The 56,954-nt window shown below is 70.8% G+C and carries 49 protein-coding genes and 4 pseudogenes (1 of these 53 cut by a window edge); 30 read left to right on the top strand and 23 right to left on the bottom strand.

Annotated features, from left to right (window positions below; translation table 11 throughout):
* Positions 1 to 66: 66 nt before the first annotated feature.
* Both ACFPZI_RS08115 and ACFPZI_RS08120 read right to left on the bottom strand, forming a co-directional pair.
* Positions 67 to 480: a CBS domain-containing protein gene (locus tag ACFPZI_RS08115; protein ID WP_381360169.1), complete on the bottom strand. Its 414-nt coding sequence runs from the start codon at positions 478 to 480 to the stop codon at positions 67 to 69.
* A 316-nt stretch (positions 481 to 796) separates the two neighbouring features.
* Positions 797 to 1,078 carry a universal stress protein gene (locus tag ACFPZI_RS08120; RefSeq protein ID WP_381360172.1) on the bottom strand — a complete coding sequence of 94 codons (282 nt, stop codon included), beginning with the start codon at positions 1,076 to 1,078 and terminating at the stop codon, positions 797 to 799.
* A gap of 359 nt (positions 1,079 to 1,437) precedes the next feature.
* On the opposite strand from ACFPZI_RS08120, the gene ACFPZI_RS08125 reads away from it, so the two are divergent.
* From ACFPZI_RS08125 to ACFPZI_RS08135, 3 genes are all read left to right on the top strand, one after another.
* Positions 1,438 to 2,457, top strand: a complete 1,020-nt coding sequence (locus tag ACFPZI_RS08125) for a glycoside hydrolase family 11 protein (RefSeq protein WP_381360175.1) — start codon at positions 1,438 to 1,440, stop codon at positions 2,455 to 2,457.
* A gap of 37 nt (positions 2,458 to 2,494) precedes the next feature.
* Positions 2,495 to 3,484, top strand: coding sequence for a polysaccharide deacetylase family protein (locus ACFPZI_RS08130; protein WP_381360178.1), 990 nt, complete (start codon positions 2,495 to 2,497; stop codon positions 3,482 to 3,484).
* A 767-nt stretch (positions 3,485 to 4,251) separates the two neighbouring features.
* Positions 4,252 to 5,049, top strand: coding sequence for a transglutaminase domain-containing protein (locus tag ACFPZI_RS08135; protein WP_381360611.1), 798 nt, complete (start codon positions 4,252 to 4,254; stop codon positions 5,047 to 5,049).
* A 148-nt stretch (positions 5,050 to 5,197) separates the two neighbouring features.
* Here ACFPZI_RS08135 and ACFPZI_RS08140 read toward each other — a convergent pair whose 3' ends face one another.
* The 3 genes from ACFPZI_RS08140 to ACFPZI_RS08150 form a co-directional block, all read right to left on the bottom strand.
* Positions 5,198 to 6,328, bottom strand: a complete 1,131-nt coding sequence (locus ACFPZI_RS08140) for an acyltransferase family protein (protein WP_381360180.1) — start codon at positions 6,326 to 6,328, stop codon at positions 5,198 to 5,200.
* 697 nt (positions 6,329 to 7,025) lie between these two features.
* Positions 7,026 to 7,241 carry a hypothetical protein gene (locus tag ACFPZI_RS08145; RefSeq protein ID WP_381360183.1) on the bottom strand — a complete coding sequence of 72 codons (216 nt, stop codon included), beginning with the start codon at positions 7,239 to 7,241 and terminating at the stop codon, positions 7,026 to 7,028.
* Between the two features lie 165 nt (positions 7,242 to 7,406).
* Positions 7,407 to 8,474: a right-handed parallel beta-helix repeat-containing protein gene (locus ACFPZI_RS08150; RefSeq protein WP_381360185.1), complete on the bottom strand. Its 1,068-nt coding sequence runs from the start codon at positions 8,472 to 8,474 to the stop codon at positions 7,407 to 7,409.
* A gap of 121 nt (positions 8,475 to 8,595) precedes the next feature.
* Between ACFPZI_RS08150 and ACFPZI_RS08155 the strand changes: the two are divergent.
* The 5 genes and pseudogenes from ACFPZI_RS08155 to ACFPZI_RS08175 form a co-directional block, all read left to right on the top strand.
* Positions 8,596 to 8,880, top strand: a pseudogene (locus ACFPZI_RS08155) (MmyB family transcriptional regulator); the annotation flags it as partial.
* Positions 8,881 to 9,302: 422 nt separating this feature from the next.
* Positions 9,303 to 9,506 (top strand): cold-shock protein, encoded by a 204-nt coding sequence (locus tag ACFPZI_RS08160; protein ID WP_004986771.1) that lies wholly within the window; start codon positions 9,303 to 9,305, stop codon positions 9,504 to 9,506.
* A gap of 275 nt (positions 9,507 to 9,781) precedes the next feature.
* Positions 9,782 to 11,275, top strand: a complete 1,494-nt coding sequence (locus tag ACFPZI_RS08165; protein WP_381360189.1) for a DEAD/DEAH box helicase — start codon at positions 9,782 to 9,784, stop codon at positions 11,273 to 11,275.
* 67 nt (positions 11,276 to 11,342) lie between these two features.
* Positions 11,343 to 11,747, top strand: a complete 405-nt coding sequence (locus ACFPZI_RS08170) for a CBS domain-containing protein (RefSeq protein WP_381360192.1) — start codon at positions 11,343 to 11,345, stop codon at positions 11,745 to 11,747.
* A 49-nt stretch (positions 11,748 to 11,796) separates the two neighbouring features.
* On the top strand, positions 11,797 to 12,114 hold the full coding sequence (locus ACFPZI_RS08175; protein WP_381360194.1) for an SCO5918 family protein: 318 nt from the start codon (positions 11,797 to 11,799) through the stop codon (positions 12,112 to 12,114).
* Between the two features lie 423 nt (positions 12,115 to 12,537).
* Here ACFPZI_RS08175 and ACFPZI_RS08180 read toward each other — a convergent pair whose 3' ends face one another.
* Together ACFPZI_RS08180 and ACFPZI_RS08185 are read right to left on the bottom strand one after the other, a co-directional pair.
* Complete coding sequence (locus ACFPZI_RS08180) at positions 12,538 to 12,876, bottom strand: MerR family transcriptional regulator (RefSeq protein ID WP_381360197.1); 339 nt, start codon at positions 12,874 to 12,876, stop codon at positions 12,538 to 12,540.
* Positions 12,877 to 13,812: 936 nt separating this feature from the next.
* Positions 13,813 to 15,114 (bottom strand): RICIN domain-containing protein, encoded by a 1,302-nt coding sequence (locus ACFPZI_RS08185; protein ID WP_381360199.1) that lies wholly within the window; start codon positions 15,112 to 15,114, stop codon positions 13,813 to 13,815.
* 47 nt (positions 15,115 to 15,161) lie between these two features.
* Here ACFPZI_RS08185 and ACFPZI_RS08190 point away from each other — a divergent pair, with 47 nt between their 5' ends.
* From ACFPZI_RS08190 to ACFPZI_RS08220, 7 genes are all read left to right on the top strand, one after another.
* Positions 15,162 to 15,761: a L,D-transpeptidase family protein gene (locus tag ACFPZI_RS08190; protein ID WP_381360201.1), complete on the top strand. Its 600-nt coding sequence runs from the start codon at positions 15,162 to 15,164 to the stop codon at positions 15,759 to 15,761.
* A gap of 189 nt (positions 15,762 to 15,950) precedes the next feature.
* Positions 15,951 to 16,094, top strand: a complete 144-nt coding sequence (locus ACFPZI_RS08195) for a hypothetical protein (RefSeq protein WP_381360203.1) — start codon at positions 15,951 to 15,953, stop codon at positions 16,092 to 16,094.
* 239 nt (positions 16,095 to 16,333) lie between these two features.
* Positions 16,334 to 17,161, top strand: a complete 828-nt coding sequence (locus tag ACFPZI_RS08200) for an SAM-dependent methyltransferase (protein ID WP_381360205.1) — start codon at positions 16,334 to 16,336, stop codon at positions 17,159 to 17,161.
* 226 nt (positions 17,162 to 17,387) lie between these two features.
* Complete coding sequence (locus ACFPZI_RS08205) at positions 17,388 to 17,846, top strand: hypothetical protein (RefSeq protein WP_381360208.1); 459 nt, start codon at positions 17,388 to 17,390, stop codon at positions 17,844 to 17,846.
* On the top strand, positions 17,843 to 18,094 hold the full coding sequence (locus ACFPZI_RS08210) for a hypothetical protein (protein ID WP_381360211.1): 252 nt from the start codon (positions 17,843 to 17,845) through the stop codon (positions 18,092 to 18,094). Before ACFPZI_RS08205 ends, ACFPZI_RS08210 begins: the two co-directional genes overlap by 4 nt.
* Positions 18,095 to 18,275: 181 nt before the next feature.
* Positions 18,276 to 18,785 (top strand): glutathione peroxidase, encoded by a 510-nt coding sequence (locus tag ACFPZI_RS08215; protein ID WP_381360214.1) that lies wholly within the window; start codon positions 18,276 to 18,278, stop codon positions 18,783 to 18,785.
* 138 nt (positions 18,786 to 18,923) lie between these two features.
* Entirely contained in the window at positions 18,924 to 19,775 is an 852-nt protein-coding gene (locus tag ACFPZI_RS08220) for a MerR family transcriptional regulator (RefSeq protein ID WP_381360217.1), read from the top strand.
* Positions 19,776 to 20,025: 250 nt separating this feature from the next.
* Here the strand turns inward: ACFPZI_RS08220 and ACFPZI_RS08225 are convergent, their stop codons facing one another.
* The 3 genes from ACFPZI_RS08225 to ACFPZI_RS08235 form a co-directional block, all read right to left on the bottom strand.
* Positions 20,026 to 20,217: a DUF397 domain-containing protein gene (locus ACFPZI_RS08225; RefSeq protein WP_381206938.1), complete on the bottom strand. Its 192-nt coding sequence runs from the start codon at positions 20,215 to 20,217 to the stop codon at positions 20,026 to 20,028.
* 250 nt (positions 20,218 to 20,467) lie between these two features.
* Positions 20,468 to 21,325 carry a helix-turn-helix domain-containing protein gene (locus ACFPZI_RS08230; protein WP_381360220.1) on the bottom strand — a complete coding sequence of 286 codons (858 nt, stop codon included), beginning with the start codon at positions 21,323 to 21,325 and terminating at the stop codon, positions 20,468 to 20,470.
* 290 nt (positions 21,326 to 21,615) lie between these two features.
* Positions 21,616 to 22,377 (bottom strand): GOLPH3/VPS74 family protein, encoded by a 762-nt coding sequence (locus ACFPZI_RS08235; RefSeq protein WP_381360223.1) that lies wholly within the window; start codon positions 22,375 to 22,377, stop codon positions 21,616 to 21,618.
* A 243-nt stretch (positions 22,378 to 22,620) separates the two neighbouring features.
* On the opposite strand from ACFPZI_RS08235, the gene ACFPZI_RS08240 reads away from it, so the two are divergent.
* The 3 genes from ACFPZI_RS08240 to ACFPZI_RS08250 all read left to right on the top strand — a co-directional run bounded on the left by ACFPZI_RS08240 (position 22,621) and on the right by ACFPZI_RS08250 (position 29,311).
* Complete coding sequence (locus tag ACFPZI_RS08240; protein WP_381360226.1) at positions 22,621 to 25,248, top strand: D-alanyl-D-alanine carboxypeptidase; 2,628 nt, start codon at positions 22,621 to 22,623, stop codon at positions 25,246 to 25,248.
* 192 nt (positions 25,249 to 25,440) lie between these two features.
* Positions 25,441 to 27,360, top strand: a complete 1,920-nt coding sequence (locus tag ACFPZI_RS08245) for an MFS transporter (RefSeq protein WP_381360229.1) — start codon at positions 25,441 to 25,443, stop codon at positions 27,358 to 27,360.
* Positions 27,361 to 27,733: 373 nt separating this feature from the next.
* A complete protein-coding gene (locus ACFPZI_RS08250; protein WP_381360232.1) occupies positions 27,734 to 29,311 on the top strand; it encodes a sodium:solute symporter family protein in 1,578 nt (525 codons plus the stop codon).
* Positions 29,312 to 29,608: 297 nt separating this feature from the next.
* Here ACFPZI_RS08250 and ACFPZI_RS08255 read toward each other — a convergent pair whose 3' ends face one another.
* Positions 29,609 to 30,745 (bottom strand): ADP-ribosylglycohydrolase family protein, encoded by a 1,137-nt coding sequence (locus tag ACFPZI_RS08255; RefSeq protein WP_381360235.1) that lies wholly within the window; start codon positions 30,743 to 30,745, stop codon positions 29,609 to 29,611.
* Between the two features lie 406 nt (positions 30,746 to 31,151).
* Between ACFPZI_RS08255 and ACFPZI_RS08260 the strand changes: the two genes are divergently transcribed.
* Together ACFPZI_RS08260 and ACFPZI_RS08265 are read left to right on the top strand one after the other, a co-directional pair.
* Positions 31,152 to 31,433 (top strand): hypothetical protein, encoded by a 282-nt coding sequence (locus tag ACFPZI_RS08260; RefSeq protein ID WP_381360238.1) that lies wholly within the window; start codon positions 31,152 to 31,154, stop codon positions 31,431 to 31,433.
* Positions 31,430 to 31,828 carry a PIN domain-containing protein gene (locus ACFPZI_RS08265; protein WP_381206912.1) on the top strand — a complete coding sequence of 133 codons (399 nt, stop codon included), beginning with the start codon at positions 31,430 to 31,432 and terminating at the stop codon, positions 31,826 to 31,828. The genes ACFPZI_RS08260 and ACFPZI_RS08265 overlap by 4 nt, the downstream gene beginning before the upstream one ends.
* Positions 31,829 to 31,838: 10 nt before the next feature.
* On the opposite strand, the gene ACFPZI_RS08270 is transcribed toward ACFPZI_RS08265, so the two are convergent.
* The 3 genes from ACFPZI_RS08270 to ACFPZI_RS08280 form a co-directional block, all read right to left on the bottom strand.
* Positions 31,839 to 32,426 carry a hypothetical protein gene (locus ACFPZI_RS08270; RefSeq protein ID WP_381360241.1) on the bottom strand — a complete coding sequence of 196 codons (588 nt, stop codon included), beginning with the start codon at positions 32,424 to 32,426 and terminating at the stop codon, positions 31,839 to 31,841.
* A 143-nt stretch (positions 32,427 to 32,569) separates the two neighbouring features.
* Entirely contained in the window at positions 32,570 to 35,161 is a 2,592-nt protein-coding gene (locus ACFPZI_RS08275) for a bifunctional FO biosynthesis protein CofGH (RefSeq protein ID WP_381360244.1), read from the bottom strand.
* 77 nt (positions 35,162 to 35,238) lie between these two features.
* Positions 35,239 to 36,093, bottom strand: coding sequence for an LLM class F420-dependent oxidoreductase (locus tag ACFPZI_RS08280; protein WP_381360246.1), 855 nt, complete (start codon positions 36,091 to 36,093; stop codon positions 35,239 to 35,241).
* 248 nt (positions 36,094 to 36,341) lie between these two features.
* Between ACFPZI_RS08280 and ACFPZI_RS08285 the strand changes: the two genes are divergently transcribed.
* A complete protein-coding gene (locus ACFPZI_RS08285) occupies positions 36,342 to 37,901 on the top strand; it encodes a CehA/McbA family metallohydrolase (RefSeq protein ID WP_381360248.1) in 1,560 nt (519 codons plus the stop codon).
* A 12-nt stretch (positions 37,902 to 37,913) separates the two neighbouring features.
* Positions 37,914 to 38,330: a nitroreductase/quinone reductase family protein gene (locus ACFPZI_RS08290; protein WP_381360251.1), complete on the top strand. Its 417-nt coding sequence runs from the start codon at positions 37,914 to 37,916 to the stop codon at positions 38,328 to 38,330.
* Here the strand turns inward: ACFPZI_RS08290 and ACFPZI_RS08295 are convergent.
* A pseudogene (locus ACFPZI_RS08295) lies at positions 38,304 to 38,529 on the bottom strand (amidohydrolase family protein); the annotation flags it as partial. The gene ACFPZI_RS08290 and the pseudogene ACFPZI_RS08295 overlap by 27 nt on opposite strands.
* Positions 38,530 to 38,824: 295 nt before the next feature.
* Here ACFPZI_RS08295 and ACFPZI_RS08300 point away from each other — a divergent pair.
* Entirely contained in the window at positions 38,825 to 41,827 is a 3,003-nt protein-coding gene (locus ACFPZI_RS08300) for an SARP-family global regulator AfsR (protein WP_381360253.1), read from the top strand.
* A gap of 504 nt (positions 41,828 to 42,331) precedes the next feature.
* Positions 42,332 to 42,520 (top strand): hypothetical protein, encoded by a 189-nt coding sequence (locus tag ACFPZI_RS08305; RefSeq protein WP_381360256.1) that lies wholly within the window; start codon positions 42,332 to 42,334, stop codon positions 42,518 to 42,520.
* A 366-nt stretch (positions 42,521 to 42,886) separates the two neighbouring features.
* On the opposite strand, the gene afsK is transcribed toward ACFPZI_RS08305, so the two are convergent.
* Positions 42,887 to 45,247 (bottom strand): protein serine/threonine kinase AfsK, encoded by a 2,361-nt coding sequence (gene afsK / locus ACFPZI_RS08310; RefSeq protein WP_381360259.1) that lies wholly within the window; start codon positions 45,245 to 45,247, stop codon positions 42,887 to 42,889.
* A 333-nt stretch (positions 45,248 to 45,580) separates the two neighbouring features.
* On the bottom strand, positions 45,581 to 46,366 hold the full coding sequence (gene kbpA, locus ACFPZI_RS08315; protein WP_381360260.1) for an AfsK-binding protein KbpA: 786 nt from the start codon (positions 46,364 to 46,366) through the stop codon (positions 45,581 to 45,583).
* Between the two features lie 134 nt (positions 46,367 to 46,500).
* On the opposite strand from kbpA, the gene ACFPZI_RS08320 reads away from it, so the two are divergent.
* Positions 46,501 to 47,136, top strand: a complete 636-nt coding sequence (locus ACFPZI_RS08320) for a TetR family transcriptional regulator (RefSeq protein WP_381360613.1) — start codon at positions 46,501 to 46,503, stop codon at positions 47,134 to 47,136.
* Between the two features lie 517 nt (positions 47,137 to 47,653).
* Positions 47,654 to 48,322: a pyridoxal 5'-phosphate synthase gene (locus ACFPZI_RS08325; RefSeq protein ID WP_381360263.1), complete on the top strand. Its 669-nt coding sequence runs from the start codon at positions 47,654 to 47,656 to the stop codon at positions 48,320 to 48,322.
* An 87-nt stretch (positions 48,323 to 48,409) separates the two neighbouring features.
* Here ACFPZI_RS08325 and ACFPZI_RS08330 read toward each other — a convergent pair whose 3' ends face one another.
* On the bottom strand, positions 48,410 to 48,610 hold the full coding sequence (locus ACFPZI_RS08330) for an OB-fold domain-containing protein (RefSeq protein ID WP_381360265.1): 201 nt from the start codon (positions 48,608 to 48,610) through the stop codon (positions 48,410 to 48,412).
* Positions 48,611 to 48,780: 170 nt separating this feature from the next.
* Here ACFPZI_RS08330 and ACFPZI_RS08335 point away from each other — a divergent pair, with 170 nt between their 5' ends.
* Together ACFPZI_RS08335 and ACFPZI_RS08340 are read left to right on the top strand one after the other, a co-directional pair.
* Positions 48,781 to 49,983, top strand: coding sequence for a flavin-containing monooxygenase (locus tag ACFPZI_RS08335; protein WP_381360616.1), 1,203 nt, complete (start codon positions 48,781 to 48,783; stop codon positions 49,981 to 49,983).
* A 32-nt stretch (positions 49,984 to 50,015) separates the two neighbouring features.
* A pseudogene (locus ACFPZI_RS08340) lies at positions 50,016 to 50,188 on the top strand (flavin reductase family protein); the annotation flags it as partial.
* Between the two features lie 35 nt (positions 50,189 to 50,223).
* Here ACFPZI_RS08340 and ACFPZI_RS08345 read toward each other — a convergent pair.
* On the bottom strand, positions 50,224 to 51,468 hold the full coding sequence (locus tag ACFPZI_RS08345; protein ID WP_381360619.1) for an MFS transporter: 1,245 nt from the start codon (positions 51,466 to 51,468) through the stop codon (positions 50,224 to 50,226).
* 200 nt (positions 51,469 to 51,668) lie between these two features.
* On the opposite strand from ACFPZI_RS08345, the gene ACFPZI_RS08350 reads away from it, so the two are divergent.
* Entirely contained in the window at positions 51,669 to 52,799 is a 1,131-nt protein-coding gene (locus ACFPZI_RS08350; protein WP_381360268.1) for a GlxA family transcriptional regulator, read from the top strand.
* Here the strand turns inward: ACFPZI_RS08350 and ACFPZI_RS08355 are convergent.
* The 4 genes and pseudogenes from ACFPZI_RS08355 to ACFPZI_RS08370 form a co-directional block, all read right to left on the bottom strand.
* Positions 52,724 to 52,924: pseudogene (locus ACFPZI_RS08355) on the bottom strand (hypothetical protein); the annotation flags it as partial. The gene ACFPZI_RS08350 and the pseudogene ACFPZI_RS08355 sit on opposite strands and share 76 nt — an antisense overlap.
* A 762-nt stretch (positions 52,925 to 53,686) precedes the next feature.
* On the bottom strand, positions 53,687 to 54,130 hold the full coding sequence (locus tag ACFPZI_RS08360; RefSeq protein ID WP_381360622.1) for an ATP-binding protein: 444 nt from the start codon (positions 54,128 to 54,130) through the stop codon (positions 53,687 to 53,689).
* A 1,090-nt stretch (positions 54,131 to 55,220) separates the two neighbouring features.
* A complete protein-coding gene (locus tag ACFPZI_RS08365) occupies positions 55,221 to 55,724 on the bottom strand; it encodes an EF-hand domain-containing protein (RefSeq protein ID WP_381360271.1) in 504 nt (167 codons plus the stop codon).
* A 213-nt stretch (positions 55,725 to 55,937) separates the two neighbouring features.
* Positions 55,938 to 56,318: an STAS domain-containing protein gene (locus tag ACFPZI_RS08370; RefSeq protein WP_381360274.1), complete on the bottom strand. Its 381-nt coding sequence runs from the start codon at positions 56,316 to 56,318 to the stop codon at positions 55,938 to 55,940.
* A 357-nt stretch (positions 56,319 to 56,675) separates the two neighbouring features.
* On the opposite strand from ACFPZI_RS08370, the gene ACFPZI_RS08375 reads away from it, so the two are divergent.
* Positions 56,676 to 56,954, top strand: partial view of a sigma-70 family RNA polymerase sigma factor gene (locus tag ACFPZI_RS08375; protein WP_381360277.1) — the 5' end (the start) only. 303 nt of this gene lie beyond the right edge of the window; only the first 279 of its 582 coding nucleotides appear in the window; the start codon lies at positions 56,676 to 56,678; its stop codon lies off the right edge, out of view.

A 56,954-nucleotide genomic window follows, 5' to 3' on the forward strand; every position in this document is an offset into this window, starting at 1 on the left:
CGATGGACGTCATGGTGGGGCGACGGGCTCCGTTCGGGGCTCGGTGGCCACCGGCGGGCCGGGGGGCTACCCGAGGACGCTCCACGCGACCGGCCCGAGGAGGTCAGCCAATCGCTGGAAGACGTCCAGGAGCAGGTCGTCGACGGTCAGCATCCCCACCACCCGGCCCTCGTCGAGGACTGGCAGCCGACGCACCCCGGCGCGGCGGAAGGCCCGGTACGCCACGTGCACGTCGTCGGCCGCGTCCACCGTGACGACCCGAGCCGACATCACGGCCTCCACCCGTGCCTCCCCGTCGAGTCCGCGGCCCAGCCCGCGTACCGCGAGATCACGATCGGTGACAATTCCGCGCAAGGTCCCGTGCTCGGTCACGAGCACGGACCCGATGCCGCCTTCGACCATCCGCCGGATCGCCTCGGCCAGCGAGTAATGCGGAGTGACCGTCACCGGCGGAGAAGTCATCACTTCCGAAACCTTCATCGGCTGCCTCCTTCGGGCAGGGGCCGATTGCGGACCCGGCAGGGAGAGCCGGGCCCGGTTTCACGTCACCCATGGGGCGTGCGGGGCGTGGACGCGTGCCGGCCGGCTTCCTCCCCACGATGCGCCCGCGCCCCGCACGGGGTGGAGGTCGTCGTACGCGTACCCGAGGGACTGGTGTACAGCGACGACGCCGTCGGCTGAGCGGCACAGGCACTCGATCACCGGACGAGATGCCCGGCGCCACACAGCCATCGTTCCTCCAGTAGTACACCGCGCCGGGGACGGGGAGCCGACGGCTCAAACCTCGTCCAGCCGGTCATCCGGATCTGCCCGGAACGACGATGACGGGGCAGTGGGCGTAGTGCAGCACACTCTGACCGACCGAGCCCACCAGCATGCCGGCGAACCGCACCCTGCGCGTTCGCCACTGAGTGCTCACCGGCGAGGGACCGGGCTCGGCCGCAAACAGACCGGCGGCCGTGGACACCTGGCCGGCGTCCGCAATGACGGGCCGACGATGATCACGTCCGGCCCCGACCCGCACTCCGCACCACAGATCGGAAAAATCTTCGAAACATTCGAAGAATCGATCTCTCATCTTGGTCTCGAATACGATGGATTCAAGTGATCAATTTCAATCCGGTCGACATTCATGAGTCAGACCAGGTAAAACGCATGTCCGCAGAGCCTGCCGTGAACGAATGTTTTGGGATCACTACCGAAACTATTGACAGTTGACGGGCCCACATCAAAACTGTTCGCCATCGGCAGCGCTCCATCACTGTCGAGCCGGGTCGCCACCGTGCCCCGGTCCTCCGGTCGCCCAGCACCCCCGCGACCGGCCAAGTCCGGCCGCGTCGCGCGACGCACGAGCGGTCGCCGTCACCTGCTCCGCAGGGTCGTGTCACGCTGCCTGATCCCCCACCGGCCTCACGAGGACGAGGAGGAAGCACGCACATGAACGACGTACCCGCACAACACGCGAGCCGCAGACACGGCCGCTTCGGGCCGCTCAGCCGCTTCAGGCTGCTCATCAGCAGTTTCTGCACCACAGTGCTGGTCGCTGTGGCCTCGGTCGCCCTGCCCGGCACCGCCCACGCCGACACGGTCGTCACCACGAACCAGACCGGCACCGACAATGGCCACTACTACTCGTTCTGGACCGACGCGCCCGGCACGGTCTCCATGACCCTGAGCTCCGGTGGCAACTACAGCACCTCCTGGCGCAACACCGGGAACTTCGTCGCCGGCAAGGGCTGGGCCAACGGCGGACGCAGGACCGTGACCTACTCGGGCACCTTCAATCCGTCCGGCAACGCCTACCTGACGCTCTACGGATGGACGTCGAACCCGCTCGTCGAGTACTACATCGTCGACAACTGGGGCACCTACCGGCCCACGGGAACGTTCATGGGCACCGTCACCAGCGACGGCGGTACGTACGACATCTACAAGACGACGCGGTACAACGCCCCGTCCGTCGAGGGCAACCGCACCTTCGACCAGTACTGGAGCGTCCGGCAGTCGAAGCGGACCGGCGGAACCATCACCACCGGCAACCACTTCGACGCCTGGACCCGCGCCGGAATGCCCCTGGGCACCTTCAACTACTACATGATCATGGCGACCGAGGGATACCAGAGCAGCGGCAGCTCCAACATCACGGTGGGAGACACCGGTTCGGGCGGTGGCGGCGGCGGTGGCGGAAGCGGCGGATGCAGCGCGACCCTGTCCGCGGGCCAGCAGTGGAGCGACCGGTACAACCTCAACGTCTCGGTCACCGGCTCCAGCAACTGGACCGCGACGATGAACATCCCCTCCCCCGCGAAGGTCCTCTCCACCTGGAACGTCAGCACCACCTACCCCAACTCACAGGTACTGACCGCCAAACCCAACGGCAACGGCAACAACTGGGGCGTCACCATCCAGCACAACGGCAACTGGACCTGGCCAACGGTCTCCTGCAGCGCGAGCTGACCCCCGAATCAACGATGCTGGAGGAGGACCACTTCGTATGAGAACCAGACCGCATCTCTCGATACGCTCCCTGGTCACGCGGCTGGCCGTCGTCGCGATGGCCGCCGCGAGCACCCTCACCGTCAACGCCGCCCCGGCCCAGGCCGCGGCCTGCAACGGATATGTCGGGCTCACCTTCGACGACGGACCGTCCGGCAGTACGCCGAACCTGCTCAACGCGCTCAAGCAGAACGGGCTGCGGGCCACGATGTTCAACCAGGGCCAGTACGCCGCAGCCAACCCGGCGCAGGTCCGGGCCCAGGTCGATGCCGGCATGTGGGTCGGCAACCACAGCTACACCCATCCGCACCTGACTCAGCAGAGCCAGGCTCAGGTCGACTCGGAAATCTCCCGGACCCAGCAGGCCATCGCGAACGCGGGCGGCGGCACTCCGAACCTGTTCCGTCCGCCGTACGGCGAGACCAACTCGACGGTGAAGTCGGTCGCGGCCAGGTACGGTCTGACCGAGATCATCTGGGACGTCGACTCGCAGGACTGGAACGGCGCCAGTACCGACGCGATCGTGCAGGCCGCCGCCCGGCTCACCAACGGCCAGATCATCCTCATGCACGACTGGTCCGCCAACTCGCTCGCCGCGATTCCGCGGATCGCGCAGGGGCTGGCCAGTCGTGGCCTGTGCGCCGGAATGATCTCGCCGCAGACCGGCCGCGCCGTGGCAGCCGACGGCGGCGGCTCCGGTGGCGGTGGCGGTGGCGGAAGCGGCGGATGCAGCGCGACCCTGTCCGCGGGCCAGCAGTGGAGCGACCGGTACAACCTCAACGTCTCGGTCACCGGCTCCAGCAACTGGACCGCGACGATGAACATCCCCTCCCCCGCGAAGGTCCTCTCCACCTGGAACGTCAGCACCACCTACCCCAACTCACAGGTACTGACCGCCAAACCCAACGGCAACGGCAACAACTGGGGCGTCACCATCCAGCACAACGGCAACTGGACCTGGCCAACGGTCTCCTGCAGCGCGAGCTGACCCCCGAGAACGCCCCGAGGAAACACCGCTCCTGCGGCGCGGCGGCCATGTGCTGCCGCGCCACCCGGCCTACAGCCGCGCCCCGCCGGCACCCCCCCTGGCCCGCCTCATCCAGTGGCGGCTCATCACCACGGCACGGCTCCTGTGACAGGCCGGCGCGTGACAGCAGGCAGGGCACCCCGGCGGAACGGATTCAGCACGCATGAGGCCGAGAAATCCCGCGAACGTCCGAGAACTACGGAGAAGGGTTTCATGGGCCGGATAGCGAGGGACCAACCTTTACGCAGGTCACAGCGTTGATCGAGGAAAACTCCTCAAGCGGGTGTCGCAGGTTCGAATCCTGCCGGGGGGCACAACGGCCAGGGGCCGGTTCGAGGGGCTTGATCCTCCGAACCGGCCCTACCGCCGATCGCGTCCGTGTCACTCGCGCACCACGAAGTCCGTTGCGCTCCCACCGGGTTGGGGCCGGGTGTGCTCGACGTGCTGCAGAGCAGTACGTGGGGGGTGGGTGCAGCATCCCAACTCCCCCTTCACCGTATTCGGCTTCCCCCCGAGGCTGTTCGCACGAACCGCTCGCCGCTCAGTGCCGGGGAGACCGATCGGCAAGCGGGTGAGGGCCACGCTCCATGCCTCTCGTCCCTCTCGGTCGATCTTGCCGGGTGCGGCAACGCCACCAGAGTTGAACATGTTCAATTCCCTTGGCATGATGCCCTGGACATCCCGGGGCGCTGGACGAGAGGACCATGGCCATGACGAGTTCGCTTCTCATGCCGCGAGGCCGGCCCCGGGTCGGCGAGACCGACGGGGGGAGAGCGTCGGGGAGTACCGCCCCTACGTGGATCCTCGACTGGCGGCATCCGCAGGTTGTCTCGCTGCTTCGACAGATCGATACGACAGCGGACTCGGGGGCCGACCTGGGGCCCGTCCGCCGGATAGCGGCCCTGCGCCGGGCCCACCGATGGATCGCGACAGCGGTGCAGCCGGTGTACTCAGTACAGGACGAGCGCCCCGTGTCCGAGGTGCTTCGCCGCGGCCGCGGCTCGTGCAGCCAGCGGCTGGCCGTGCTGGAGTCCGTGGCACGGGCATCCGGGGTGGCCACGCGGGTGCGCGGCCTGCTGGTGGACGGGAGTTTCTGGTATCCGCGCTTCCCCCGGTTGCATCGGATCGTCCCGGACCAGGTTCTCCTGGCATGGCCGGAATTCCGCCTCGAGGGCCTTCCGTCGGCCGTCCACCCCACCGCACCCTGGTTGGGAGTCTCTGAACTTTTCGGCAGCCTTGACGAGTTGAGTGACGGTCATGGTGGCGGCTTCACCAATGCCGGCCCGGAGACGCTGTTCGACGCGCTGTCCAGGACAGCGATCGACTGGGACGGTGTGACGCTCTGTCCGGCCGCCGGCGCCGCGTGCGACCTCTCGGCATACGTCTTGACGGACCTCGGCCGCTTCGACTCTCGCGACGAACTCTTCACCCGGCACGGTCAGACGCTCTGCCCGGCGGCGAGACTGCTGGCCGAGCCGATCCTCGGCCGTCGCCGCTCGGCGGGCGGCCAAGCCCTGTCCGGCTGACATCCATAGGTGACATCAACAACGCCGGACAGCAGCAATCTCAGGTAAGCCTGAGCGGCATCAAGACCCCCGGCCCCGCAGCGGGTCCTGCCGTCGTCGCCGGCATGGGGCCACGTTCAAGGAGTGACGAGGAGCCCGCCGCGGAGGGCTACGGGGTGCGCACGGGCTCCGGTACGGGTGGTGCGGGGGCGGGTACCCGCTCCGGCTGCTGCGGCCCGGGCGTGGCGGGGGCGAACAGCCAGCCGGTGGACGGCCGGGTCAGCGGACGGACCAGGCGGCGCACCGGCGGGGAGCCGAGCACCATCGTCAGCAGGATCGCGCACAGCACCAGACCGACGATCTCGACCGGGGTGTTCACCCTTGATATCCAGCCCAGTTCCCGGACCGGCAGTATGACCAGCGGGTGCAGTAGGTAGATCGTGAACCCGCCGGCGCCCAGCGTGGTGATCAGCGGCAGCCGCCGCCGGGGCATCAGCCGCAGCAGACAGAGCACCAGGGCCGCGGCCGAGGCCAGCACCAGCAGCCGGATGACCCAGGCCCATTCCAGGCTCAGCGGATCGGCGACGGTGTAAGGATGACGCATGGAAAGCCAGTCGCCCTTGATGTCCCTGTGCCACAGCCACCCCACGACGCAGGAGGCAAGGATCCCGGCGACCGCCACGAACAGGCTCCAGCGGCTGGTGAACCAGGTGTTCAGGAAGCCCTGGCCGATCCGCCAGCCGAGATAGAACAGCGGGAGGTAGACGAGCGTGCGGCTCGCCGAGAAGGCCATCCCGAACTCCTCGACATACCCCACGGCGAGGGCGACGCCCGTGGTGACGAGCAGTGGGTGACGCAGCTGGACCACCAACGGCAGGAGCAGCCGCCAGAAGAAGAGGGACATCAGGAACCACAGGGTCCACGGCAGTTGGACGACATGCACGATGAACTCGTTGCCCAGCCAGTACTTCTCCAGCGAGTAGAGCAAGCTGAACGCGAGGGCGGGCAGCACGATGCTCTGCAGCAGGGTGCGCAGGGAGCGGGGGCCGAGCGGCCCCGCGCTGCTGAACACACCGGCCAACATGACGAAGGCAGGCACCCGGAAGGCCCAGCTGGCGATGTGGAAGGAGTGCAGCACCTCTTCTCGCGCCATGATGCTGCCGCCGGTGTGCAGAATCACGATCAGCATGGCGGAGAGGAACCGGGTGTTGTCCCACCACGGATTCCTGGCCCGGTCCGCCCCGCCGACGCGGTCGGGGGAGACAGTGGTGGCACGCCTCGGGAGTAGCTTGTCCATCATGACGGCGGGCTCCTGACAGCGGCACGGCAACGGAATCGGCCGCCGCACTGGTGCTCGACTTGACGGGGCTGGGCACACCGTTTCGATCTCCGTGAAGGGCCTGGTTGCCGGCTCAGGTTCATGCGGTGAACTCCACATGTACATCAGGAGCCCCACCGCACCTCCCGCCGGCGCCCGCCGCACTGCCCGTCCCGCTCGTGTCCTCGGTTCTGCGGACTCCGCCCACCAGGGAGATCACGAGCCAGAAGACGCGGATCCAACGGCGGTGACAGCTGCGACCGCGGCACTCTGATCGCCCCGGCCCATCGCGCCGTTCCGCCGATACGAGGTCACGTCCGTGGACGTGACCCTGGTGCACTCCAACCACTGCCATGTGGCACTCCGAGCCGGCTTTGCCAGTTCTGGCAGGCGTTCCTCGCCCCGGCCGGTCGTCGCGGTCGGGGGCTCGTACAGCGGCACCCGCCAAGCGGCAGCAACGCCCCGGGCGCTACTCCGTACGGACACATCGCTACGTCATCCACCCTGCCGCCGATGCCGACGACAGGCAGGACGAGGTGTGCGGGGGAACGGCCACCACGTCCCGCCGGCATCCGCCGCTTCCTCTCCTGCCGGGGCACAGAGAGAAGGGCCGGCTCAGGAGGGGTTCCCTCCCGGGCCGGCCCTTTGTCGTTCCGGGCGTCGTGCCACACGCGTGCCGCTACGTCCGCTCGGCGTTCTCTCCGGAGGAGCCCGACGCCGCTCCCCCACCGCCCAGGATCATGGCACCGAGCCGGTCGGTGACGGCCCGGTCACGGTCACTGGTCATGTGCTGGTGGATCAACGCGGCCCGCGAGCCGCTGCGGCCCATCCGCGTCATCGGCTGCCGCGTGCCGGCCCCGGCCGTGGAGGCCCAGGTGTTACCCGTGTGCCGCACGTGTGGGAGTGCGCGGTGTTGCCCGCGCGCCGCAGCTGTGGAAGCGCAGATCCCGCGGTGGGACAGCGCCCGTAGCCGCATGCCGGGGGAAGGGTGCCTTCCCCTGTTGTCATCGCGCTCGCGTCCCCCGGAGACGGCTGCCCCGGGCCGCCGCGGCCTGGCCGGTCAGCACGCGCCGGCCGGTTCGGAGGTCCGGCAGACGTTGTTGATGAACTTGTTGTCCTTCCCCTTGCCGTCGCGGGTGACCAGGTCCCCCGGGCGGTTGCCCAGCACCAGGTTGTCGCGGACAACGTTCCCCTCGTTGGGGATGCCGTCCATGCTGCCGAACACGACGATCCCGCCGGAATACGGCGAGTTACCCACGTTGTCGCGGACCGCGTTCTGCGTCACCAGCACTTTCTTCGTACCGACGAGGACGATGCCGACCCCCTGGAGGTGGGGCAGGCGCGCGGTGGCGGGGCAGTATGTGTTGTTCTTGTAGACCACGTTGCGGCGGACGGTCAGGTCGCCCACCGTGCGCGGCAGCACGACGAAGACACCCGCGCAGTTCCTGGTGATGACATTGTGTTCGACGGTGAGGTTCCTGAGCCGGCGGGTGCTCATGCCGATCCGGTTGCCTGTCAGGCGGTTGCCGCTGATCACCGTGTTGCGGGTGTCGAGGGTCTTGCTCTCCGCGTCAGCCTCGAACACGTTGGCGGTGTACAGCCCGGCGTCGCCGTTGCCGCTTGCGGTGTTGCGGCGGAACGAGGCGCGGGTGGAACGATCCTGCGCGATGCCCCACTGGCCGTTGTCCCGGGCGGTCACCCGGTGGACCTCCAGTCGGTCGGTGCGCGTGGCCAAGACACCGCTCTTCTTGAACCCTTCGACGGTCAGTGACCGGATCCGCACCTCGGTGACGGGTTGTTTGTCCTTGCCGGTGACGCAGATGCCGTTCCCCGCCTTGGCGCACGCGCTCCGTGCCTCCTCGTTCTTTCCGGGCACGATCACGGTCTGCTCGCCCGCGCCCCGGAGGGTCAGCTGCTTGGTGATCGTGACGCTTCCGCGGTAGGTGCCCCGCGTCAGGACGATGGTGGCTCCGGGGCTGGCCGCGTCGACGGCCTTCTGGACGGACTGGCCCGGACGGACCACTTGCTCGGGTCCGCTGTGGGCGGAGGCGGCCGGAGCGAGGGCGCCCATGCCGACGACGAGGGGCGCGATGGCGCAACTAAGGCATGTGGCCTGGTATTTCCTCATGATCCCGACGTTATGGGTCACCTCGCAGCACCGCCACCCTTAACGACCATATGGACACAGAAATACACCGATCGGACTTATTTCCCGACGCCGCCGCCGGTGGGCCGCCCGGCCGGACGACGCACGGCCGGACGACGCACGGCCGGCGGGGCTCGTACGCCGGCTCCGCGCCCGGAGCGAGGAGTTCTCGGCGCTGTGGGACACCCATGATGTCGCCGTGCGTCGCAGCGACGTCAAGCGCTTCCTGCATCCGGTCGTCGGCCTGCTGGAGCTGGGCTGCGAGGTGCTGCTGAGCCCGGAGCACGACCAGCGGCCGATCGTCCATACCGCCCGCCCCGGCAGTGAGTCCCATGAACGGCTGGAGCTGCTGCGCGTGGTCGGCCTCCAGGGCCTGACCCACGGCTGAACCACTGCCCAGGGTCCGACGATGCTCGCGACGGCCGGGACGCGTCGGCACCGGCCCACCGCTGTCCGCCTTCACCGGTCCGGGTTTTCGTCCTCGTGGCCGGAGTCGGGAATTTACGGACCAGCAGGGTCTGGACAACATTATATCTGCACCCGCGAAGTGAGAGTTTTACGGAACCGTGCGGGCAGTTTCCTTGCAGTAACGATCGGAGCGGAATTATCCAACACACGCGGACCTCCGCAACGTGCTACTGTCGATCCCAGTTGCAGTTGTGGTTCCCGAATTCCAAGTTCTTCTCAGTCGGCTTCTTCGCCACTGGAAGTGCCTTTTGGCACCGGTCTTTTCCGGCGGGGTGATCATCGCGGCGACACGGCATCCGTACAGTGCGGGTGCCGACTCACTGCCCCGAAGGAGAACAAGACATGGCTACTGGCACCGTGAAGTGGTTCAACGCAGAAAAGGGATTCGGCTTCATCGAGCAGGACGGTGGCGGCGCTGACGTGTTCGCCCACTACTCGAACATCGCTGCCCAGGGCTTCCGCGAGCTGCTCGAAGGCCAGAAGGTGAGCTTCGACATCGCGCAGGGCCAGAAGGGCCCGACGGCCGAGAACATCGTTCCCGCCTGACGCCGACGCACACTTACAGCTGGGGCCCGCATCCTTCGGGGTGCGGGCCCCAGCTGTACGCATGTCCTGCAGTGGTTTCGCCTGCGGGACGAATATGAGGAATCCGCGGAATTAAGCACACGGATTCCCTTTCGGGGATGCCAGAACATCCCCTCTCGACCACATCGTGGCGCACGATTTATTTTCGTGTTCCATTCGGCTCATTCTTGCAATTCCCCATGCCGCTCACTGCTGCGGGAATTCCTTGACATGTGCCGCGTCAAGGAAGGTCCCGCATGAATCGCACACGCACGAACGACCGCTTCGCCCGCACCCGGAACGGCAGCGCCGCCCCGGGGAAGAACGGCAACCGGTTCGGCTCGTCGTCCCCGAGCCGCTCCGGCGGACCGGTTCGTTCCAACGGTTCCAGTCGCCGCCCCGCCGCGTTGCAGGGTGAGTTCGCCCTCCCGAAGACGATCACCCCGGCGCTGCCCGCCGTGGCGAGCTTCGCCGATCTCGACATGCCCGCGGAGCTGCTGGCCGCGCTCGGCTCACAGGGCATGACCGTACCGTTCCCGATCCAGGCCGCGACGCTGCCGAACTCGCTCGCCGGCCGTGATGTCCTCGGCCGGGGACGCACCGGTTCCGGCAAGACCCTCGCCTTCGGGCTGGCTCTGCTGGCCCGTACGGCTGGGCAGCGCGCGGAGCCCGGGCAGCCGCTGGGGCTGATCCTCGTACCGACGCGTGAGCTGGCCCAGCAGGTCACCGACGCGCTCACGCCGTACGCCCGCTCAGTGAAGCTGCGCCTGGCCACGGTCGTGGGAGGGATGCCGATCGGCAGGCAGGCCGGCGCACTGCGCCGCGGCGTCGAGATCGTCGTCGCCACCCCCGGACGCCTCAAGGACCTCATCGAACGCGGCGACTGCCGACTGGACCAGGTGTCCATCACCGTCCTCGACGAGGCGGACCAGATGGCCGACATGGGCTTCATGCCGCAGGTCACCGCCCTGCTCGACCAGGTCCGCCCCCAGGGGCAGCGCATGCTGTTCTCCGCCACTCTCGACCGCAACGTCGATCTGCTCGTGCGCCGCTACCTGAGCGACCCCGTCGTGCACTCCGTCGATCCGTCGGCCGGCGCGGTCACGACGATGGAGCACCACCTGCTCCACGTCCACGGCGCCGACAAGCACGCGACCGTCACCGAGATCGCCGCACGCGACGGCCGCGTGATCATGTTCCTGGACACCAAGCACGCCGTCGACCGCCTCACCGAGCACCTCCTGAACAGCGGGGTGCGGGCCGCCGCCCTGCATGGGGGCAAGTCGCAGCCGCAGCGCACCCGTACGCTGACGCAGTTCAAGAACGGGCACGTCAGCGTGCTGGTGGCGACCAACGTCGCTGCGCGCGGCATCCACGTCGACAGTCTTGACCTCGTCGTCAACGTCGACCCTCCGACCGACCACAAGGACTACCTCCACCGCGGCGGCCGCACGGCCCGTGCCGGCGAGTCCGGCAGCGTCGTCACCCTGGTCACCCCGAACCAGCGCCGCGCCATGACCCGCCTCATGGAAATGGCCGGCATCGTCCCGCACACCACCCAGGTCCGCGCGGGCGCGGAGGCCCTGCACCGCATCACCGGCGCCCAGGCCCCCTCCGGCATCCCGGTCGTCATCACCGCACCGGTGGTCGAACGCCCCAAGCGCGGCGCCACCTCACGCGGCCGGCGCCGCTCCGCTTCGGCGACCCGGCGCGCGCCCGCACGGCGGTCCGTCTCCGACGCGGCAGCCTAGAACCTGGAATCCGAAGCCTGGAACCGTCCTGATCAGGAAGCTGACCCATCTCTGCAGGAGGCACCTCTTGACGCTGGTCCAGATGCATTCCCGCTCAACGAGTACCCACACCGGGCACAGGACGGCTTCCGATGCCATGGACGCGGCCGGGCCCCAGGTCTGGGACGACATGACCGTCGAGGTGGCGCTGTCCGTCATGACCGCCGCCCGCACGGGTCACCTCGTCGTCTGCGACGAGGACGGCCAGTACACCGACCTGGTCACCCAGGCCCGGCTCACCGCCGTGCGGAAAAGTTCCGGATACACCGACCGGGTCCGCCTGCGCGACATCTCCGACGACGGCGGGGCCTTCGCCTCGCCGCTGACCACGGTGGCCGAGGCCGAGCACGCGATGCGACACCGGCGGCTCGGGGCCCTGCCCGTGGTCGACGAACACGGCAACGCCCTGGGCGTCCTCGCCCTCTCCCGCTGAACCTCCTCATCACGGTCGGCCCCCCTCCTTCTTCTCCTTGTGAGGCATCGTGCGTTGTGTCATTGCCCGCTTTCCGTTCGAGCTCACCAAGGGTGGCGTGCTGGAAGCGATGAAGGGCGTCAAGCCGGAGCCGGTCACCGGCGACTCCGTGATCATCGGGCGCCGCCACTACCCCGCCAAGCAGGTCGGCCAGGTCATCACCCGCCAGGACCGCCGTGATTTCAGCGGCGGCGAAGTCCTCCGGGCCATGGCCCAGCTCGGCTTCACCTGCCGCACCGTTCCCCATGCCGCAGAGGCCGCGGAGGCGAAGATCGTCGACCCGCTCCAGCGGGCTTCCGCGATGCTTGGTGCCCCCCTGTCCATCTGACCGACGGGAGAGGTGCGAGCCGGTACCGGGACAGCAGTGAGGGCCCGAGCCGGCTTGTTTTCCCGTCCTCGTCAGCCGGTCGAGCCGGTGGGCGTGATCTCTTACAGCGTCGCCGTCGACCTGTGCCCCGCTCCGGGTGACACACCCGGAGCGGTCGCGCGTCCACAAGCCGCATCAGCCCGGCGCGAGGGCGACCACAGCTCCGGGCGCTCCCCTCGGGGACACCTGGTGAGCCGCGGCCTGTGCGACCGGCACCTCGCGTGCGGACCGGACGGCGGGACTCGGCTGCCGGTCTGAATGACGGCACGGCAGCACTGGCCACGCGTCTCCTCGGGCTGCCGTCCCAGGCCGGACTGCGACGCCCGGCCCGATCGTCTGCCGGCCACGGGCCTGGTGGGGCTACCGTCCACGGTGAGGTGCAGGTCAGGCGTCCGCCTTGTGGCTGGACCCGACATCGCCGCGTCGCAGTTCGTCGTTGATGCGCTGGGCCTCTTCGAGTTGGTCCTCCAGGATGATGATGCGGCAAGCCGCCTCGACGGAGGTGCCCTGGTCAACCATCTCCCGGGCGCGAGCGGCGATACGCAACTGATAGCGGGAGTAGCGGCGGTGGCCGCCCTCGGAGCGCAGGGGCGTGATCAACCGCGCTTCACCGAGGGCCCGCAGGAAGGCGGGCGTGGTACCGAGCATCTCCGCTGCTCGTCCCATGGTGTAAGCGGGGTAGTCGTCGTCGTCGATTCGGTCGAGCGGTGTGTCTGCGGTCATCTGCACCTCTGATGGGGGAATGCGTCGAGGGGCCTTGGTGCCGTACGGCACCAAGGCCCCGAGGGATTTGTAACACCATCGGCCGGCTTACTGCGAGGCCGGCCTTCTGTTTCCGCACCGCGCCCCGAAGGGGGGCGGAGAGTGCGGGGATCGCGGATACGTGACCGTGGGACCACCTTCCGTTCCGGGGCCTGCGGTACCCGGGCGAACCGTTCTCGCCCGGGCGATCCTGATGGCGTCCGCCTCCTTTTCTCTTCCTTCTGACAAACCTCTTGGTCCTGCGGGTCCTGCGTACTGCCGGCAGCCCTCACGAGGCCACCGGGCCCGGCGATCAGCGAGGGGACCCAAAGCCTACTCCGGCCCCACCACTCCACCGCCGTGCCACAAACTGCGTTCCGCGCGGGCAGTCCGTGTCTGCCACGCCTCACTGACTTCCTGGCTACAACAGACACATTAACTCCCTCGCGAATGCATGTCTACAGCAGTCACGACAGATTTCAGCCCGTGCGAGTGAAAGGTTCTACACCAGCGCTCCTCCGCCGCAGCCGCTCGGCTTCGGCTGGGGCATGACGCGCCGAAGACGCGGCCGCCCCGACCGGCGGCCACCGCGACGACGTCGCCCGGTTGACCCCGGACTCTGCTGCACACTTCCTCGGGGCCGCAGGACCGCACTCCGCGACCTGCGACCTGCGACCTGCGACCTGCGACGACGCGGCCATGCCCGCGCTCCGAGCGGCTGTTCCTACGGGGCCGGCGAATTGCGCAGCAGAGTCACCCCGGCGCCCAAAGCCGTGCCGGTCGCGCGGCCGGCGCAGTCGGCCGCGCGCCGCGCCGGCGTGGCGTGGCCGACCGCGGTGACGACCGACGAGTGTCACCGCCTCGGCCATGGCCATGGGGTGAACCGTGCCTCTGGCTTCGGCCGACGCACACCCGCCGTCAGCTGGAGGCCGAGGGCAGCGCGCTCTTTGCCGGTTCGGCCTCGGGGACCAGGAAGAAGTGCTGGGCGGCGGTGTCGGCGCAGGGCCCGGCGGCCGTCACGGCTGTCGTGGCCTTGGGATCCGTACCCGCGATGCCGACGCACTGCCCGTGCGCGGACCGTATCCGATACGCCTTGGCCCGCCGGGTGCTTGAGGTTCGCGTGCCGGCCGTCTCGACCCGCTCGAACGTGAACACCTGGGAGGTCCTATCACTGCGACAGTCGTCCCAGGGTTCGAGCAGTCCGCTGGGGAGAACCGTCAGACATCCCCAACCATGCATGGGGTGGGCCCACCTGACGAAGAAACGGCCGCCACCAAGCGGATCCAGTCTGGTGTACGGCGGTGTGGACCGACCGCACGGGCGCTGCACGGCAACCGGCCGCTCGCTGTCACCGCCGGGCTCACGGCCCTCGGTCACACACAGGTCGGTAGCCCGGGCCGGTCGGATGCTGTACCACTCGGGTGCCGAATCCTGGGGCGAGGGCACAGGCACCGCAGGATCGTCAGGCAGGACCAGCCAGAAGACGGTGCCCGCCAGGAGCACGGCGGACAGCGACGCCAACAGTATGGGCACCACGGCACGGTGCCGGCGCCACAGTCGTATCGGCACGGGCCCGGGATCCGACGGGATCGCGGAGGGGCCCGCAGCCTCCTCCACGCCGGGCCCGCGCGCACCGCCGGCTTCGGAAAGGCCACCGTCGTCATCGTCGCCGTCGGCCTGCGACGGCGACGGGAAGGCGGCACGGCCGTCGACGGCGGGAACCTCTTCAGTCGAACCGGTCGCCGAACTGTCCACCGTCGCAAGACGGGTACGGGCCTGCAGCCAGGCGTCGGCATGCTCGCCCGCCCCGCAGACGTGGACGAAGGCATTCAGGATGTGCGGCTTCGGCAACGCCTGTCTGCGCAGCACATCGGCGACCGTGCTGCGCGGAAGGACCCGCCCGTCCCGTTCGGCGCGCTCTTCAAGTTGCCGGTACGTCAGTCCCGACGCGTCCTTGAGCCGCTTCATCATGCCGACGAACTGCTCGACGCTGTGCGCGCATTCGGGATCAACACCCCCCGTGGTGTCCATGGCGCCATCCTTGCCCCTCCGCCTGACAGGCAGCAAGGGATCCCTGTCGCGCCCGGATCTTTGTCCGGAAAGCAGTGGTGACCAGTCAGGACAGCACCGGACTGTCCGGGACACCGGACATCCCTTGCCGGACGGCACCCCTGCCAGCAGGGTCTGTGCTGCCGGCGCAACAGTCACGTACAGCCACATGCCACACATCGCACGTCACACATCGCACGTCACACAGGAGTGTTCTCATGCGCAAGAACGCACGGTCCGCACGCATCGTCCCCCTCGCGCTCGCCGCCGTCCTCGTCGGTGGCCTGAGCGCCACCACGGCCGCCCCGGCGCAGGCACGCACCGAGACCCAGGCGTCCGCCCGGGCGACCGACGCCCATTACCTGCGCTTCGACAAGGGTTCGGTCACGAACTCCCGCCTCGAACTGGTCAAGCGCACTCCCGGCCGGGACAAGGTGATCAAGACGTACAAGGCGGGCTCGGGACAGGTCAAGGACACCTGCGCCGTCGGCAAGGGCTGGCTGCCCAACGCCGGGGCGAGCAAGCCGTATGCCGTCGAGTGGCACCGCAAGGACTTCGACGGCATCATCAACGGCTTGGTCATCAAGATCTCTGACCGCAAGTGCCACAACGGCACCAAGCGCACGGAACTGTTCATCCACAGCGAGATGAAGCCGAACGGCAAGCAGGGCACCATCGAGTCCGAGCGGTGGACCAACAGCAACCCCAACGACTACTACTCCAACGGCTGCATCAAGCTCAACCCGACCAACATCAAGGACCTGTTCGAGCGCCTGGACCGCATCGGCTGGCCGAAGAAGCTGTACGTGGTGAGCTGACCCTCGCCAGTGTTCTGTCCGTGGTGCCCGGGGAGGTCCGTCGAGCTGCCTTCCCGGGCACCACGTGTTGCTTACGGGGTCTGTGCGGCCACCGACGCAGCCGGGGTGTGGCCAAGCCGTCGTCGCACATCAGTCCGGCCGCGAGCGCAGACCGGAAGGCGTTCGGAGCGACGAGGTCACGATCGGCTCGTGGTCGGTCGACAGCGGTATCGCCCCTTCCGCTTCGGTACGTACGACCTGAACCGGAAGCGCGACGGCGGCATCCTGCGTGTCAACGGCACCAGCACCGATCCCGTCACGCAGCACGACATACCCGAGAGCGATTGCGGCTGACACGCCCACGCCCGCTCAGCTGCCGCGTCCGCCGGCTGGGTGCGCAGGGCCCCGTTCGCCGCCTGCGGGGACGGCCCTCAGCCGGCGTACCCACAAAGGGGGCAGATGGAGCCGAGGCGTGCTGCGAAGTGGCTGGAACAGGCACTTCGACCACGGGGTTTGCCGCCGACCAGGCACAAAACCCGTCACGTTCACCTACGTTGGCCCCACTGGTCACGCTCATCACAGGAGGCTCAGCCGTGTCGGAGGACACTACTCAGGACAGCGCCGGTTTCGAGACACGTGCCCGCATCGATACGACGAAGCCGCACTCGGCCCGGTTCTGGAACTACTTCGTCGGTGGCAAGGACAACTACGAGGTCGACCGGGAGGTCGGGGACCAGATCAAGGACATATTCCCCGGGCTGGTCGACGTGGCGCACACCAGTCGGCAGTTCCTGGGGCGGGCTGTCACGCATCTGGCCGGGGAGGAGGGGGTACGGCAGTTCCTGGACGTCGGTACGGGGCTGCCGACCGCCGACAACACGCATCAGGTGGCGCAGCGCGTCGCTCCGGACGCGCGGATCGTGTACGTCGACAACGACCCGATCGTGCTGACCCACGCCAACGCGCTGTTGACCAGCACTCCCGAGGGCCGGACCGACTATCTGGACGCCGACCTCTACGACCCCGAGTCCGTCCTGCGGGCCGCCGCCGGGACGCTGGACCTGTCCCAGCCGGTCGCCCTGATGATCCTCAACACGCTCGGCCATGTCGCCGACTACAAGCAGGCGCGTGACCTGGTGAACCGCCTCATGGCCGGGCTTCCCTCGGGCAGTTACCTCGTGATCAGCGACAGTACGGCGACGAGCGAGGGCATGATCGCGGCGTCGAACGCGTACAACTCGAGCGGCGCCGTGCCGTACTACGTCCGGGAGGTCGAGGAGATCGCCGGGTTCTTCGACGGCCTCGAGCTGGTCGAGCCGGGTGTCGTACGGGTCCCGGAGTGGCGGTCCGAGGCCGGGACGCCGGGCGAGGACGACGAGAAGGCCGTGGACGCCTACTGCGGAGTGGCGCGCAAGGCGTAGACGGTCGGGCTGGTGGGGGAGCCGATACGGGTCGGCTCCCCCACCCCTTCGCTTCGCTCCTCGGGACTGATGATCGGAACGGCCGACAAAGGGAACGTTTCTGCTGGTCAGTGCGGGGATCACGCAGTCACCTGTGGTGATGAAATGGCCTCTCGGCAGCAAACCGGGAGGAGCTGTTCCTGGTTGTTCTCAATGTTCGTCAGGAAACATCCAGGAGGGGATCACCATGATCCGGTCGTATGTCGGGCGCTCGGCCGCCGCTCTCATCGCCACGACGCCGTCCGCCGCCCACGCCGGCGCGATCGGCTCAACTCCGGTCCGCACCTTCGAGTACACCGTCGGTGGCGTGACGATGAAGGTCCCGACCGGGTGCATGTTCACGCACGCCATCCGCGGGAGCGGCAAGGAGATCACATACCAGAACGCCGGAGTCGACTGCGCCTTCGTGGGGGCACTCAGCAGCGGTTTCTGCAACTGGCGCATCGACTTCGCCTACTCCGACACGAACAACAGGACCTACCGGACGTCCCGCGGCAGAACGCACAGTGAATGCAAGATCGACCCCATGCGCAGCAACTCCCCACACCGCCTGCCGCGGTACGGCAAGGCGTGCGCGCACCTCTATGTCAACGGGGTGAAGCGGGTCAGGTCAGTGTCACCACATCACGAAGTGAGCGTCTCATGACCGAGCAGCATGGTTCGGACACGGGTCCGAGGTACGCGGCGCGTCGGCGCCGGGGCGGGATCGTGTCGTTCGTCGTGGGGCTTGTCGCCACGCTGGCGTTCTTCGCGTTCTTTCCCGGGATGCCGCATGTCATCGACTGGGGCGCCGTCCTCGCCTCCTTGGCTGTGGGGGCCTTGGCCCGAGCGGGCTGTCGGGCATGGATGGCCAAGGAGGCGGAGAAGGAGGGGAAGCGGATCGGTCATTTTTGATCTCGGGGGCCTGCGCAGCAGAAGCCGAGGGCGTCGACGGTGCGCGGTGTTCGGCGTGTCGTCGGATCCACAGGCGAGGTGGACGGGGCGGCGGGGCGGGGCGCCGCGTAACACGCGGGCGTCACGTTGCGTACGCCGCTCCCTGTTATGTCTCGTCACGTCCCGGAGCTAGCATCCGGTTATGACGACTGTAGAGACCAACGGTTCTTCTCCCCTCGATGTCGAGATCGGTGCTCTGAGCGGCGGGTCCGCCGGGCTCGCGCAGTATGCGGGCCAGGTCGTGCTCGTCGTGAACGTGGCCTCCAAGTGTGGGCTGACCCCGCAGTACGCCGGTCTGGAGCGCCTGCACGAGCAGTACGCGGCGAAGGGCTTCACGGTGCTCGGCGTGCCCTGCAACCAGTTCATGGGGCAGGAGCCGGGCACCTCGGAGGAGATCGCCGAGTTCTGCTCCGCGACGTACGGCGTGACCTTCCCGATGACCGAGAAGGTCGAGGTCAACGGGGAGGGGCGGCACGCGCTGTACGAGCGGCTGGTCGGCTTCGCCGACTCCGAGGGGCACAGCGGGGACATCCGCTGGAACTTCGAGAAGTTCCTGATCGGGCGGGACGGCAAGGTCGTCGCCCGTTTCTCGCCGCAGACCGAGCCGGAGGCGGCGGAGGTCGTGGCGGCGGTCGAGGGCGCGCTCGGATAGCCGGACGGAATGTCCCGGAGTGGAGCGGCCTCCAGTAGAGCGCCCTCGGGTCCCTCGGGGCGTTGACCTTGCCCCTGGGGCAGGGGTGAGCGTTCGTGTCGTCGGGCTGAAGGGCTGCCCGGCGCGGAGGATGGCGCGGTGGACGAGGAACTGCTCGGGATCGGCGCGTTCGCGGCGCGGGCGCGGTTGTCGGCCAAGGCGTTGCGGTTGTACGACCGGCTGGGGCTGCTGGCTCCGGCGCGGGTCGACGAGGTCACCGGGTACCGGTTCTACCGGGCGGGCCAGGCCGAGCGGGCCCGGACGGTGGCGCTGTTGCGGCAGCTGGACATGCCGCTCGCCCGGATCGCCGAGGTCGTCGACGCGGACGACAGTGCCGTGGCCGCCGACCGGCTCGCCGCCTACTGGGCGGACGTCGAGGCGCGGATCGCCGGGCAGCGGACGCTCGCCGAGTACCTCCGTGGACGACTCTCCGGGAGGAGTTCCGAGATGTACGGGAAGTTCGTGGTCGAGACGGTGGACGTACCGCGGCAGGTGCTGATCACCGAGACGCGGCACACGCTGGCGGACGAGTTGCCGGCGTGGATCGGGTCGGCGCTGGGGCGGCTGGAGGAGGCCGCGTCCGCGTGCGGGGGCGTGGCCGGGGTGCCGTTCGTCGCCTATCACTCCGAGGTGTCGATGGAGAGCGACGGTCCGGCCGAGGCGTGCGTGCCGGTCGCCGACGAGGCGGCGGCTCGGGCCTGGGCCGAGGCACAGGGGCGGGCCCGACGGACGGCGGTGCGGGTGGAGCCGGCCCAGCGGCTGGCCTGCACCCGGATCACCAAGGCTCAGGTGGCTCATCCGCAGATTCTGGCCGCGTTCGAGGCGGTGGAGCAGTGGATGGCGGCCGAGGGGCTGACGGCCGCTGGGCCCTGCCGGGAGGTGTACTTCGCGGACTGGGGCGCCGCGGGGGCCGAGGACCCGGTGTGCGACGTGGCGTTCCCGGTGCGGTGAGGGCGACGCGGTGAGAGCTGTGCGGTAGCGAAGCTGTCGAAGCCGAGGCCGTGGAACGCGGGCACGGGCCGAGCCCTCTCGGCAAGGACGGCGGTCTCGTCGAGAGGGCTCTTCAGTCGTGCTGGGGAGGGGACCGGGCTTGTGGTGGGTGCCGCCGGCAGGCAGTCCGTCGTGGTGGGGCTGCTGACGGCCCTCTGTCTGCCTCTGCTGTCTGTCCCTCGTTGCCCGTCCCCGTGCGATTGTGGCCTTCTCAGGCCTTCACCGAGGCCACGAAAGCGCTCCACGCGTCCGTGGGGAAGGCCAGCTTCGGGCCCTCGGGGATCTTGGTGTCCCCGAGTTCCAGTGCTTCCTCTGTGGCCGACCTGACCATCACGCACGCGCCGTTGTTGTTGGTGTAGGAGGACGTCGTCCACGTTTCCGTGGCGCCCAGACGAATTGCCATGTTCGCTCCGTAGCCAGTTGCTGAGTCGCTGTCACCGGGCCGCGTATTCCGGCGGGGAACCGCAGAACGGATTGCGCCAACCCTCACTGCCGGTTGGCGTGATCGACGCTACTCGCCAACATCCTTTTCCGGAGCGGCCATTCACTCGACTGGGTGGCATATTCCAGGAGAGTCTTCCAGCGAGGCATGTCAGCGGTGTACAGTGCCGCCCCTTTGCCTGCCGGAGAGCCGTAGCCGTCCTGCTGGGACGTCAGCGCGCGTACTCCTTCGCGACCCGCTCGACCAGCTGGCGGGACTGCTCCACGTTCAGGGACTGGGCCCGCAGGTGCTCGTACATCACGGTGTACTTCTGCACGTCGTGCGGCTTCTCCAGGTACAGGTCACTGGTCACGCCCTCGATGTACACGACGCTCGAATCGGCCGCGTCCGCGAACTCCAGGATGGAGTACTGGCCGTTGATGCCCGAGTGCGCGCCGACCTCGAACGGCAGCACCTGCACGGTGATGTGCGGCTGCTGCGACAACTCCATGACGTGCTCCAGCTGTTCACGCATGACCTGCCGGCTCCCGACGACCCGGCGCAGCGACGCCTCGTCCAGGACCACCCACAGTCGCAGCGGGTCCGTCTCGGCGGTGACGCGGCTCTGCCGGCGCAGACGCACCTCGACGCGCTTGTCGTTCTCCTGCTCCGACGCCTCCGGCGAACCGCCCCGGATGATGGCCTCCGCGTACGCCCCGGTCTGCAACAGGCCGGTGACGATCTGGGGTTCGTAGACCCTGAGCGACTCCGCGTCCGTCTCCAGGCCGATGTAGACGCTGTACGGGATGTCGCCGAAGGCGTGCCACCAGCCCTGCTGGCGCGAGTCCTTGGCCATCTGCATCAGCGACTCGACGATCCGCTGGTCCTCGACCTCGTAGACGCCGCAGAGGTCGCGGACGTCACGCTGGCTGATGCTGCGCCGGCCGTTCTCCAGCCGGCTGATCTTCGACTGCGACACCAGCAGTCGTTCCGCCACTTCCTCCGCCGTCATGCCCTTGAGCTCACGGAGCCTGCGCAGCTCCTGGCCCAGCCGGCGTCGCCTGACGGTGGGATTGACATTGGACGCCACGGGACGTGCACCTCCGGCTGCGTGCCTCGTACTTACTCGTACTTGCCACTTTGCGTATCTGGTGTTGAGCAGACTGCCACCAAGGCGCTTCCTGCCGCTGGAAAACAGCGGATATCCAGCGAGTACACCCCCGTTCGCAGGGTGATGGCGGCACGGATCGGTACGGAGTCGGTACGGTGACGGTTTTCCGGCACGCCGAGCGGGGCGGAGAGAGTGCGCGCACTCTCTCCGCCCCGCTCGGACAGCGGCTCCCGTGACCGGGTCGGTGGTGCCGTGGCCCGTCAGTGGTCCTAATGGGCCACCGCGCGCGCCATGGATCCGTGGCGCGGTTGGGCCGGAACGCCACGGGCGGGTTCCGGTCCGCCCCCGCCGCCGGCGGTGGCGGCCTGACGGCCTCCTGCCGGGGCCGGGTTGCGGCGTGGCTGGGCCGCCACACCGTTCTGCACGTCCATCACGGCGTGCGCCACCAGCCCGCCCATCGGGTCGTGCCGGATCAAGTCCCGCAACCGGGAACGTGAGGAGCGACCCTCGTTCCCCGGGTACAGGTGCTTGCCGAGGCCCACGGCGTGCGCCAGTGCGGCGAGCGCCGCGGTCCGTGGGTCCGGTGGCACGCCGGTACGGATTGCTGAGTCCAGCCGGGCCTTGATCTCCCGGCTGATCTCGGTGTCCGTCGCCTGGTAGCGAGTCGTCGGCAACACCCCGCACATCTGACCGGCCACGGCATGCACCATGCCGCACCGCTCCAGATGCGAGAGGTAGGTCTGGCGGAGCCCTAGACGCGGCCCGCCAATCCAGTTGACCGCCCGGACCGGAGCGCCGCGCCTTCGCAGCAACTCCAACGCGCAGTCCAATGTCGGATCTCCAGTCGGCCGTGGTACCACCACGGCGATACGATCCCCGTCCGGGGCTATCCGTCCGGCCAGCGCCAGCTCCACTAGCTGCGCTCCGGCCAGACCAAGGTCGAGCGACTGCGGCTGTGCAGTGGTACCCGTGGTCGGGTCCAATGCCAGCAGCAGAAGCTCTTCCGGAAGTGTTCTGCGGCTCCTGCCCATCCATGCCTCCCCGCGTGGATGAATGACAGGGTGACCCCTCTCACATTGGTCTGTCGAGAGCACGTGACTGCTTTGTTAGGGAACCGATAGGTATGTCGTTCTCGTCTACCACCTGGGGGAAGTCCACACACAGGACACTGGTAGAGGGTTCGGGCAGCGCCGTGAAGCGCTGTCGTGGGTGGCGGAACGGTTTCACGGTTCGGTTGGCGTACGCGCGACGCGCGGCGCAAGGAGGAGGCATCGGTGGCGGGCGAGTCCCCCGACAGGTCGAAGCAGCGCGAGTCGTCGGCAGAACCGACGCCGGGGAGCGCGGGTCCGGTTCCCGAAGCCAGGAGCGAGGGAGGCGCCGCCGGGAAGCGGGACCCCCGGTTGGCGGTGACCCGTGACACTTCGTCACCGTCGCCGACATCAACAGCTTCGGCTTCGACTTCGTCCACGTCGCCGAAGGCCGCGAGCGAGCGCGGGGGCGTGGACACGGCCACCCGGGTGCTGTCGGTGCGTGACGCGCAGACCGACGGCGAGGAGGCCGAGGACTCCGTCGAGGCCGCGGACTCCGAATCCGCGGACGGGACACCTGACGGGCGTGACGATTCCGCTACGGATGGTGACGATCAGCTGCATGACGTTGTCGCGGCGTGGGTACGGTCCGCCGAGGACGTGGATCAGAGCGAGGGCAGCGAGGGCGCCAAGGGCTCCCAGGAGGCCGAGGACGCCGCCGACGGCGGCACGGGCGCCCAGAGCGACCCGGAGGACGGCAAGGACGGCGGCGCAAGCCGGGACGAGGGCTCCAGCGGGGCTTCCGGGGGCGGGCCGGCCGACGATGCCGGTGCGACCGAGGAGTCCGAGAGGTCCGAGGAGTCCGAGGAGTCCGACGGGGCCGACGGGGCCGAGGCAGGGGACGAGCCCGAGAGCGCGCACGACACCGACTCGGACGCCAAGGCCGGGGCCGAGCCGGAGGCTGACGCCGACACAGCCCCCGAGGGCGCAGCCGCCCCCACGGCCGAGGACGACGGCGACAGCAACTCCGACAGCGACAGCGACGACACGGACGCGAGCCCCGAGCCGCAGCCCGGGACCGACGCCGGGCCCGAGCCCGAGGACCCGAAGGCCACCCCCGAGCCGAGCGCGGACAAGGCCGACGACACCGGCGAGACCGACGACGGCAAGGGCACTGGCGACGCCGAGCCCCCCACCGATCAGCCCACCGCCGTCTTCAAGGCCCCGCGCCCTTCCGCGCCCGCCGTCGACCAGCCCACCACCATGCTCAAGCTGGGCGACGCGGCCAAGGACGCCAAGGCCGCCGACAGGACCGCCCCCGGGGACGACAGCAAGGCCAAGGACGAGGCCGCCCCCGGAGCCACACCCGACTCGGACCCCGAGTCCGTCCCCGAGCGCGCCGGCACGTTCGTGCCGCTCAAGGACCCGGACGCCCCCGAGACCCGTAAGCCCCCGAAGCGTGTGGACTCCGCCACCACCTCGCTGCGGCTGCCGCCTTCGGCTCAGGCACGGCCCGCCGTGCCCCCGGCCGAGGGCACCCGTGCCGTCCCGCAGGTCGGTCCGGAGCTGACGCGGCAGCAGCCGATGCCGCCCAAGCCGCCGCTGGATCTGCTGGCCGAACTGACCAACACCCCGCCGCCGCCGGAGACCTCACTGCGGACGACCCTGCGGCGGGTCAAGATCTGGACGCCGCTGGTCGCGCTTCTGGTGGTCGTCTTCGCGGTCGTGCAGAACATGCGTACGCTCCCCACACCCACGCTCGAACTGACCGCCGAGGACACGTTCACCTTCGACGGCGGCAAGGTCGACATCCCGTGGCCGGCCACCGGGCAGGCCGCGCTGGACGTACAGGGCATCGGCACCTTCGGCTCCTCCGGTGAGCAGAAGCCCCTGCCGATCGCCAGTGTCGCCAAGGTCATGACCACGTATCTGATCCTGCGCGACCACCCGCTCAAGAGCGGCGCCGAGGGTCCGATGATCAAGATCGACGATGCCGCGGAGAAGCAGTCCGACGCCGAGGACGAGTCGACCGTCCACGTGACCTCCGGTGACGAGATCTCGCAGCGGGAGGCCCTGGAGGCCGTCCTGATCGCGTCCGCTAACAACGTGGCACGGCTGGTCGCCCGTTGGGACGCGGGGTCCGAGGAGACGTTCGTCGAGAAGATGAACAAGGCTGCGAAGGACCTCGGCATGACGAACACGACGTACACGGATCCCTCGGGTCTGAACAACACCACGGTGAGTACGGCCGTGGACCAGGTGAAGCTGGGCAGGGCCGCGATGAAGCAGCCCGCCTTCCGCGAGATCGCCGCGATGATGTCGTACGACGACTACAAGGGCGAAAACCACTCCAACTGGAACCAGTTGGTGGGAAGCAACGGCGTCGTCGGCATCAAGACCGGCACCACCACCTCGGCGCTGGGCAACCTCACCTTCGCCGCGAAGAAGGACGTCGACGGCGAGACCCGGACCATCGTCGGTGCCGTGGTGCGCCAGCCCGCGGGCGGTGCCGACAACTCAATCCTGGCCGGGGCGCTCTCCGCGGGCGACCGGCTGATCCGGGCGGCGCAGGACGCGCTGGAATCGACGACGGTGCTGAAGAAGGGCAGCGTCGTCGGATACGTGGACGACGGGCTGGGCGGCCGTACGCCCGTCGCCCTCACCGAGGACGTCAAGGCCGTCGGCTGGCCGGGGCTGAAGGTGAAGCTGACGTTCACCGGTGGGGAGCTGCCGCACCGGGCGAAGGCCGGTACGGAGGTGGGCTCGCTCACCGTGGGCGACGGCACGGACAGCGGCGCCGTCAAGGTCCCGGTCGCCCTCCAGGAGGACCTCGTGGAGCCGGGCTTCCCTGCCAAGCTGACGCGTCTGACCTGACCGTCGGAGCACGGCGGGCATCGCACCCCGCCGACCGGTGCCCGCCGCGGGCGCCGGTCGGCGGGGTGCGTGCTAGCGTCACGAAACAGGCAGGTCGCCGGTGACCACGCCGTTACCGTGAGCAGAAGACGCGCTACGACGACGCGCACACGAAGACGCGATACGAAGACGCCATACGGGGAGTGCCTTCAGGTGGCCACAGCGGAGCCGAAACGCGCCGACGACGCCGATCCGGGCCCGGAGTCCGGCCCGCGAATACCCCTGCCGGAAGCGGACGGCCGGCCACCGGGCGCGGGCACGCCGGAAACACCGTCCCCCGCCCCCACCACCGCCTCCTCCGCGACCCCCGACACCTCGGTCCGCGTCTCCCGTCCCAAGGCCGTCGTTCTCGCGGTGCGTACCCGGATGCTGCGGCATCCGGTGCTGTCCGTCACCGCGCTCGCCGGTGTACTGCACATCGTCTGGTTCTTCACGTTCGCGAACAGTGGCGGTGACCTGGCGGCGCAGGACGCGTGGGCCGAGTTCGTCGGCCGGCACCCCGACTCCGCGTACAACATGGCCTGGTACGGCGGTATGCACGCGGTGTCGTACAGCGTGGTGTCGCCGTACCTGATGGCGGTGCTCGGTGTACGGACGACGATGATGCTCGCGGGGACGGTGTCGGCCGCGCTGCTGACGATGCTGCTCATCCGCAGCCGGGCTGTGCGCAATCCGCTGTGGGCCGCGCTCGCGGGGGTGTTCGGGCTGCTGGGCAACGCGGTTTCGGGGCGGGTGACGTTCGGGCTGGGCGTGATGTTCGGGCTGGCCGCGGTCGCCGTCGTGTTCTGCTGGCCGTACCGCTGGCGCTACAAGCGTTGGGCGAAGGCCCTGTGCGCGGCGCCGCTGGCGGCGCTGGCCACGATGTCCTCGCCGGTCGCGGGCCTGTTCGTGGGGCTGGTGGCGGTGGCGCTGTTCCTGCAGAAGCGTCGGCCGGGGGCGTGGGCGCTGGGGCTGGGTCCGACCGCGGTGGTGGCGGTGTCGGCCTGGCTGTTCCCGTTCTCGGGGACGCAGCCGATGGGGTTCGGTTCGGTGTTCCTGCCGCTGGTGTTCTCGGTCCTGGTGTGCGTCCTGGTGCCCCGGGAGTGGATCACGGTCCGGATCACGGCCGCGGTGTACGGGCTGGGCGTGGTGCTGGTCTGGCTGGTGAGTTCGCAGATCGGTTCCAACATGACGCGGCTGGCGATGCTGTTCGCCGGGGTGGCGCTGGTGGCGGCGCTGCCGTTCGCGGTGCCACGGAGCCGTAAGTGGTACGCGATCGTCGTGGCGTTCGTCGGGTTCGTCGGGTGGATCGGCTTCAAGTCGGCCGACGACGTCGTGCACACGACGCCGGCCGCGTCCTGGGCGCGTGAGCTGGCGCCGCTGGTGAACGAGCTCCAGGAGGTCGGCGCCGACAAGGGGCGGGTGGAGGTCGTCCCGGCGCGTTCGCACCGGGAGGCCTCGGCGCTCGCGCCGTACGTCAATCTGGCGCGGGGCTGGAACCGGCAGGCCGACATGGAGCGCAACCCGCTCTTCTACGACGACACCCTCAACTCGGCGAACTATCACGAGTGGCTGAAGCGCTGGGCCGTGCACTTCGTGGTGCTGCCGAAGGACACGCCGGACGGTGACGGCGGTGAGCGGGAGCGGGAGCTGGTGCAGCGGGGGCTGCCGTATCTCCAGCAGATCTGGGGCGACGCCAACTGGCAGCTGTTCGCGGTGCGCGACCCGTCCTCGCTGGCCGAGCCGAACGCGGTCGTGGAGCGGGCCAGCCAGAGCGAGATGACGATGCGGGTCGAGAAGGCGGGCCGGGTCGTCGTGCGCATCCCGTACTCGCCGTGGCTGAGCATCGTCGACGCGGACGGCAACAAGCTGGAGGGGCCGCAGGAGACGGAGGAGTCCAGGAACCGTTCCGACGGGAACGGGGAGGGCGAGCCGAGGACGTACGACAACCTCAACGGCTGCCTGATGGAGACGGAGGAGGACGGGAACGGCGACAAGTGGACGGTGCTGCTCGCGCCGGAGCCGGGCACGTACCGGCTGGCGGCGCCGTACGGCGTGCCGCGGGGCACGCCGTGCCCGGAGGAGCTGCGCTGACCGTGGCCGCCGGTCCTTGTCGCCGACCGCCGACCGGCGGCGAACGGACCTGAACGGCTGCCCGGCGGTGGCGACGAGTTCCACCCGGCCGCCCGGACCGGCGCGGCCGGACCGACCCGGCCGGCGCGGTGCCGTGACCGTCGCACCCCTCCGCGAAATGTTCAACATCATGAACGTTGGTCATCAACGTGAACATTTTTGCGCGCTCTTGACTCTCCGCTTTCTTGTCGTGCCCACGCCCGCGCGCTCACGATGAGCGGGCGCTTCGCACCCTGCCGCAGACGCACCCCGGACCCACCGCACTCCTACCCCGCTCGGGCGAAGTGCCAACCAGCCGAGCGGAGTTCACAAGGCGGACCCCGGAAGGGGGGACATGAACAGTCTCGACTGGTCGGTGCTCATCGGCTACTTCGCGGTGATGGTCGCCATCGGTGTCTGGTCGCACAAGCGGGTGGACAACGTCAGCGACTTCTTCACGGCCGGCGGCAAGATGCCCTGGTGGCTCTCCGGCATCTCCCACCACATGTCGGGTTACAGCGCGGTGATGTTCACCGGCTACGCCGGCATCGCGTACACGTACGGTGTGACGTCCTTCGTCACCTGGTCCTTCCCCATCGCCCTCGGTATCGCCATCGGGTCGAAACTGTTCGCCCCGCGGATCAACCGGCTGCGCTCCCGGCTCCATGTGGCGTCCCCGCTGGAGTACCTCAAGAACCGCTACGACCTGAAGACCCAACAGGCGCTGGCCTGGTCCGGCATGCTGCTGAAGATCGTGGACGTGGCCGCGAAGTGGGCGGCGATCGCCACCCTGCTCGCGGTGTTCACCGGCGTCTCGCTCAACCAGGGCATCCTCATCACCGGCGTGGTCACGGCGATCTACTGCACCATCGGCGGCCTGTGGGCGGACGCGCTGACGGAGTTGGGCCAGTTCGTCATCCAACTGCTCGCCGGTATCACCATGTTCGTCGCGGTGGTGGCCGAACTCGGCGACCACGGCGGCTTCTTCGGCGTGTGGGACGAGCCCGAACTCCAAGGGCACACGGAGCCGCTGGTCGGGCCGTACGGCACGGTCTTCCTGCTGGCGTTCCTCTTCATCAAGCTGTTCGAGTACAACGGCGGCATGCTCAACCAGGCCCAGCGGTACATGGCCACGGCCACGCCCCGCGAGGCGGAGCGCTCGGCGCGGCTCTCGGCGGTGCTGTGGCTGGTCTGGCCGCTGGTGCTGTTCTTCCCGATGTGGATGTCGCCGCTGCTCGTGGAGTCCCAGAAGCCGGACGGTTCCGACTCGTACGCCCTGATGACCGAACAGCTGCTGCCGCACGGCCTGTTGGGCCTGGTCATCGTGGGCTTCTTCTCCCACACGATGGCGATGTGCTCCTCGGACGCCAACGCCATCGCGGCCGTGTTCACCCGGGACGTCGCCCCGGTGCTGTCCGCGAAGGCGCGGCGGTGGAACGACCGGTCGGGGCTGGTCGCGGCCCGGGTGACGACCGTGGTCTTCCTCGGCCTGTCCATGGCGGTGGCGACCCAGGTCAACTCGCCGACGTTCAAGGACATCATCACCGTGGTCATCAAGTGGGTGGCCGGTCTGATGGGACCGATCGCCATCCCGATGATGCTCGGGCTGCTGCGCCCGTTCCGCCGCTCGGGCCCGACCGCGGCGCTCACCAGCTGGTCCATGGGCCTGCTGGCCTTCTGGCTGGTGAACTACCCGATCAACTGGGCCGTCGAGGGGGGCGTGCCCCTGGAGTACCAGGTCTCGATCCCGCTCGCCGTCTCACTGATCCTGTACGTCCTGATCGGCTACGCGAAACCCGAGGACACCCCGGAGCGGATGGCGGTCATCGAGCGCATCAACACCGACGGCGACGACGGCTCCGCCGCGGCGGCGGTACCGGCCCCGGCAGACGCCCCGGACGTGGCATCCGCCCGGAGGCCGGACAGTCCCTAGGGTTTTCGTCCGGGCCGGGCCGGGCCGGATCGGATCGGGCCGGATCGGGGAGCGGGCGCCGGGGGCACCGCCCACGCCCTTCAGGCAGTGGGGGCCTCGCAAGGCGGAGGAGGAAGCCGAGCGGGGTCTCCCCTGCTCATGGGGCCCCCTCTTGAGCGAAGCCGAGAGGGAGGAGGAGCCGAGAGCTTGGGGAAGGAACCCTGGGGACCGACGACAACGCGGCGAGGCGCGGTACCGGACCCCGCGAGCCCGGCCTGACCCGAACGGGAGGCCCCAGCCCCTGGGCCTCCCGTGGGGTCACCCGGTCAGGACGCCTCCCGCGCCCCGCGGGTAGCGCGCCAGCCAGGCCGGGGACGAGCCGGCCGGGCCGTGCAGGGCGGGGCCCTGGGTCATCTCCATGGCGAAGTCGTCGGCGAGTTCCAGGATCGTGGGACGGCCCTCCAGTTCGGCCAGCCAGGCCGGCGGGAGGGCCGTTTCGCCGTGCAGGGCCCCCAGCAGCCCGCCGGTCAGCGCACCGGCCGCCGCGCTGGGCCCGTCCATGTTGACGGCGAGGCACAGCCCGTGGCGTACGTCCTCCCCCACCAGCGCGCAGTACACGGCGACGGCGACGAGCCCCTCGGCCGTTCCCTCCCCGGCGAGCCCCGCGATCCGCTCCGGCGTGGGCATCCCCTGCCGTACGGCCCCCAGCGCCTGTTGCAGGGCGTCCGACACCGGCTGGTGCCCCGGCCGTGCGGCCAGCAGCGCGAGCGCCCGCTGCACCGCCGTGTCGAGGGTCTCGCCCCGGGCCAGACCGTGCACGATCGCCGCGTACCCGCCGGCCGCGAGGTAGGCGGTCGGACGGCCGTGGGTCTGTGCCGCGCACTCCACGGCGAGCTGGGCGACGAGCTGCGGCTCCCAGCCGACGAGCAGCCCGAAGGGCGCCGAGCGGGCCGCCGCCCCGGGGCCCGCCTCACCGGGGTTCTTGGGTGCCTCGGGCGTGCCCATGGTCTCGTCCCCGAGCCCGACCAGCAGCGCGCGGGCCGGGTCGCGGCGGGCGTAGAGCCACTCCTCGCGCGCGAGCCACCCGTCCTCCTTGCGGCGCTCGTCGGGCCCCCAGTCCCGCTGGGTGGTGGCCCAGCGCAGGTACGCGCGGTGCAGATCGGTCGGCGGGTGCCAGGCGCCGGTGTCGCGCCGCACCTGGGCGCGGATGAGGCCGTCCACGGAGAACAGGGTCATCTGGGTGAGATGGGTGACGGCGCCGCGCCGGCCGTGGGCGGGGGCGGGTCCGGTGATCCCGGCGGCGCCGTGCGTCTGCCGGATCGCGTCGATGCCCTGCCCGTCCACGGGCGCGCCCAGCGCGTCCCCGAGGGCCACGCCGAGCAGCGTGCCGCGCACCCGGCTGCGGAAGTCCTGCTGCTCGCGGCGCCCCCACACGGGCCCGCCAGTCGCATCCACCCAGACCTCCCGGACACCGTGCGTACGTGCGACGCCCAGCACTGTATGCGAACAGGGGCGGTCGGTTCAGGGCGCTGAGAGGTATGGGAGCGGTGACCGAAGTGACCGACCTGACCACACCTGGTCTCCTACGCCCGGCCTCGCACGGTGTTCGGGGCTGAGCGCGCCAGGTGGGCGTCGGGCCGTGTTCCGGACCGTGCCCGTACGTGGGACGGTGTGCGGAATCGTGTCGGGTCACGGGCTGCCACACAGGGAAGAAACCCGCCATGTCCACCACCACACGGCGCACTTCCCCCGATCGCCACGCCGCTCACCGTTGCCGTCGCCCTCCACCTGGCTCTCGTCTCCTTCGGCGACAAACACGCAGCCGGGACACTTATGGCATTTGCAATGCCATAATGGGCCCATGGCAGACGACGACACCGATTTTCCTCCCGGCGACGGTCCCAGCAGTGGCGTCTCCGTCACCCTCACCGCCGGTACCCTGCGGGCGATCCGTGAGCGGGTCGGCCAGCGGGGTGTCTCGGCATATCTGGAGAGAGCGGCTCAGCGGCAGATCGAGCGGGATCAGCTGGATGAGCTGATCGCCGCCTTCGAGGAGGTGCACGGGCCTGCGGACCCGGAGGCCGTGGCGGCCAAACGCGCCCGGCTCACCGGGGAGGACTCCGGGTCGGGGGTCGCCGCGTGAGCGGTGCTCTGGTCCTGGACAGCGAAGGGCTGGCAAAGGCCGTGCAGCGGGACCGGGAAGTGCACGAGTGGCTGGCGGCCGCCCGTGACGCCGATCTGCCCGTGATCACCTCCGCCGTGGTGCTGGTCGAGGTAATCCATCCGAAGATCAACGAGGCAGCGCTGCGGTGGACGCTCTCACGTGTGCGCGTGGAACCGGTCGCCCAGGCGCTTGCCCAGTCCGCCGCCGCTCTGTTGCGTGCCGCCGGCCTTCACGGCCACAAGTACGCCATCGACGCCATGCTCTGCGCGACCGCCCTGCAGCACCCCGGTCGGGTGACCATCCTGACCTCCGACGTGGAGGATGTCGGCCTGCTCACTGCCGGGCACCCGCGTGTGGTGGCCGAGAAGGTCTGAGGTCGCGCGGTTATTCGACGACCCGGACCGTCGTGCCCGTGGTGCCGAAGGTCCACAGGGCCTCGCCGTCGGCTTTGGGCACGCGGATGCCGCCGGTCCGGCGGCCTTCGGCGGGTGGGGGTGAGGAGCCGTCGACGGCGTTGGAGAAGGCGATGGAGACGCCGGACTTCGCGGCGAAGTAGACGATGTGCTCGATGTCCACGCCGTCGCTGCCGGTCGTGGCCTCGGCGCGGGTGCCGATCGCGTACGTACCGGGGTCGGGGGCCACCGTGCCCGGCCAGACCTCGAAGGAGCGGCGGGGGGCGTCGCTGGCGTCGACCAGCCACACCTGCTTGTCGTCGAGCGAGTAGACGATACGGCGGCCGGTGCCGGAGTCGGCCGGGACCGCCGACGCATCCGCATCCGCATCCGCCCCCGCCTCCTTCTCCTTCGGTTCGGCGGACGGTTTCGCGTCCGCCGTCGCCGGCGTGCTCGGGCGGCTCGTGGACGCGGTGGGCTTCGTCCCCTGGTCCGCCTGGACACCCAGGACCGCCACTACGGCTATCGCCCCCGTGGTCAGCCCGGTCACCCAGACCCACGAAGGAAGACGGGCAGGCACCGGTACGCATCTCCTCAGCTACGAGTACCCCTCACCTCCGGGGCCCGATCATCGTACTGCCCGGCCTGCCTTGACTCCTCCCTCGACCGCGCCATCCCCCTCGACAGCCCCGTCCCCAGCCCCGTCCCCGCTCGTCCCCGGCCTCAGTCCAGCACCGGCAGCAGTTCCGGCAGGTGGCCGTCCGAGGCGCGGGCCGCCTGCTGCCGCTCCTCGGGGACCTCGCCGTACAGGGTGGTACGGGGCCTGGCCGGGCGGCCTGCCGCCTCCGCCACCGCGATCAGGTCCTTGACGGACTTGTACGAACCGTAGGAGGAGCCCGCCATGCGGGAGATGGTCTCCTCCATGAGGGTGCCGCCGAGGTCGTTGGCGCCGGAGCGGAGCATCTCCGCCGCACCCTCCGCGCCCAGTTTCACCCAGCTGGTCTGAATGTTGGGGATGTGAGGGTGGAGCAGAAGGCGAGCCATCGCCGTGACCGCGCGGTTGTCGCGGGTCGTCGGTCCGGGGCGGGCGATGCCGGCCAGGTAGACGGGGGCGTTGGTGTGGATGAAGGGGAGGGTGACGAACTCCGTGAAGCCGCCGGTGCGCTGCTGGATGCCGGCCAGGGTGCGCAGGTGCCCCAGCCAGTGGCGGGGCTGGTCGACGTGGCCGTACATCATCGTCGAGGAGGAACGGATGCCCAGGTCGTGGGCCGTCTCGACGACCTCGATCCAGGTGGCCGCCGGCAGTTTGCCCTTGGTCAGGATCCAGCGGACCTCGTCGTCGAGGATCTCCGCCGCCGTGCCGGGGATGGTGTCCAGGCCGGCCTCCTTGGCGGCGGTCAGCCATTCGCGGATCGACAGGCCGGTGCGGGTGGCGCCGTTGACCACTTCCATCGGGGAGAAGGCGTGCACATGCATGCCGGGGACGCGTTCCTTCACCGCCTTCGCGATGTCGAAGTACGCCGTGCCGGGCAGGTCGGGGTGGATGCCGCCCTGCATGCAGACCTCCACCGCGCCCACCTCCCACGCCTGTTGGGCACGGTCGGCCACCTGGTCCAGGGAGAGCGTGTAGGCGTCGGCGTCCGTGCGGCGCTGCGCGAAGGCACAGAAACGGCAGCCGGTGTAGCAGACGTTGGTGAAGTTGATGTTGCGGGTGACGATGTAGGTGACGTCGTCGCCGACCGCCGACTTCCGTACGTCGTCCGCGATCCGGCACAGGGCGTCCAGCGCCGGGCCGTCGGCGTGCAGGAGGGCGAGGGCCTCGTCGTCGGTCAGCCGGGTCGGGTCGTCGGCCGCCGTCGCCAGGGCCTGGCGTACGTCGGTGTCGATGCGCTCGGGCCGCATGCCGGGGACGGCGGCCTCGCGCAGGGCGCCCCAGTCGCCGTACACCTCGTCGAAGTCGTCGCGGCGGTCGGTGGTGCGGCCCTCGGTGTCGATGGTGCGGTGCAGGTCGGTACGGCCGGTGGCGGTGAACGCCTCGTCCGGCTCCTGCCACGGGCGGCCCTCGACCACCGCGTCCTCACGCGCCAGACCCGTCTCCGGGTCGGCGAGCGCCGCCACGTGCGGGCGCAGCCGCGGGTCCAGCCAGGGCTCGCCGCGCCGGACGAACTCCGGGTAGACGCAGAGACGTTCCCTCAGCTCGAAGCCGGCCGCGCGGGACCGTTCGACGAGTTCGTCGATCTGCGGCCAGGGGCGTTCGGGGTTCACATGGTCGATGGTGAGCGGGGAGACGCCGCCCCAGTCGTCGATGCCGGCCGCGATCAGCCGCTCGTACGCGGAGTCGACGAGGTTGGGCGGGGCCTGGATGCAGGCGGTGGGGCCGAGGACGTGCCGGGCGACGGCGACCGCGGCGATCAGCGCGTCGAGTTCCGCGTCCGGCATGCCGCGCATCGCGGTGTCCGGCTTGGCGCGGAAGTTCTGGATGATCAGTTCCTGGATGCCGTGATGGGACCGGGAGATCTTCCGCAGCGCGAAGAGGGACTCGGCGCGCTCCTCGTACGTCTCCCCGATGCCGATGAGGACGCCCGAGGTGAAGGGGACCGAGGAGCGGCCGGCGTCCTCCAGGACGCGCAGACGGACAGCGGGTTCCTTGTCCGGCGAGCCGTGGTGCGGGCCGCCGGGCTCGGACCACAGACGGGTCGCGGTGGTCTCCAGCATCATGCCCATGGACGGCGCGACCGGCTTGAGGCGCTGGAAGTCGGTCCAGGTCAGCACGCCCGGGTTCAGGTGGGGCAGCAGGCCCGTCTCCTCCAGGATGCGGATGGAGATGGCACGGACGTACGCGATCGTGTCGTCGTAGCCGTGCGCGTCGAGCCACTCGCGCGCCTCGGGCCAGCGGTCCTCGGGCTTGTCGCCGAGGGTGATGAGGGCTTCCTTGCAGCCGGCGGCGGCGCCCTTGCGGGCGACGTCGAGCACCTCGTCCGGCGACATGAACATCCCGTGCCCGGCGCGGCGCAGCTTGCCGGGCACGGTGACGAACGTGCAGTAGTGGCACTTGTCCCGGCACAGCCGGGTCAGCGGGACGAAGACGCTCTTCGAGTACGTGATCACTCCGGGCCGGCCCGCGGCCAGGAGGCCCGCGTCCCGGACCCGGGCGGCCGAGGCGGACAGGTCCTCCAACTGCTCACCGCGCGCCTGGAGCAGGACGGCCGCCTCGGTGACGTCGAGGGAGACACCGTCCCGTGCCCGCTTGAGGGCGCGCCGCATGGAGCTCTCGGTCGGGCCGGTTCCGGAGGTCGCGGATGCCGATGTCGTCATTCCTCGAGGATACGTTCGGCGTGATCAGGGCAAAGGGGGGCCATGGGGGATGACCGCAAGGTACTCGTCGGACATCGTCATCGGGCGTCGACGAACGGCTGGTACGCGTCCAGCGCCCGCAGCACCCCCGCCTCCCCCTCCGGCGGCAGCTGCACCACGACCTCCTCGATCCCCAGCCCGGCGTAGTGGGCGAGCTTGTCCGGGCTGGGCCGGACCGCGTACGGGACGACCTGGAGGGCGCCGGGGTCGCGGCCGGCGTCGGCCCAGGCGGTGCGCAGCGCGGGCAGCGACTCGGACAGGCCGCGCCCGCCGATCGGCAGCCAGCCGTCGGCGTACGCGCAGATGTGCGTGAACAGTTTCGGCCCGGCCGCCCCGCCGACCAGGGTGCGCGGTCCGACGACCGGACCGCGCGGCTTCTGGACCGGCTTGGGGTGCGCGAAGCTGGCCCGGACGCTGCCGAACTCGCCTTCGTACGCGGTCGGTTCCTCCGACCACAGTGCCCGCATCAGGCCCATCCGGTCCCGGACCAGCTCACGCCGCGTCCGCCATTCCACCCCGTGGTCGGCGGCCTCCTCGACGTTCCAGCCGAAGCCGACCCCGAGGGTGAACCGGCCGCCGGAGAGGTGGTCGAGGGTCGCGATCTGCTTGGCCAGGTCGATCGGGTCGTGCTGCGCGGCGAGCGTGATGCCGGTGCCGACGCCGAGCCGCTCGGTGACGGCCGCGGCCTGCCCGAGCGCGACGAACGGGTCCAGGGTGCGGGTGTACTCCCGGGGCAGCTCGACGCCCGCCGGGTACGGGGTGGTCCGCTCGACGGGGATGTGCGTGTGCTCGGGCAGGTACAGCCCGGCGTACCCGCGCTGCTCCAGCTCACGGGCGAGCCGGGTGGGGGTGATCGTCTCGTCGGTGAGGAAGATCGTGACGGCGATGCGCATGAGCGGCCTTTCGTACGCGGACGACGGAGACATCAATACCCGGGCCCGGCCCGTCTGTCCATACCGACCGGTCGGAACTGATCCCGGCGGCGGGAAGGGCGCCCGGCGGACTCCCCCGCTGAATCTGCCGATTTCCTTCTCTTACACGGGAGTTCACTGCTCAATACCAGAGTTTTACCGCACCGGCCCCGCACCACCCAGGCCCAGTCATCTGCCCTGCCATCACACGACACCTCGGGAGCAGCAGCATGTGCGAGGAGCACCGGAACACCGGGATCGGACGGCGCGCCGTCTTCCTGACGGGGGCCGCCGCCGCCCTTACGTTGGGAAGCGTGACCTTCGCTTCCGCGGCGGACCGCGGCGACCAGGAGACGAAGACGGTACGTGGCACCCTCGAGCCGGGCGCCCCCGACTTCGTGTACGTCCCCGTCGAAGTACCGGACGGCGTACGGGAGATCAAGGTCTCCTACACCTACGACAGACCGTCCGTCCCGGCCGGGACCGCGGGCAACGCCCTCGACATCGGCATCTTCGACGAGCGCGGCACCGGTCTGGGCGGCAAGGGCTTCCGGGGCTGGTCGGGCGGGGCCCGCATGGAGTTCTTCCTCCGCGCGGACGACGCCACCCCCGGCTATCTGCCCGGCCCGGTGCGGGAGGGCACCTGGCACATCGCGCTGGGCCCGTACACGGTGGCCCCACAGGGACTGTCGTACGAGATCACCGTCACGCTCGCCTACGGGGAGCCCGGCGAGACGGTCCGGCCGGTGTATCCGCCCGAACGGGCCAAGGGGCGCGGACGGGCCTGGTACCGGGGCGACTGCCATCTGCACTCCTGGTACTCGGACGGCCGCCGCACCCCGGCCGAGATCGCGGCGCTCGCGCGGGCGGCGGGGCTGGACTTCGTCAACAGCTCCGAGCACAACACGCATGCTGCGCACGCCCATTGGAGTGATGCCGCCGGGGACGACCTGCTGGTGCTGCTGGGCGAGGAGGTCACCACCCGCAACGGGCACGTCGTCGCGCTCGGCACGGACCCGGGCACGTTCGTCGACTGGCGTTACCGGGCCCGCGACAACCGGTTCGGCCGGTTCGCCCGCCGGATCCGCGAGGCCGGGGGCCTGGTCGTACCGGCGCATCCGCACGCCACCTGCATCGGCTGCAACTGGAAGTTCGGCTTCGGCGAGGCGGACGCGGTGGAGGTGTGGAACGGCCCCTGGACGCCCGACGACGAGATGGCCCTGGCCGACTGGGACAACATGCTGGTCGCGTCGGTACGGGAGGAAGGGGCCGGTCGGGGCGGGCGCGGCGGGAAGGACGGGCGCGGCGGGACGTCCTGGATTCCGGCGATGGGCAGCAGTGACGCCCACCGGGACCCGGACGTCGTCGGTCATCCGCAGACCGTCGTCCTCGCCGACGAGCTGTCCCGCCGGGCCGTCCAGGAGGGCATCCGCGCGGGCCGTTCGTACGTCGCCGAGTCCGCGCGCGTCTCCGTCGCGTTCACCGCGTCGGGCGGGCGGGGTGAGCACGCCGGTATCGGGGAGCGGTTGGAGGTGGCCGGGGACACGCCGGTCACCGTCCGTCTGGAGGCCTCGGGCGCCCCGCGCTGCACGGTCCGCCTCGTCACCGACCAGGGTGTGCTGCACACCAGCGCCCCGCTGCCGGTGTCCGGCTCGGGCGTCGTCGAGTGGCGGACCACCCCGTCGTACGCCGCCTACGTCCGCGCCGAGCTGCGGCACGAGGCGGCGGCGGGCCCGCTGCCGGGTGTCCTGGCCGCGTTCACCAACCCGATCTTCCTGGGCCGCCGGTAGGGTCCCAGGACCATGAGCCGTCACGCCGAACGCAAGTACCGGGCGGTCACCGCCGTCCAGCGCAGGATCGGCAACCCCGTCCTGCGCCGACTCCCGTTCCAGACCCTCCTGGAGACCACGGGCCGTGTCTCCGGGCTGCCGCGGCGCACTCCGGTGGGCGGGCGGCGGGTCGGGGACTCCTTCTGGCTGGTGTCGGAGTTCGGCGAGCGGTCCCAGTACGTCCGCAACATCCGCGCGAATCCCCGGGTGCGGGTCCGCGTCCGGGGCCGCTGGTACACCGGCACCGCCCACCCGCTGCCCGACGACGACCCTCTCGCCCGCCTGCGCACGCTGCCCCGCGGGAACAGCCTCGCGGTGCGGGCGATGGGGGCGGAACTGCTGACGGTACGGGTGGACCTGGACGACCGGGACGCTCCCCACCCCGCGTAGCCGGCCGTGCGCGTCGGGCCCGCACCACTCCTCGGCCATCCGGTCGTTGCGGGCACGCACGCGCGGCAGGGCGAGCCGGCGGCCCGCATCCGCTCGCGGGTGATGGTCTCCAGCCCGATCTCGTCCCTGCCGCATCCGACGGCGGTGTCGAAGCGGGTGAGGGGCGGTGCGGGTCCTCGTGGACCCACCGGTCGCCGACGGAGACGATCAGCGGGAATCCGGGTCCGCGGCGCCCGAAGCGTCTCCATGCCTCCATGCCTCCATGCGGGGCACCGTAGCGCCGATCTGACGCCTCATCAGTAATGCGGGAGCGGAAGGGAAACCGAGCCGGGGGCGGGCCCGTGGCGGTGACGCATGCGCGCACGTGTGCGCAGAAGGTGTGGGGGCCTTGTGGACCGTGCGCGCGCCCGTGTGATCGCCGTCTCGCACGGCTGCCGCATCCGTCATGGACAAGGCAGACTGGCGTGGTTGTTCAGGATGTATAGGGGGACTGCATGGACGGTGCACCGCGAGTGCCGGAGCAGCGGCGTCCCGGTTCGCCGGCGACGCCGCCGAAGCCACCGGAGTCGCCCGAGCCGTTGGAGTCACCGGAGCCGTCGGTGCTGCGTTTCAGCGTGCTCGGCCCGGTGCGCGCCCGGCGCGACGGCGAGCCCGTCGGCACCGGTAGTCCGCAGCAACGCGCCCTGCTTGCCGCCCTATTGCTCCGCGGGGGCCGTACGGCGACGGCGGCCGAGCTGATCGACGCCCTGTGGGGCGAGGAGCCCCCCTCCCAGGCCCTGGCGGCGGTCCGTACGTACGCGTCCCGGTTGCGGAAGGCGCTGGGTCCCGGCGTTCTGGTCAGCGAGTCCGGCGGATACGCGGTGCGCGGTACGGGCGAGGGCGCGCTGGACGTCGCGGTGGCGCAGGGGCTGGCCGCCGATGCCGAGCGCGCGAAGCACGGCGGGGACCTGTGCACGTCCCGTACGCTCCTGGACCGCGCCCTCGCGCTGTGGGACGGCGAGACGCTGGCGGGCGTACCGGGCCCGCACGCCCGGGCACAGCGGGTGCGGCTGGAGGAGTGGCGGCTCCAGCTCTCCGAGACGCGGCTGGACATGGACCTGGAGCAGGGCTGCCACGCGGAGGCCGTCTCGGAGCTGACGGCGCTCACCGCGGCGCACCCGCTGCGCGAACGCCTGCGCGAGCTGCTGATGCTGGCGCTGTACCGCAGCGGACGCCAGGCGGAGGCGCTGGCGGTGTACGCGGACACCCGCCGCCTGCTCGCCGACGAGCTGGGCGTGGACCCGCGCCCCGGCCTCCAGGAGCTCCAGCAGCGCATCCTCCGGGCGGACCCCCAGCTGGCGGAGCCCTCCTCCCCCGCGCCGCCCGAACCGGCGGCCACCCCGGTCCGGCCCGCCCAGCTCCCGGCCACCGTGCCCGACTTCACCGGCCGTTCGTCCTTCGTGCGCGAACTCGGCGCGATCCTCGCCTCGGCCGAGGGCCGGGTGATGGCGGTGTCCGCGCTGGCCGGGATAGGCGGCGTCGGCAAGACGACCCTCGCCGTGCACGTGGCCCACCAGGCGCGGACCGTGTTCCCCGACGGTCAGCTGTACGTCGACCTCCAGGGCGCGGGCCTCCGGGCAGCCGAGCCGGAGACGGTCCTCGGCTCCTTCCTGCGTGCCCTCGGCACACCGGACTCCGCCGTGCCGGACTCGCTGGAGGAGCGGGCGGCGCTGTACCGCTCGGTGCTGGACGGCCGCCGGGTGCTGGTGCTGCTGGACAACGCGCGCGACGCGGCCCAGGTACGTCCCCTGCTGCCGGGCGCGGAGGGCTGCGCGGCACTGGTGACGTCCCGGGTGCGGATGGTGGACCTGGCCGGCGCCCATCTGGTCGACCTGGACGTGATGTCCCCGGACGAGGCGCTGACCCTGTTCACGAGGATCGTGGGCGAGGAACGGGTCGCGTCGGAACGCGAGGCCGCGCTGGACGTCGTGGCCGCGTGCGGCTTCCTCCCGCTGGCCATCCGTATCGCGGCCTCCCGCCTCGCGGCCCGCCGCACCTGGACGGTGTCCGTGCTGGCGGCCAAGCTCGCCGACGAGCGCCGCCGCCTGGACGAACTGCAGGCCGGCGACCTCGCGGTGAAGGCCACCTTCGAACTCGGCTACGGCCAGCTGGAGCCCGCCCAGGCCCGCGCCTTCCGCCTGCTCGGCCTGGCCGACGGCCCCGACATCTCCCTGGCGGCGGCCGCGGCCGTCCTGGACCTCCCGGCGGACGACACGGAGGACCTGCTGGAGTCCCTGGTGGACACCTCCCTGCTGGAGTCCGCCGCACCCGGCCGCTACCGCCTGCACGACCTGGTCCGCCTCTACGCCCGTGCCTGTGCCGAACGCGACGAGCAGCCGCCCGGCGAACGCGCCGCCGCCCTCTCCCGCCTGCTGGACTTCTACCTGGCGACGGCGGCGGGCGTGTACGCGATCGAGCGGCCGGGGGACCGGCTGGTCGACCATCTGGCCGCCACCGACCACCCCGGACTGCGCTTTTCCGACCGCAAGGCGGCGCGGGACTGGCTCTACACCGAGGCGAACTGCCTGCTGTCCTTCGCCCGCCAGTGCGCCGACCTGCCGGACACGCTGCGCCGGAGCATCGACCTGCTGTGGGCCGCCGTGGACCTGTCGGAGTCGGGGGCCAACTCCAAGGAGTACGAGGCCACCGCGCGGACCCTCCTCGACGCCGCCCGGAAGGTCGGCGTCGCCCACGTGGAGGCGCGGGCGCTGATGACCCTGGCGCACGCGCACCTCGACGGCGGCCGGTTCGACCTGGCCGACGGGGAGGCCGAGCAGGTCGTCCGTCTCGCGCGGCGGGCCGACGACCTCCTGCCCGTGTGCTGGGCCCACAACGCCCGCGGCGTGATCGCCCTCTACCAGGGCCGCACCGAAGCCGGCGAGGAACATCTGACCCACGCCATCGCACACTTCCGGACGCTGGGCGACCGCCCCGGTGAGGCGAGCGCGCTCTGCAACCTCTCGCGGGTCCGGCTCGCCGCCGGCAGCACCGGCAGCGCCGTGGCGCTCGCCCAGGAGGGCATGGAGATCTACGACGCCATGGGCAACTCCCTGCGCGGCGCGAACGGCCGCTACGCCCTCGGCATGGCGCTCACCCAGAGCCACCGGCTCGTCGAGGCGGCCGACCGGCTCCTGGAGGCCCTGGAGGTCTTCCGCGACAGCAGGCAGCGGCTGTGGGAGGGCATGACCCTGTTCCGCCTGGCGGAGGTCGACATCGCCGGGCGGCGGTACGCCCAGGCCGCGGCGAACGCCGAGCTGGCACTGACGGTGCTGCGCGGCATCGGCGGACAGTGGCGGCGCGGCAACGTCCTGACGGTGCTGGGGCACGCCCTCACCGGCGTCGGCCACCTGGGGCGCGCCCGTGTCTGCTGGGAGGAGGCGGTCCGCATCTACGAGGCGCTTCAGTCGCCGGAGGCGGCGACGGTACGGGCACTGCTGACGCCGGTCGAGACTGCCTGAGCCCGGATCCACCGATGACCATGGAGGGCAGACTGTGTCCTCCCAGGTCAACCAGTCCTTCGGGGGGTAGTCGATCTTCACCTGAGAGGTGAAGGCGCGGAACGGCTCAATCGGGCCGCTGTCCTGGACGAAGGCTGCTCGGGTCCGGTTTTCGTCGGTGGATTCAGGCTGAGTGGCGGCGCGGTGGAGGCCGGCCGGCACCTTCACCGGGGCGCCCCGATGCCCGTCGTCGCGGCGTTCATCGTTCGTTTATCTCCGGGCGCGATGGTGGTGCCAGTCGATCCGTCGCGTCGGGGGGCAGGCGGGTCGTCAGGAGAGGCCGCAACACCGGCCCACCAGGGTCTTTCGTATGGATCAGGCCGGATCCGGGGGAACACGAGCCCGGCATGATCCGAACGGGAGGCACTGGGGTCGAGCGGCCGAAACGGCCCGTCCGGTCATCCTCGGGGGAGTGCCCGGACGGGCCGGACGACAGGAACACCACACAGGGGAGCAGGAAGAATCATGAGCGACGAGCAGATCGTCAAGCCGCAGCGCGACATCCACGCCACGTCCGAGCCGCTCGGCACCCAGGCCGAGGACAGCAGGACCGAGGACGGCGGCGCCACCCAGGGCGACATCCACGCCACGGACGAGCCGTTGGAGACCAAGGACATCCACGCCACGTCGGAGCCCTTCAAGCCGACCCGGTAGGCAGACCGCACCGGCACAAGGAATCGGATGGGCCGCGACGGCGCGGAGGGGGAGCCGTCGTGGCCCATTCGCCTGCCCGGAAAGGGCAGTCGGCCCGGGCAGGCCCTCCCTCTCCCCCTCCTCGGTTCGCTCTTCAGCGCCTTCCCGCTCGCATTGCGGACAGCCCGGACGGGAACTCGACCGTTCTCAGCACCTTGCAGTAGGCCATCTCCCGGCGAACGGCAGGCGGATTCGCTCGCCGGCGGCACCGCACGGACCCGAAGGCGTACCGGACGCGGTGAGGGGTGCCTCAAGATCCCCCTGGAGCCGGCGACTTCGGCCACCCGTCAACACCCCTCGGCGCCCCTCGGCGCCCCTCGGCGCCCGTCACGTCGTACGCGCCGTCCCCGTCCCCTTCTCCGCGTCCAGGGCGTAGACGCAACGGTCCTTGCTGCAGGCGTAGACGACCCCGTCCCGGACGACCGGGGAGCCGGTGATCTCGCCGCCGGTCGCGAGTTTCCATCTCAGCCGGCCGTCGTCGGCCTTCAGGGTGTAGAGGAGGTGGTCGGTGGAGCCGAAGTGGATCCTGCCCTCGGCGACCGCGGGGGCGCCCACGATGTCGCCGCCGGCCTGGAAGCGCCACTTGGGCGTGCCGGTGACGGCGTCCAGGGTGTAGAGGCCCTTTCCGCTGCCGACGTGGACGTGTCCGGCGGCGACCAGGACCGGCTCCACGGAGGAGCGGGCCTCGGTGGCGATGCGCCAGCGGTCGCGGCCGTCGGCGGCGTCGAGGGCGTAGACCGTACCGAGGTAGTCGGCGAGGTACACGCCGCCGCCGGTGACGGCCGGGCCGGGGACGAAGACGGGCGGCGAGAGGAAGACCGCGGGGGCCTCGAAGTGCCAGCGGACGTGCCCGCCGGCGATGTCCAGAGCGAGGACGCGGGTGCCGGCGGAGACGTACACGTACCCGTCGGGCGCGGGGGTGATACGGATGGGGACACCTCCGCAGGAGGCCGCGTCGCCGATGGGGTACGACCAGCGCTCGTCGCCCGTGCGCGCGTCCAGGGCGCGCAGGCGGGCGTCCTGCCAGAGGTAGACCGTGCCGTCGTGGACGGCGGGGCCGGCCTCCGGGGACTCGAAGTCGGTCTGGCAGCCGGTGGCCTCCCACAGCTTCTGGCCGGTGGCCGCCTCCCATCCCTGCACGCCGCCGCCGCGGGTGCCGGTGACGACGGTGCCGCGGTCGGCCTGGAGGGAGTACACCCAGGCGTCCGTGGACAGCCGCCACAGGTCGCCGCCCTCGCGGGCGTCCAGGGCGAACAGGGTGGGGCCGTCGGAGGCGTGGATCCGGCCGTCGGCGACCGCCATCGACCAGGCGACGTCCCGGGTCTTGAACCGGCGACGGCCGGTGGCCACGTCGAGGGCGTGCACCTCGAAGGAGGTGACGTAGACGAGGTCACCGGCGACGGACGGGGTGCCCCAGACGTCGTTGGACATCCGGAAGCGCCACGGCCGCCAGCCGCTCGGCTGTTCCGGCGGCGCGGCGGGCGCCCCGGCCGGGGCGGGGTCGGCGCCGTTGACGCCGGGGCGGGGCGTGGACCAGGAGGCGGCGAGGGCGGCCTCCGGCGGGGGCGGCTTGACGGCGGCGGCGCGCATGTCCGCGACGCGCGGGCCGGGCCCGATGGGCACCGCGGCACCGGCCAGCCGGACCGGGCCCGGGTCGGGGGCACCGACCGGCACCGGCGGAAGCGGCGGGACGACGGGGTCGTGCGGGGGCGGGGGCGGCACCGGAGGCGCTACCGGAGGACGGGCGCCGCCGGCGCTGCGGCCGCCGACGGGGGCGGGCCGGGCGGGCGGGCGGCCGCCCCGGCGTCCCTCGATCAGGCTCACCGCCTGCTCGGGCAGCCACGCGGAGGCCGTACCGCTGTCGTCGGAGCCGGAGCCGAACAGGTGCGGGGCGAGCTGGGACTGGAGGTCGGCGGGGCTGGGCCGGGCCGGGGCCTCCATCTGCATGCAGGATTCGATCAGCGGGCGCAGCTCGTCCGGGAGACCGTCCAGGTCCGGGCCCTCGCGCAGCAGCATGAAGACCGTCTCGACCGGGTTCGCGCCGTGGAACGGGGCGTGTCCGGTGGCCGCGAAGACCAGGGTGGAACCGAGGGAGAACACATCGCTGGCGCCGGTGACGCTGCGGGAGTCCTTGGCCTGCTCGGGAGACATGTAGGCGGGGGTGCCGACGGCGACGTTCGTCATCGTCAGACGTGTGTTCGACACACCGGAGGCGATCCCGAAGTCGATCACTCGCGGACCGTCCTCGACGACGAGAACGTTCGACGGCTTGAGGTCGCGGTGGACGAGCCCGGCGCCGTGGATGGAATGCAGCGCCTCCGCCACGCCGGCCGCCAGCCAGCGCACCGCCTGGGCCGGCATCGGCCCGCACTCGTTCACTATTTCCTCGAGGGAGGGCGCGGGGACGTACGCGGTCGCCAGCCACGGCACGGCGGCGCGCGGATCGGCATCCACCACGGCCGCGGTGTAGAAACCGGAGACCGCGCGGGCCGCCTCCACCTCGCGTGTGAAACGGACGCGGAACAACTGGTCCTCGGCCAGCTCGGTACGGACCGTCTTGATCGCCACGCGCCGGCCGGACGCCGAGCGCGCGAGATAGACCAGCCCCATGCCGCCGGCACCCAGCCGTCCCAGCACCTCGAACGGCCCAATACGCCGCGGATCGTGCTGCGTCAGCTGATCCACCACTTTGCCTGCCACCTCCCCGTACGAATCGCGCCACCACCTGTGCGCGACCGAAGTGCAGCGTCTCACCACCGCAGCCCCGTGGCGGCACGCACCCCGATTCTTCCTGTCCGGGGCGCTGGTTGCGAACCCGGCGACATAGGGGGTGTCTAGTCTTATATGCAAAGCAATGGGGTGGGCAGGGGGCAGGGCGGGCGGCCGGCGGGACCGAAGGAGTGTCCGGGAGGGCGGTCGGCGGGAGACCGAAGGGCCGTGCCGGGGTGGCCCGACAGGCATCCGGAGGAGTCGGGGCGGGCGGCGCGAGGGACTTTCCGGGACGGGAACGCGCGGGGCCGCTCAGCGGGACAGCAGGGCGAAGGACGCGCCCTGGTTGTCGGTGACCACGGCCACCGTGCCGTACGACGTCCCGAAGGGCGGCACCTGGACGCGGCCGCCGAGCCGGGTCACGTCCGCCATGGTGGCCTCGAGGTCCCCGACGGCGAAGTGGACGAGGAAGTGGGGCGGCATCTCGGCCGGGAAGACGTCAAAGACCGGAGCGCGGCCGAATTCGGGCTCGGCGCCCTTCCCGAACAGGGCGTCATGGAAGAGGGCGCCGTAGAAGGTGTTGGCCGCCTCGGTGTCGCGGGTGTAGAGCTCGACCCAGGCGAAGGCGCCCCGCTCGTGCCGACGGCCGAAACCGGGACGCTCGCCGGGCTGCCACAGGGAGAAGACGGCACCCTCGGGGTCCGTGACGAGCGCGGTGACGCCGAGCTCGCCGACCGCGCGCGGCGCGGAGACGAGCTGTCCGCCCGCCGCGAGGATCCGCCGGCACAGCGCTTCGGCGTCCGGGGTCGCGAAGGACACCGTCCACACGGTGGGGAGCCGGCCGTCCGTCTTGTGCGCGAGGGACGCCACCGGCCTGCCGCCGAGCAGTGCCCGCACGGTCCCCAGGGGCGGCGAGGGCCGCACGGTCTGCGTGGGCCGCGAGGCCGGTGCGGGCCACTCGGGCTGCTCCGACTGGTCTTCGAACGTCCAATCGAAAAGTTCACCGTAGAACCGCTTGCCCGCCTCCACGTCGGGAAGCTGTGCGTCCACCCAGCACGGGGTGCCCTCTGTGTACTCCGATGCCCTGTTTTCGGCCATGTCGCCAAAGTAGCGGCGCCGCACGCACCGCGCAGACCAGGCACACCAGGCACGGACAACCGGCACACCCCATTTGCAGTCGGCCGAATCGCGCTCCCCTCACCCCTCGGTAAGCTGACGTCATGACAGGACAAGTGCGTACCGTCGACGGCCGCGTGGCCGGCCGGCGAGGGCAGGCGACCCGGCAGAAGCTGCTCGACTGCCTCAGCGAGATGCTCAGCTCCTCCCCCTACCGGGATGTCAAAGTCATCGATGTCGCGCGGAGGGCGGGAACTTCACCCGCGACCTTCTATCAGTACTTCCCGGACGTCGAGGGCGCCGTCCTGGAGATCGCCGAGCAAATGGTCGCCGACGGAGCCGGGTTGGCGGAACTGCTCGAGGGACGCTCCTGGGCCGGCAAGGCCGGATGGCAGACTGCACAGATATTCGTGGACGGCTTCCTGGACTTCTGGAAGCGTAACGAGGCGATCCTGCGCGTCGTCGACCTCGGCGCCGCCGAGGGTGACAAGCGCTTCTACAAACTCCGCATGAGGATTCTCAACTCGGTGAACAGCTCCCTGGCCGACGCCGTCGCCGAGTTGCAGGCCAAGGGCCGGGTCGACAAGGACGTGAACCCCGCCGCGGTGGCCGGCGCCCTGGTCACCATGCTGGCGGCCATCGCCTCGCACCAGAAAGGTTTCACCTCCTGGGGCGTGAAGCAGGCCGAACTCAAACCCAATCTGGCCCTGTTGGTGCACCTGGGCGTCACCGGAAAGAAACCGACCAAGTAAGGCGAGGCACCCAAAGAACCTTCCCCCGCTTTCATAGTTTTTCCCGCGTCCTGTCTGACAGGCGGTGGTTCACTCCGGTGAGCCGCCGCCTGTCGCGCGTCCCGGCCGCCCGGCCACCGGCAGCCCAGTCGCCGGCGCCGGGTGCGGCGAGGGTGACGAGGTCGCCGGTGGCCGGCCCCGGGAGGAGCGCCGCGCGCCGGGGCCCCGTACCGAGTGAAGCGGGCGTCCATGGGCAGCTTCACCATATCTGACAGTACGTCACGTCGGGCCGGAGGGGCGGCACTGCACGGCGGCACGACATCTGCCACCCCTCCACTCACCTGATGAGTCGTCGGATTCACGACAGCAGCCCCCGAGGAAGGCGGGCGGCCGAGGCGGGGAGGGGCACGGCGAGCAGGTCGTCCTGCGCATGCGGCCCGAGCGCCGGGTGTCCTCCGACCTCGGATCCGTGTGAGAGCGACCCTGACAACGGCCCGCATGACGGCCTGACGACGCGACGGGCAGGAACAATCGGGGCATGGGAACCGATCTTCACGAGTTGCTGACGTCGCTGCGGGTGTGGGACCCGGAGCTCACCGACCTGCCGGTGCTCGATCCGGCCGCCGCCCCCGCCGAGCCACTTCAGCTGTTCACGCGGTGGTTCGCCGAGGCGGTGGCGGCCGGGCAGCCCGAACCGCACACCATGTCCCTGGCCACGGCGGACACGGAGGGGCTGCCCGACGTACGGATCGTGATGCTGCACGGCGCGGACGCGGACGGCTGGTCCTTCGCGACCCACGCCCACAGCCGCAAGGGCGGCCACCTCGCCGTCCGCCCGTATGCCGCGCTGGCCTTCTACTGGTCGGTGCTGGGCCGCCAGGTCCGGGTCCGCGGGCCCGTCGTCACCGCCCCGGCCGAGGAGGCGCGGGCCGACCTGCGCGCCCGCTCGGCCGGGGCGCTGGCCTCCGCGCTCACCGGCCGCCAGAGCGAGGTCCTCGGCTCCCCCGAGGAGCTGACCCGCGCCTCGGAGGCCGCCTGGAAGCTGGCCCGGCGGGAGCCGGACACCCCGGCCCCGTCCTGGACCCTGTACCGCCTGCGCCCGGACGAGGTGGAGTTCTTCCAGGGCGACGCCCTCCGCCGTCACACCCGTCTGCGCTACCGCCGGTCACCGCGGGAGGGGTGGGCCAGGGAACTCCTCTGGCCCTGAGGACAGCGGCAACGGCGGGGCGGGGCCGTTCGGGCCATCGACCCGAACGGCCCTACGGCCGGAACACGGGATTGCCCTCCCTGAAGGTCACCTCCAGGTCCGTCCCGGCCCGCAGGTCCGCCTCCGCCTCCGCCGGTGCCCCGCCGCCGTCCCGTTCCGTTCCGTTCCGTCCCTCCGCACGATCTTCGCCATCATCCGCGGCCTCTCGGCCAGATCGACGACCGCGGCGATGTACGGGGGAGGCCCGCCAAGGGCGGCAGGCCGCACAAGCCGCTTCCGACAGCGCATGACGGTGCGTCAACTCAGCGGACCGGGACGCGTTGCGCACGACACCCCTTCACATCCGGGCGCCCTACGCCACCGATCCCGCCCCCGACTCCTACAGACGTGATCAATCCGCAACCAATTCCGGTCTTGACCGAGACCCATCAACCATGGGCGAGATTACGCTCGCGCACATGGCCGACTCCACCACGCCCCCGAACCCCACGACACCGCATCAGGAGGACCGTCCCGTCTATGTCATCGGCGGTGGTCCCGGCGGGCTCTCCGTCGCGTACGCGCTGCGCGCCCGGGGCGTGCGGGCGGTCGTCCTCGAACGGTCCGACAGCGTGGGGACGTCCTGGCGGCGCCACTACGACCGGCTGCGGCTGCACACCACCCGCCATCTGTCCGCGCTGCCCGGTCTGCCGATACCGCGCCGGTTCGGGCGGTGGCTCACCCGCGACGACATGGTCCGGTACCTGGAGAAGTACGCCGAGTACCACCGGCTGGAGATCGTCACCGGGGTCGAGGTCTCCCGCGTCGAGCGCACCGCGGACGGCACCGGCTGGCTGCTGCACGCCACCGGGGGCCGCGAACTGACCGGCGCCGCGGTCGTGATCGCCACCGGCCTCAACCACACACCCCGCCTGCCGGACTGGCCCGGCCGGGACGCCTACACCGGCGAGTTCCTGCACGCCTCCGAGTACCGCAACGCGCAGCCCTTCGCCGGCCGGGACGTCCTCGTCGCGGGGATCGGCAACACGGGCGCCGACATCGCCGTCGACCTGGTGGAGGGCGGGGCCTCCCGGGTGCGGGTGGCGGTCCGCACCGTCCCGCACATCGTGCGCCGCTCGACCGCGGGCTGGCCCGCGCAGCGCTCGGCCGTCCTGGTGCGCCGGCTGCCGGTCGGGCTCGTCGACCGGCTGAGCCGGGCCCAGGCCAAGGTCGCCCTGCCGGACCTCTCGGCCCACGGTCTGCCGCGCCCCGACAGCGGTCTCTACAGCAGGGTGCTGGAGGGCGCCATCCCCGTGCAGGACGTCGGTCTGGTCGACGCCGTACGCAAGGGCACGGTGGAGATCGTGGCCGCCGTGGAAGGGTTCGAGGACGGCAAGGTCGTCCTCGCCGACGGCAACCGGATCGGCCCGGACGCGGTGATCACGGCCACCGGGTACTCCCCCGCCCTGGAGGGCCTCGTCGGCCACCTCGGCGTCCTCGACGGCCGGGGCAGACCCGTCGCCCGCGGCGCCGGCACCCCGCCCGACGCGCCCGGCCTGCACTTCACCGGCTTCACCAACCCCATCACCGGCAACCTCCGTGAAGCGGCCATCGACGCGGAGAAGATCGCCAAGGCGCTGACCCGCCGCGGGGCGCCGGGGATCGCCCGGCTCCCCGAGTGACGACCGCCGGGACCGGTTCCGGCACCGGAGCCGACTCCGGCTCGCCCCGGCCGGCCGGCGCCCTCGCCGGATCGACTGCGCCGTGCACGCGGCCCACACCGGCGGCACCGGCGGCGGCGACCACCTGATCGTGGTCGGCCGCGTGCACGCGCTCGGCACGGGCGACGAGACCGGCGCGCCCCTGCCGGTCCACCGGGGACGGTTCACCGAAGGACCGTCCAGCAGCCCGCCCAACACCCGTCAGCCCACGGCGAGTCCCGGCGTACGCGGCCGCCTGCGGATCACCAGCGCCATCAGCGCCGCCGCCGCGCACAGGGCGCCGGAGGCGTACCAGACCACGTCGTAGGAGCCGAAGACGTCCCGCGCGACGCCGCCGAGGAAGGCGACGAGGGCGGCGCCGACCTGGTGGGAGGCGAGGACCCAGCCGAAGACGATGGCGCTGTCGTCGCCGTAGTGCTCGCGGCACAGGGCGAGGGTGGGCGGGACGGTGGCGACCCAGTCGAGGCCGTAGAAGACGATGAAGAAGATCATCGGGGGCTGGACGCTGGGCGCCAGGAGCATGGGCAGGAAGAGCAGGGAGATGCCGCGCAGGGCGTAGTAGACGGCGAGCAGGCGGCGCGGTTCGAAGCGGTCGGTGAACCAGCCGGAGGCCACCGTGCCGACGACGTCGAAGATCCCGATGACGGCCAGCAGGGACGCGGCGGCGGTGATCGGCATGCCGTGGTCGTGGGACGCGGGCACGAAGTGGGTCTGGATCAGACCGTTGGTCGAGGCACCGCAGATCGCGAAGGAGCCGGCGAGCAGCCAGAACGGTCCGGTGCGCACCGCGGAGAACAGAACCTTGAGCGTGCGGCGGGCGGCGCCGGGGACGGGCTCGGGCTTGGGGACGAACTCCTGCGCCCCGTAAGGCTTCTGGCCCACGTCGGCCGGGTGGTCGCGCAGCAGCAGCCAGACGAAGGGGACGACCGCGAGCGCGGCGAGCGCCACCGTGACGGCCGCCGGGCGCCAGTCGTACGTCACGACGATCCAGGAGACCAGGGGCAGGAAGATCAGCTGCCCCGAGGCGGACGCGGCGGTGAGGATGCCGGTGACCAGGCCCCGGCGTTCGGTGAACCAGCGGTTGGTGACGGTCGCGGCGAAGGCCAGCGCCATCGAGCCGGAGCCGAGGCCCACCAGCAGGCCCCAGCACAGCATGAGCTGCCAGGCCGCCGTCATCCACACCGTCAGCCCCGAGCCGAGCGCGATCACGGTGAGGGCGACCGCGACGACCCGCCGGATGCCGTAGCGGTCCATCAGCGCCGCCGCGAAGGGGGCGGTGAGGCCGTACAGGGCGAGGTTCACGGAGACCGCGGCACCGATGGTCCCGCGTGACCAGCCGAACTCCTCGTTCAACGGGTCGATGAACAGTCCCGGAACCGCGCGGAAGGCGGCGGCGCCGATGATCGTCACGAAGGTGACGGCGGCGACGAACCACGCACGGTGGATGCGGGGGCGGCGCGGGCCGGGGCGGTTCCGCTCACTGCCGGCCCGTGCTGCGGCCCGTTCCTCGGCGTCCGACTGCTTCACGCTGTCCGGCTGCTTCACGGTGCCGGCTGTCTCGCTGGTCTGGGTCACGCCCTAGAGCTTCCGTGCGCGGGGCCCTCGTATCGAGTGGCCCGAAGGACAGTATTCACTAGGATCGGGCCATGGAATCGGTCGACCGTACCCCCAGCACCCCCAACGTCTCCAGCGTCTCCAGCGCTCCCGGTGCTCCCGGCGCCGACGTCTTCAGGTCGCACCGCGTCGTCGTCCTCGCCCTGGACGGGCTGCTCCCCTTCGAGCTGGGTATCCCGCACCGCATCTTCGGCCGCCCCCGTGACGCCGAGGGGCGGCCGCTGTACGAGGTCGTCACCTGCTCCGTCCGGCCGCCCGGACCGGTCGAGACCGACGCCGACTTCGCCCTCCACGTCGCCCACGGCCCGGAGGCCCTCGCCACCGCCGACACGGTGATCGTCCCGGCCTCCTACGAGCTCGGCCCGGTCTTCGACCGGGGCGAGCTGACCCCCGAGCTGGCCGCCGCCCTCGCCCTCGTCCGTCCCGGCACCCGGCTCGCCTCCATCTGCACCGGGGTGTACGTCCTCGCCGCCGCCGGTTACCTCGCGGGCCGGCCCGCGACCACGCACTGGGCGGACGCCGCGCGGTTCCAGCGGCTCTTCCCGCGCATCGAGGTCGACCCGGACGTGCTGTTCATCGACGACGGCGACATCCTGACCTCGGCCGGGGTCGCGGCCGGCATCGACCTGTGCCTGCACATGGTCCGGCGCGACCACGGCGCCGCCGTGGCCAACGACGTGGCCCGTCGTACGGTCGTACCGCCGCACCGCGACGGCGGGCAGGCACAGTACATCGAGCGGCCGGTGCCCGATCAGCAGCAGGCGTCCACGACCGGCGCCCGCGCCTGGGCGCTGGGACGGCTGCACGAACCGGTCCAGCTGCGCGACATGGCCGCCCAGGAGTCGATGTCGGTACGCACCTTCACCCGCCGTTTCCGTGAGGAGACGGGGGTCAGTCCGGGCCAGTGGCTGACCCGGCAGCGGGTGGAGCGGGCCCGGCATCTGCTGGAGTGCACGGACCTGTCCGTGGACCGGGTGGCCCGCGACGCCGGGTTCGGCACCGCCCAGTCGCTGCGGCAGCACTTCCAGGCGGCGCTGGGGGTGACGCCGTCCGCGTACCGGCGGACGTTCCGGGCCGGAGGCGGGAATCACGAGGGCCACCGCGGGAGCGAGGGCGGGGGCGGGGGCGAGCGCACGGCCGCAGCGGCCGGCATCGGAGAGTGAGGCACCGGGCGGGCCTTCTCGAAGTCCTCCACCGGGTAGGTGGGGGCGACGAGTTCGTCGAGGAGGAGGCGCCCCCGCCGGTACAGCTCGGCGTACCGGGCGATGTCCCGCCGGGGGCGGGAGGAAGGGAGATGATCCCGCCCTTGGCCACGCTGGAGCGGGCCCGGAAGACGGAGCCCTGGTGGTTGCCACTGATGAAGCCGGTCAGGGTGCCCGCGCTCGACCTGGTGGACCTGTGCGTGCCGCAGGGCCGGAGCCGGTATTCGGAAAAGTTGTCCACAGCCTGTGGATGGACCGGCCGCTACGCGTTTCCGCGGTCGGCGACACCCGAGCCGTTCGCCGGCGGAACGGGGTCCCCCGTCACACCGGTCGCCGTCCTCCCGTACGACAGGACTTGTCAGGACGACAGAACCCGCCCCCGATCACGGCACGCGGCGCCGCCGTTGACGACGGCGACAGGGAAGGCGTTGGCGATGGTGGTGGCGCGGTGCCGCCCGTCCCGAGCGCGGCGGCACCGCACCGCCTTTCGACTCCGGCGCTCCCGCCCGGCTCCCCTCGGCCATGAGGAAAGCGGCGCCGGAATCACGACCCACACTCGCCGAGGACTCCCGTAGTCGAAGCCCTCGCCGTCCCCTCGCAGCGAATCGCTGACGACCACAGTGATCACACGGTCACGTCACGTCAATGTCGATTCGTACAGTCACGGTTGGGTCTGCTACATATGCCCGGTTATTCGGCGCCGCGCACGGAAGCACACCCGGCGCACCGGCTCACGCCCCGACCCGCACGACCGACCCGCCATGCATCGGTGCACCTGCATGTACGCACAACCGTGCATCCGCCCACCGGATCCCCCCGGAGCCTCGGCGCCGCGGAGCGCCGAGGCGCTACACAGCCTCGTACTCGAAGCCGCCCCAGGCCGGGGCGGCGGCCTCCCGTGCCGCCGCGCAGCGGTCGAGTTCGCACCAGATACGCTTGCCGACACCGTCGGTGCTCCAGCCCCAGCGGTCGGCCAGGCCGTCGACAAGGGCGAGGCCACGCCCGCCGGTCGCGTCGCCGTCCACGCAGCGCGGCACCGGCGCCCTGCAGCTCCGGTCGGCCACCTCGAGGCGGACGGTGGCCTCCCCGGCCGTCGCACCCGGCAGGGAGAGTCTCAGTACGGCCGGACAGCCGGTGTGCACCACGGCGTTGGTGACGAGTTCCGAGACGAGCAGGATCAGCGTCTCGGCGAGCGGCTCGTCGGCCGCTATCCCCGATCCGGCCAGACGCGAGCGGGCCCACCGACGGGCCCGCCCCACCTCAGCAGGGTCGGGCCGGATCTCCAGCTGCACTTGAAGCACCTGCACCGCTCACACCATCCGAACCGGCGGACACTTGGACTCGCGCCTCACGAGGGCCACGATCGTAGCCATTCTGTGCATGGCCTGGACAACGGCCGGGACAGGGGTCACGGAACGTGAATCCCTTACGGGCCAGCATGGTTGACGTACAGTCACGCCAACAAGCGCTTCGGGCATATTCCAGCGCGAAGGAGTACCCGTGCGGCATACTGTGCGACGCCCGCCCCGGCAAGTCGAACAGGCGGTGACAGTAGTCCTGGTAGCGCGGCGAACGGCGGCAGGCACCGGTCGTTCCGGACTCGCCTCGGGGGCAACTCCGGTGCGGTGCGTGCTCACAACCACTCGCATCCCACACAAGGTACCGGAGCGGACAGCCGACTCCAGGCCGTGACGAGTCACGCGTAGGACACAACCCGATATCAACGCTCCGTGATACTCGGATGCCACAATCCGCGACATTCGCGCGAGGCGATCCACGACATCGCAGACAGGGTGCGGGACAGGCGGTTCCGGCGAGCGGTTCGACAGCGAGCAGCCCCTCACTCTCCGTGGTCCCTCCGGTACGCCGGGCCCGCCCCCGGCGCGTTTGAGGTGCGGATGAACGTCCGCCTCCCAGGTGAAGCCCACGCCTTCGTGCACCTGGAGGCAGTCGCGGGCGCCGCGTAGCCGGCGGCGCGGGTGGTCTCCGCGCGGACCAGCATGCGGGCGCACAGGGTGGGCCACCGCCTGGAAGGCCCCGATCGGCCGAACTGTTCACGGGTCCGGGCGTGTTGCACCACCGGTTCGCACGCGCGCGTGGCGGTGCCCAGTTGTTCGGCCACAGGGAGGAGGACGGCGACAGGGCCGGCGCCCTGGTCCGCCGCGGGGCCCGTGACGGACGTGACGGACGCGGGAGCCGCGTCCGGGAGCGGTACGGAGGCCGGTCCCGGGGAGCCGACGCTGGAGTCGGTGACCGCGTATCCGCGTATCCGCGCGCGGAAGGGCCGTCGGTGCACGAGCTGCCGGAGCGGCTGGAGGTGGCCGACGCCCTCCCGCGCGGCGAGTGCCTGCGGAAGGTGCTCGAGGACAAGCTGCGGGAGCGCTACTCGGGGACGGTGAAGTAGCGGGCGAAGGCGCCCACGATCTCTTCCTCTCCGATCCTGCCGTCGCCGTCCGTGTCCAGCGTGGCGGCGACGGACCCCGCCCGTTCCTCGGGGACGCCGAGCGCCGTCAGGACGCGGGCGATCTCCTCGACGCCCACTGCGTCGCCACCGGCCACGGCGAGGGCCGCGTGCAGGAAGGGGCGGGCGATCTCGGCGAACCGGCCCGGGTTGTCCCGCAGGCGCTTGACCGCGCCGTTCACGAACTCCTCGCGGGTGATGCGCTGGTCGCCGTCGCGGTCGGCGATCCCCGCCATGCCCTGCCAGAAGGCCTCGGCGCCGCCGTACAGGGCCTGGCCCTTGTCGGACCGGGCCCGGGTGCCGAACTCGGCGAGCAGCGCCTTGGCCGCTCCGCTGAAGTCCTCGCGGTCGATGTAGCCGTTGCCGTCCTGATCGAAGGTGGCGAAGCGGGCCGCGATCCTGCGCTCGTATTCGCTGGTGACCATGTCTCTTTCAGGCCGCCTTAGTCAGTGGGGTCCCAGTAGGGGTCGTCTCGCCCGGAGCGTACGACGTGCAGCGCCTCCGTGAGCCCGGAAACGACGCTTGTACCAAAAACGGGAGAATTCCGGGACAACCACGGGGCACGCGCGAGCCTGCGCGAGCACCCGCGGGGTGCGCGCGCCGGCCGCCCGCATCGGCTGCCGGCTCCCGGGGCCGGTTCAGGCCGACAGCGGGCGCGAGTCCCCGTCCACCGCGGACGGGACGTCCGGGTGGACGTCGAAGAGGCGGCGCACCCCGAGCACGCCGAGCACCCGGTTGACGTGGCTGCCGTCGGCGGCTCCCTGGGCGGGAAGGATCAGCCGCAGACTGCCCTGGCAGGAGCGGAGCAGCCGGCGGGTGGCGATGAGCACTCCCACGCCGCTGGAGTCGCAGAACCACACCTCGGAGAGATCGAGGACAAGGCTGTGTCTGCCGTCGGCCACGACGTCGTGCACGCGCTGGCGCAGCACCGGCGAGGTCATCAGGTCCAGTTCGCCCGACACCCGGAGCACGGCCCAGTCGCCCTGCTCTCCGTCGGTCACGTTGAAGGTCACCACCACGTCCTTCGCTCGCCGAAACGGAAGAAGTGCCTACGCTTCCTTGCAGCACGGCTGCCCACCGGCCGTGCCCTGAAACACGACCCGAGAAACGGTAACCGAACAAAAAAGGCTTGTTTCAGTCGACTTCGCTCCCATTCGATCGGTTCCGATCGGCGGCGAGGTGGGTAGGCAGGCCACCGGACGGCATCCGAGGTGCGCGCCGGCAGCCTCCTACCACCTGGGGCCCGGCGGGGGGCGCACATTGCCGCAAAGGGGCGTGCGTGCGCGTACGTGCCGACTACATTCGTGGAGTCGGTGGGAACCTGCCGGACAGGGCCGTCCCGGGACGCCGGAAGGAACAGGGGGTGAAGGGGTCGCATGACACAACGGAACGTACCGCCCCGCTGGGACCGCACGATGCAGCAGCGGCTCGCCCGTGGAGAGGCCGCCGCGCTCGGTGAGCTCTACGACCGGTTCGCCTCCCTCGTGCACGGCCTCGCCCACCGCGTCCTCGGCGACGAGGACGCGGCGGACACCGTCACGCGCGACGTCTTCGCCCACATCTGGGAGCACCCGGACGCCTACGGCCCCCAGCAGGGCCCGCTGCGCACGTGGATCGCCGCGCTGGCCCACGGGCTGGCCGTCGAGCGGCTGCGC

Origin of the sequence: Streptomyces chlorus (assembly GCF_042655885.1) — a bacterium.
Classification (GTDB): Bacteria; Actinomycetota; Actinomycetes; order Streptomycetales; family Streptomycetaceae; genus Streptomyces; species Streptomyces chlorus.

Coding starts and splice junctions, on each gene's coding strand:
- ACFPZI_RS08115 (WP_381360169.1), bottom strand. CDS start 480: ATGAAGGTTTCGGAAGTGATGACTTCTCCGCCGGTGACGGTCACTCCG.
- ACFPZI_RS08120 (WP_381360172.1), bottom strand. CDS start 1,078: ATGAGAGATCGATTCTTCGAATGTTTCGAAGATTTTTCCGATCTGTGG.
- ACFPZI_RS08125 (WP_381360175.1), top strand. CDS start 1,438: ATGAACGACGTACCCGCACAACACGCGAGCCGCAGACACGGCCGCTTC.
- ACFPZI_RS08130 (WP_381360178.1), top strand. CDS start 2,495: ATGAGAACCAGACCGCATCTCTCGATACGCTCCCTGGTCACGCGGCTG.
- ACFPZI_RS08135 (WP_381360611.1), top strand. CDS start 4,252: ATGCCGCGAGGCCGGCCCCGGGTCGGCGAGACCGACGGGGGGAGAGCG.
- ACFPZI_RS08140 (WP_381360180.1), bottom strand. CDS start 6,328: ATGATGGACAAGCTACTCCCGAGGCGTGCCACCACTGTCTCCCCCGAC.
- ACFPZI_RS08150 (WP_381360185.1), bottom strand. CDS start 8,474: ATGAGGAAATACCAGGCCACATGCCTTAGTTGCGCCATCGCGCCCCTC.
- ACFPZI_RS08160 (WP_004986771.1), top strand. CDS start 9,303: ATGGCTACTGGCACCGTGAAGTGGTTCAACGCAGAAAAGGGATTCGGC.
- ACFPZI_RS08165 (WP_381360189.1), top strand. CDS start 9,782: ATGAATCGCACACGCACGAACGACCGCTTCGCCCGCACCCGGAACGGC.
- ACFPZI_RS08180 (WP_381360197.1), bottom strand. CDS start 12,876: ATGACCGCAGACACACCGCTCGACCGAATCGACGACGACGACTACCCC.
- ACFPZI_RS08185 (WP_381360199.1), bottom strand. CDS start 15,114: ATGTGGCTGTACGTGACTGTTGCGCCGGCAGCACAGACCCTGCTGGCA.
- ACFPZI_RS08190 (WP_381360201.1), top strand. CDS start 15,162: ATGCGCAAGAACGCACGGTCCGCACGCATCGTCCCCCTCGCGCTCGCC.
- ACFPZI_RS08205 (WP_381360208.1), top strand. CDS start 17,388: ATGATCCGGTCGTATGTCGGGCGCTCGGCCGCCGCTCTCATCGCCACG.
- ACFPZI_RS08210 (WP_381360211.1), top strand. CDS start 17,843: ATGACCGAGCAGCATGGTTCGGACACGGGTCCGAGGTACGCGGCGCGT.
- ACFPZI_RS08215 (WP_381360214.1), top strand. CDS start 18,276: ATGACGACTGTAGAGACCAACGGTTCTTCTCCCCTCGATGTCGAGATC.
- ACFPZI_RS08225 (WP_381206938.1), bottom strand. CDS start 20,217: ATGGCAATTCGTCTGGGCGCCACGGAAACGTGGACGACGTCCTCCTAC.
- ACFPZI_RS08235 (WP_381360223.1), bottom strand. CDS start 22,377: ATGGGCAGGAGCCGCAGAACACTTCCGGAAGAGCTTCTGCTGCTGGCA.
- ACFPZI_RS08250 (WP_381360232.1), top strand. CDS start 27,734: ATGAACAGTCTCGACTGGTCGGTGCTCATCGGCTACTTCGCGGTGATG.
- ACFPZI_RS08260 (WP_381360238.1), top strand. CDS start 31,152: ATGGCAGACGACGACACCGATTTTCCTCCCGGCGACGGTCCCAGCAGT.
- ACFPZI_RS08275 (WP_381360244.1), bottom strand. CDS start 35,161: ATGACGACATCGGCATCCGCGACCTCCGGAACCGGCCCGACCGAGAGC.
- ACFPZI_RS08280 (WP_381360246.1), bottom strand. CDS start 36,093: ATGCGCATCGCCGTCACGATCTTCCTCACCGACGAGACGATCACCCCC.
- ACFPZI_RS08285 (WP_381360248.1), top strand. CDS start 36,342: ATGTGCGAGGAGCACCGGAACACCGGGATCGGACGGCGCGCCGTCTTC.
- ACFPZI_RS08290 (WP_381360251.1), top strand. CDS start 37,914: ATGAGCCGTCACGCCGAACGCAAGTACCGGGCGGTCACCGCCGTCCAG.
- ACFPZI_RS08300 (WP_381360253.1), top strand. CDS start 38,825: ATGGACGGTGCACCGCGAGTGCCGGAGCAGCGGCGTCCCGGTTCGCCG.
- ACFPZI_RS08305 (WP_381360256.1), top strand. CDS start 42,332: ATGAGCGACGAGCAGATCGTCAAGCCGCAGCGCGACATCCACGCCACG.
- kbpA (WP_381360260.1), bottom strand. CDS start 46,366: ATGGCCGAAAACAGGGCATCGGAGTACACAGAGGGCACCCCGTGCTGG.
- ACFPZI_RS08325 (WP_381360263.1), top strand. CDS start 47,654: ATGGGAACCGATCTTCACGAGTTGCTGACGTCGCTGCGGGTGTGGGAC.
- ACFPZI_RS08330 (WP_381360265.1), bottom strand. CDS start 48,610: ATGCGCTGTCGGAAGCGGCTTGTGCGGCCTGCCGCCCTTGGCGGGCCT.
- ACFPZI_RS08335 (WP_381360616.1), top strand. CDS start 48,781: ATGGCCGACTCCACCACGCCCCCGAACCCCACGACACCGCATCAGGAG.
- ACFPZI_RS08350 (WP_381360268.1), top strand. CDS start 51,669: ATGGAATCGGTCGACCGTACCCCCAGCACCCCCAACGTCTCCAGCGTC.
- ACFPZI_RS08365 (WP_381360271.1), bottom strand. CDS start 55,724: ATGGTCACCAGCGAATACGAGCGCAGGATCGCGGCCCGCTTCGCCACC.